Origin of the sequence: Sphingobacterium arenae, from assembly GCF_014692505.1 — a bacterium.
Taxonomy (GTDB): Bacteria; Bacteroidota; Bacteroidia; order Sphingobacteriales; family Sphingobacteriaceae; genus Sphingobacterium; species Sphingobacterium arenae.
Map to the genome: position 1 here is coordinate 115,344 of NZ_JACNYK010000007.1, position 56,489 is coordinate 171,832.

The 56,489-nt window shown below is 41.4% G+C and carries 63 protein-coding genes and 2 tRNA genes (2 of these 65 cut by a window edge); 44 read left to right on the forward strand and 21 right to left on the reverse strand.

The window, feature by feature from the left end; translation table 11 throughout:
• The 3 genes from araA to H8B17_RS18625 form a co-directional block, all read left to right on the forward strand.
• Positions 1-1,280: the 3' portion of an L-arabinose isomerase gene (gene araA / locus H8B17_RS18615; RefSeq protein WP_190310745.1), read on the forward strand. 223 nt of this gene lie to the left of the window's left edge; the window shows 1,280 of its 1,503 coding nt (coding positions 224-1,503); the start codon falls outside the window, past its left edge; the stop codon is at positions 1,278-1,280.
• 67 nt (positions 1,281-1,347) lie between these two features.
• A complete protein-coding gene (locus tag H8B17_RS18620) occupies positions 1,348-3,048 on the forward strand; it encodes a sodium:solute symporter family transporter (RefSeq protein ID WP_190310746.1) in 1,701 nt (566 codons plus the stop codon).
• A 34-nt stretch (positions 3,049-3,082) separates the two neighbouring features.
• Positions 3,083-4,228 carry an aldose epimerase family protein gene (locus tag H8B17_RS18625; protein ID WP_190310747.1) on the forward strand — a complete coding sequence of 382 codons (1,146 nt, stop codon included), beginning with the start codon at positions 3,083-3,085 and terminating at the stop codon, positions 4,226-4,228.
• Between the two features lie 51 nt (positions 4,229-4,279).
• On the opposite strand, the gene H8B17_RS18630 is transcribed toward H8B17_RS18625, so the two are convergent.
• The 6 genes from H8B17_RS18630 to H8B17_RS18655 all read right to left on the reverse strand — a co-directional run bounded on the left by H8B17_RS18630 (position 4,280) and on the right by H8B17_RS18655 (position 8,736).
• Entirely contained in the window at positions 4,280-4,843 is a 564-nt protein-coding gene (locus H8B17_RS18630) for a DUF4136 domain-containing protein (protein ID WP_190310748.1), read from the reverse strand.
• A gap of 86 nt (positions 4,844-4,929) precedes the next feature.
• The gene (locus tag H8B17_RS18635; protein ID WP_190310749.1) at positions 4,930-6,549 is read right to left on the reverse strand and encodes an NAD+ synthase; all 1,620 of its coding nucleotides are present in this window, start codon (positions 6,547-6,549) and stop codon (positions 4,930-4,932) included.
• Positions 6,550-6,562: 13 nt separating this feature from the next.
• Positions 6,563-6,973: a type II toxin-antitoxin system VapC family toxin gene (locus tag H8B17_RS18640; RefSeq protein ID WP_190310750.1), complete on the reverse strand. Its 411-nt coding sequence runs from the start codon at positions 6,971-6,973 to the stop codon at positions 6,563-6,565.
• Complete coding sequence (locus H8B17_RS18645) at positions 6,973-7,221, reverse strand: DUF6364 family protein (RefSeq protein ID WP_148919802.1); 249 nt, start codon at positions 7,219-7,221, stop codon at positions 6,973-6,975. Before H8B17_RS18645 ends, H8B17_RS18640 begins: the two co-directional genes overlap by 1 nt.
• Positions 7,222-7,346: 125 nt before the next feature.
• Complete coding sequence (locus H8B17_RS18650) at positions 7,347-8,003, reverse strand: FKBP-type peptidyl-prolyl cis-trans isomerase (protein ID WP_190310751.1); 657 nt, start codon at positions 8,001-8,003, stop codon at positions 7,347-7,349.
• Positions 8,004-8,070: 67 nt separating this feature from the next.
• The gene (locus H8B17_RS18655; RefSeq protein WP_190310752.1) at positions 8,071-8,736 is read right to left on the reverse strand and encodes an FKBP-type peptidyl-prolyl cis-trans isomerase; all 666 of its coding nucleotides are present in this window, start codon (positions 8,734-8,736) and stop codon (positions 8,071-8,073) included.
• A gap of 345 nt (positions 8,737-9,081) precedes the next feature.
• Here H8B17_RS18655 and H8B17_RS18660 point away from each other — a divergent pair, with 345 nt between their 5' ends.
• On the forward strand, positions 9,082-9,510 hold the full coding sequence (locus H8B17_RS18660; RefSeq protein ID WP_190310753.1) for a CBS domain-containing protein: 429 nt from the start codon (positions 9,082-9,084) through the stop codon (positions 9,508-9,510).
• Between the two features lie 87 nt (positions 9,511-9,597).
• Here the strand turns inward: H8B17_RS18660 and H8B17_RS18665 are convergent, their stop codons facing one another.
• The 5 genes from H8B17_RS18665 to panC form a co-directional block, all read right to left on the reverse strand.
• Positions 9,598-10,095, reverse strand: coding sequence for a thioredoxin family protein (locus H8B17_RS18665; protein ID WP_190310754.1), 498 nt, complete (start codon positions 10,093-10,095; stop codon positions 9,598-9,600).
• A 2-nt stretch (positions 10,096-10,097) separates the two neighbouring features.
• Positions 10,098-12,335 carry a TonB-dependent receptor gene (locus H8B17_RS18670; protein ID WP_190310755.1) on the reverse strand — a complete coding sequence of 746 codons (2,238 nt, stop codon included), beginning with the start codon at positions 12,333-12,335 and terminating at the stop codon, positions 10,098-10,100.
• A 173-nt stretch (positions 12,336-12,508) separates the two neighbouring features.
• Complete coding sequence (locus H8B17_RS18675) at positions 12,509-12,880, reverse strand: hypothetical protein (RefSeq protein WP_190310880.1); 372 nt, start codon at positions 12,878-12,880, stop codon at positions 12,509-12,511.
• 45 nt (positions 12,881-12,925) lie between these two features.
• Positions 12,926-13,276 (reverse strand): aspartate 1-decarboxylase, encoded by a 351-nt coding sequence (panD, locus tag H8B17_RS18680; RefSeq protein WP_190310756.1) that lies wholly within the window; start codon positions 13,274-13,276, stop codon positions 12,926-12,928.
• 221 nt (positions 13,277-13,497) lie between these two features.
• Positions 13,498-14,343 (reverse strand): pantoate--beta-alanine ligase, encoded by an 846-nt coding sequence (panC, locus tag H8B17_RS18685; protein ID WP_190310757.1) that lies wholly within the window; start codon positions 14,341-14,343, stop codon positions 13,498-13,500.
• A 146-nt stretch (positions 14,344-14,489) separates the two neighbouring features.
• Here panC and H8B17_RS18690 point away from each other — a divergent pair, with 146 nt between their 5' ends.
• The 5 genes from H8B17_RS18690 to H8B17_RS18710 all read left to right on the forward strand — a co-directional run bounded on the left by H8B17_RS18690 (position 14,490) and on the right by H8B17_RS18710 (position 18,355).
• Positions 14,490-15,314: a glycogen/starch synthase gene (locus H8B17_RS18690; protein WP_190310758.1), complete on the forward strand. Its 825-nt coding sequence runs from the start codon at positions 14,490-14,492 to the stop codon at positions 15,312-15,314.
• A gap of 142 nt (positions 15,315-15,456) precedes the next feature.
• Positions 15,457-16,854 (forward strand): Gfo/Idh/MocA family oxidoreductase, encoded by a 1,398-nt coding sequence (locus tag H8B17_RS18695; RefSeq protein ID WP_190310759.1) that lies wholly within the window; start codon positions 15,457-15,459, stop codon positions 16,852-16,854.
• Between the two features lie 143 nt (positions 16,855-16,997).
• On the forward strand, positions 16,998-18,071 hold the full coding sequence (prfA, locus tag H8B17_RS18700; protein ID WP_190310760.1) for a peptide chain release factor 1: 1,074 nt from the start codon (positions 16,998-17,000) through the stop codon (positions 18,069-18,071).
• A gap of 73 nt (positions 18,072-18,144) precedes the next feature.
• Positions 18,145-18,218 (forward strand) — tRNA-Asp (locus H8B17_RS18705).
• Between the two features lie 63 nt (positions 18,219-18,281).
• Positions 18,282-18,355, forward strand: a tRNA-Asp gene (locus H8B17_RS18710).
• A 126-nt stretch (positions 18,356-18,481) separates the two neighbouring features.
• On the opposite strand, the gene H8B17_RS18715 is transcribed toward H8B17_RS18710, so the two are convergent.
• Positions 18,482-19,231, reverse strand: coding sequence for a UDP-2,3-diacylglucosamine diphosphatase (locus H8B17_RS18715; RefSeq protein WP_190310761.1), 750 nt, complete (start codon positions 19,229-19,231; stop codon positions 18,482-18,484).
• A 54-nt stretch (positions 19,232-19,285) separates the two neighbouring features.
• Between H8B17_RS18715 and H8B17_RS18720 the strand changes: the two genes are divergently transcribed.
• On the forward strand, positions 19,286-21,433 hold the full coding sequence (locus H8B17_RS18720; RefSeq protein WP_190310762.1) for a prolyl oligopeptidase family serine peptidase: 2,148 nt from the start codon (positions 19,286-19,288) through the stop codon (positions 21,431-21,433).
• Positions 21,434-21,467: 34 nt separating this feature from the next.
• Here the strand turns inward: H8B17_RS18720 and H8B17_RS18725 are convergent, their stop codons facing one another.
• From H8B17_RS18725 to H8B17_RS18740, 4 genes are all read right to left on the reverse strand, one after another.
• Positions 21,468-22,655, reverse strand: coding sequence for a C1 family peptidase (locus H8B17_RS18725; protein WP_190310763.1), 1,188 nt, complete (start codon positions 22,653-22,655; stop codon positions 21,468-21,470).
• Positions 22,656-22,796: 141 nt separating this feature from the next.
• A complete protein-coding gene (locus H8B17_RS18730) occupies positions 22,797-23,444 on the reverse strand; it encodes a carbonic anhydrase (RefSeq protein WP_190310764.1) in 648 nt (215 codons plus the stop codon).
• Positions 23,445-23,570: 126 nt separating this feature from the next.
• Entirely contained in the window at positions 23,571-25,145 is a 1,575-nt protein-coding gene (locus H8B17_RS18735; protein ID WP_190310765.1) for a SulP family inorganic anion transporter, read from the reverse strand.
• A gap of 132 nt (positions 25,146-25,277) precedes the next feature.
• Positions 25,278-25,562: a hypothetical protein gene (locus tag H8B17_RS18740; RefSeq protein WP_223816672.1), complete on the reverse strand. Its 285-nt coding sequence runs from the start codon at positions 25,560-25,562 to the stop codon at positions 25,278-25,280.
• Positions 25,563-25,787: 225 nt separating this feature from the next.
• Here H8B17_RS18740 and H8B17_RS18745 point away from each other — a divergent pair, with 225 nt between their 5' ends.
• The 3 genes from H8B17_RS18745 (at position 25,788) to H8B17_RS18755 (ending at position 29,088) form a co-directional block, all read left to right on the forward strand.
• Positions 25,788-27,350, forward strand: coding sequence for a helicase HerA-like domain-containing protein (locus tag H8B17_RS18745; RefSeq protein ID WP_190310766.1), 1,563 nt, complete (start codon positions 25,788-25,790; stop codon positions 27,348-27,350).
• Positions 27,351-27,411: 61 nt separating this feature from the next.
• Entirely contained in the window at positions 27,412-28,326 is a 915-nt protein-coding gene (locus H8B17_RS18750) for a sugar phosphate nucleotidyltransferase (RefSeq protein ID WP_190310767.1), read from the forward strand.
• A 72-nt stretch (positions 28,327-28,398) separates the two neighbouring features.
• On the forward strand, positions 28,399-29,088 hold the full coding sequence (locus tag H8B17_RS18755; RefSeq protein ID WP_190310768.1) for a TIGR02117 family protein: 690 nt from the start codon (positions 28,399-28,401) through the stop codon (positions 29,086-29,088).
• A gap of 80 nt (positions 29,089-29,168) precedes the next feature.
• Here H8B17_RS18755 and dnaK read toward each other — a convergent pair whose 3' ends face one another.
• Entirely contained in the window at positions 29,169-31,076 is a 1,908-nt protein-coding gene (gene dnaK / locus H8B17_RS18760; protein WP_190310769.1) for a molecular chaperone DnaK, read from the reverse strand.
• A 247-nt stretch (positions 31,077-31,323) separates the two neighbouring features.
• On the opposite strand from dnaK, the gene H8B17_RS18765 reads away from it, so the two are divergent.
• Both H8B17_RS18765 and H8B17_RS18770 read left to right on the forward strand, forming a co-directional pair.
• Positions 31,324-31,875 (forward strand): thioredoxin family protein, encoded by a 552-nt coding sequence (locus tag H8B17_RS18765; protein WP_190310770.1) that lies wholly within the window; start codon positions 31,324-31,326, stop codon positions 31,873-31,875.
• 11 nt (positions 31,876-31,886) lie between these two features.
• The gene (locus tag H8B17_RS18770) at positions 31,887-32,243 is read left to right on the forward strand and encodes an MmcQ/YjbR family DNA-binding protein (RefSeq protein ID WP_190310771.1); all 357 of its coding nucleotides are present in this window, start codon (positions 31,887-31,889) and stop codon (positions 32,241-32,243) included.
• A gap of 5 nt (positions 32,244-32,248) precedes the next feature.
• On the opposite strand, the gene H8B17_RS18775 is transcribed toward H8B17_RS18770, so the two are convergent.
• The 4 genes from H8B17_RS18775 to H8B17_RS18790 form a co-directional block, all read right to left on the reverse strand.
• On the reverse strand, positions 32,249-33,100 hold the full coding sequence (locus H8B17_RS18775; RefSeq protein WP_190310772.1) for a GLPGLI family protein: 852 nt from the start codon (positions 33,098-33,100) through the stop codon (positions 32,249-32,251).
• Between the two features lie 3 nt (positions 33,101-33,103).
• A complete protein-coding gene (locus tag H8B17_RS18780; protein WP_190310773.1) occupies positions 33,104-35,779 on the reverse strand; it encodes a TonB-dependent receptor domain-containing protein in 2,676 nt (891 codons plus the stop codon).
• A 136-nt stretch (positions 35,780-35,915) separates the two neighbouring features.
• Complete coding sequence (gene pyk / locus H8B17_RS18785; RefSeq protein ID WP_190310774.1) at positions 35,916-37,346, reverse strand: pyruvate kinase; 1,431 nt, start codon at positions 37,344-37,346, stop codon at positions 35,916-35,918.
• A gap of 127 nt (positions 37,347-37,473) precedes the next feature.
• On the reverse strand, positions 37,474-37,980 hold the full coding sequence (locus H8B17_RS18790; protein ID WP_317171070.1) for an IPExxxVDY family protein: 507 nt from the start codon (positions 37,978-37,980) through the stop codon (positions 37,474-37,476).
• A gap of 261 nt (positions 37,981-38,241) precedes the next feature.
• Here H8B17_RS18790 and H8B17_RS18795 point away from each other — a divergent pair, with 261 nt between their 5' ends.
• The 29 genes from H8B17_RS18795 to secY all read left to right on the forward strand — a co-directional run.
• Positions 38,242-38,481: an acyl carrier protein gene (locus tag H8B17_RS18795; RefSeq protein WP_105717695.1), complete on the forward strand. Its 240-nt coding sequence runs from the start codon at positions 38,242-38,244 to the stop codon at positions 38,479-38,481.
• 22 nt (positions 38,482-38,503) lie between these two features.
• Positions 38,504-39,757 carry a beta-ketoacyl-ACP synthase II gene (gene fabF, locus H8B17_RS18800; RefSeq protein ID WP_190310775.1) on the forward strand — a complete coding sequence of 418 codons (1,254 nt, stop codon included), beginning with the start codon at positions 38,504-38,506 and terminating at the stop codon, positions 39,755-39,757.
• A gap of 84 nt (positions 39,758-39,841) precedes the next feature.
• Entirely contained in the window at positions 39,842-40,582 is a 741-nt protein-coding gene (rnc, locus tag H8B17_RS18805) for a ribonuclease III (protein ID WP_190310776.1), read from the forward strand.
• A 134-nt stretch (positions 40,583-40,716) separates the two neighbouring features.
• A complete protein-coding gene (gene hisS / locus H8B17_RS18810; protein ID WP_190310777.1) occupies positions 40,717-42,096 on the forward strand; it encodes a histidine--tRNA ligase in 1,380 nt (459 codons plus the stop codon).
• A 109-nt stretch (positions 42,097-42,205) separates the two neighbouring features.
• The gene (gene pdhA, locus H8B17_RS18815; protein ID WP_190310778.1) at positions 42,206-43,201 is read left to right on the forward strand and encodes a pyruvate dehydrogenase (acetyl-transferring) E1 component subunit alpha; all 996 of its coding nucleotides are present in this window, start codon (positions 42,206-42,208) and stop codon (positions 43,199-43,201) included.
• Positions 43,202-43,245: 44 nt separating this feature from the next.
• The gene (locus tag H8B17_RS18820; RefSeq protein ID WP_190310779.1) at positions 43,246-44,907 is read left to right on the forward strand and encodes a 2-oxo acid dehydrogenase subunit E2; all 1,662 of its coding nucleotides are present in this window, start codon (positions 43,246-43,248) and stop codon (positions 44,905-44,907) included.
• A 164-nt stretch (positions 44,908-45,071) separates the two neighbouring features.
• A complete protein-coding gene (locus H8B17_RS18825; protein WP_317171071.1) occupies positions 45,072-46,268 on the forward strand; it encodes a serine hydrolase domain-containing protein in 1,197 nt (398 codons plus the stop codon).
• A gap of 14 nt (positions 46,269-46,282) precedes the next feature.
• Positions 46,283-46,642, forward strand: coding sequence for a CoA-binding protein (locus H8B17_RS18830; protein ID WP_190310780.1), 360 nt, complete (start codon positions 46,283-46,285; stop codon positions 46,640-46,642).
• A gap of 214 nt (positions 46,643-46,856) precedes the next feature.
• The gene (gene rplC, locus H8B17_RS18835; RefSeq protein WP_190310781.1) at positions 46,857-47,474 is read left to right on the forward strand and encodes a 50S ribosomal protein L3; all 618 of its coding nucleotides are present in this window, start codon (positions 46,857-46,859) and stop codon (positions 47,472-47,474) included.
• Positions 47,475-47,481: 7 nt separating this feature from the next.
• The gene (gene rplD, locus H8B17_RS18840) at positions 47,482-48,111 is read left to right on the forward strand and encodes a 50S ribosomal protein L4 (RefSeq protein ID WP_190310782.1); all 630 of its coding nucleotides are present in this window, start codon (positions 47,482-47,484) and stop codon (positions 48,109-48,111) included.
• A gap of 1 nt (position 48,112) precedes the next feature.
• The gene (gene rplW, locus H8B17_RS18845) at positions 48,113-48,403 is read left to right on the forward strand and encodes a 50S ribosomal protein L23 (protein ID WP_130143038.1); all 291 of its coding nucleotides are present in this window, start codon (positions 48,113-48,115) and stop codon (positions 48,401-48,403) included.
• A 6-nt stretch (positions 48,404-48,409) separates the two neighbouring features.
• Positions 48,410-49,237, forward strand: coding sequence for a 50S ribosomal protein L2 (gene rplB / locus H8B17_RS18850; protein ID WP_190310783.1), 828 nt, complete (start codon positions 48,410-48,412; stop codon positions 49,235-49,237).
• Positions 49,237-49,503, forward strand: a complete 267-nt coding sequence (gene rpsS, locus H8B17_RS18855; RefSeq protein WP_037498931.1) for a 30S ribosomal protein S19 — start codon at positions 49,237-49,239, stop codon at positions 49,501-49,503. Before rplB ends, rpsS begins: the two co-directional genes overlap by 1 nt.
• Positions 49,504-49,510: 7 nt before the next feature.
• The gene (rplV, locus tag H8B17_RS18860; protein WP_223816673.1) at positions 49,511-49,942 is read left to right on the forward strand and encodes a 50S ribosomal protein L22; all 432 of its coding nucleotides are present in this window, start codon (positions 49,511-49,513) and stop codon (positions 49,940-49,942) included.
• Between the two features lie 12 nt (positions 49,943-49,954).
• The gene (gene rpsC / locus H8B17_RS18865; RefSeq protein WP_190310784.1) at positions 49,955-50,743 is read left to right on the forward strand and encodes a 30S ribosomal protein S3; all 789 of its coding nucleotides are present in this window, start codon (positions 49,955-49,957) and stop codon (positions 50,741-50,743) included.
• 58 nt (positions 50,744-50,801) lie between these two features.
• The gene (gene rplP, locus H8B17_RS18870; RefSeq protein WP_099365474.1) at positions 50,802-51,224 is read left to right on the forward strand and encodes a 50S ribosomal protein L16; all 423 of its coding nucleotides are present in this window, start codon (positions 50,802-50,804) and stop codon (positions 51,222-51,224) included.
• A gap of 91 nt (positions 51,225-51,315) precedes the next feature.
• Positions 51,316-51,534 carry a 50S ribosomal protein L29 gene (gene rpmC / locus H8B17_RS18875; protein ID WP_190310785.1) on the forward strand — a complete coding sequence of 73 codons (219 nt, stop codon included), beginning with the start codon at positions 51,316-51,318 and terminating at the stop codon, positions 51,532-51,534.
• 15 nt (positions 51,535-51,549) lie between these two features.
• Positions 51,550-51,804: a 30S ribosomal protein S17 gene (gene rpsQ, locus H8B17_RS18880; RefSeq protein WP_099370336.1), complete on the forward strand. Its 255-nt coding sequence runs from the start codon at positions 51,550-51,552 to the stop codon at positions 51,802-51,804.
• Positions 51,804-52,172 (forward strand): 50S ribosomal protein L14, encoded by a 369-nt coding sequence (gene rplN, locus H8B17_RS18885; protein ID WP_130143044.1) that lies wholly within the window; start codon positions 51,804-51,806, stop codon positions 52,170-52,172. Before rpsQ ends, rplN begins: the two co-directional genes overlap by 1 nt.
• A 2-nt stretch (positions 52,173-52,174) precedes the next feature.
• The gene (gene rplX / locus H8B17_RS18890; protein ID WP_223816674.1) at positions 52,175-52,519 is read left to right on the forward strand and encodes a 50S ribosomal protein L24; all 345 of its coding nucleotides are present in this window, start codon (positions 52,175-52,177) and stop codon (positions 52,517-52,519) included.
• On the forward strand, positions 52,519-53,088 hold the full coding sequence (rplE, locus tag H8B17_RS18895; RefSeq protein ID WP_190310786.1) for a 50S ribosomal protein L5: 570 nt from the start codon (positions 52,519-52,521) through the stop codon (positions 53,086-53,088). The genes rplX and rplE overlap by 1 nt, the downstream gene beginning before the upstream one ends.
• The gene (rpsN, locus tag H8B17_RS18900) at positions 53,081-53,350 is read left to right on the forward strand and encodes a 30S ribosomal protein S14 (protein ID WP_190310787.1); all 270 of its coding nucleotides are present in this window, start codon (positions 53,081-53,083) and stop codon (positions 53,348-53,350) included. Before rplE ends, rpsN begins: the two co-directional genes overlap by 8 nt.
• Positions 53,351-53,492: 142 nt before the next feature.
• Positions 53,493-53,891, forward strand: a complete 399-nt coding sequence (rpsH, locus tag H8B17_RS18905; protein WP_190310788.1) for a 30S ribosomal protein S8 — start codon at positions 53,493-53,495, stop codon at positions 53,889-53,891.
• Between the two features lie 23 nt (positions 53,892-53,914).
• Complete coding sequence (rplF, locus tag H8B17_RS18910; protein ID WP_190310789.1) at positions 53,915-54,469, forward strand: 50S ribosomal protein L6; 555 nt, start codon at positions 53,915-53,917, stop codon at positions 54,467-54,469.
• Positions 54,470-54,474: 5 nt separating this feature from the next.
• Positions 54,475-54,828 carry a 50S ribosomal protein L18 gene (gene rplR, locus H8B17_RS18915; RefSeq protein ID WP_190310790.1) on the forward strand — a complete coding sequence of 118 codons (354 nt, stop codon included), beginning with the start codon at positions 54,475-54,477 and terminating at the stop codon, positions 54,826-54,828.
• An 11-nt stretch (positions 54,829-54,839) separates the two neighbouring features.
• Positions 54,840-55,358 (forward strand): 30S ribosomal protein S5, encoded by a 519-nt coding sequence (rpsE, locus tag H8B17_RS18920; RefSeq protein WP_190310791.1) that lies wholly within the window; start codon positions 54,840-54,842, stop codon positions 55,356-55,358.
• Between the two features lie 5 nt (positions 55,359-55,363).
• Entirely contained in the window at positions 55,364-55,543 is a 180-nt protein-coding gene (rpmD, locus tag H8B17_RS18925; protein ID WP_190310792.1) for a 50S ribosomal protein L30, read from the forward strand.
• A 118-nt stretch (positions 55,544-55,661) separates the two neighbouring features.
• The gene (gene rplO / locus H8B17_RS18930; RefSeq protein ID WP_190310793.1) at positions 55,662-56,108 is read left to right on the forward strand and encodes a 50S ribosomal protein L15; all 447 of its coding nucleotides are present in this window, start codon (positions 55,662-55,664) and stop codon (positions 56,106-56,108) included.
• 6 nt (positions 56,109-56,114) lie between these two features.
• A protein-coding gene (gene secY, locus H8B17_RS18935; protein ID WP_190310794.1) for a preprotein translocase subunit SecY crosses the window boundary here: on the forward strand, positions 56,115-56,489 show its beginning. It continues 969 nt past the right edge of the window; only the first 375 of its 1,344 coding nucleotides appear in the window; its start codon is at positions 56,115-56,117; its stop codon lies beyond the right edge, outside the window.

Genomic DNA, 56,489 nt, shown 5'->3' on the forward strand with positions numbered 1-56,489 from the left:
TTGGATTGGTGACGTGGATGCATACCTTCTCGCCGGCTAAAATGTGGATAAGAGGATTAAAAGCATTGCAAAAACCTTTATTGCATTTGCACACGCAATATAACAGAGACATTCCATGGGAAACGATGGATATGGATTTCATGAATCTGAATCAAAGCGCACATGGTGATCGGGAATTTGGCCATATCGTAACGCGCTTGAATATCGGACGCAAAGTCGTGACCGGCCATTGGCAAGATGAGGAAGTCATCGATCGGATTAATGTCTGGACACGTGCAGCCGCTGCATGGCATGATTGGCAAGGTGCTAAATTTGCGCGCTTTGGCGACAATATGCGCAACGTAGCAGTTACCGATGGAGACAAGGTAGAAGCAGAAACAAAATTTGGCTTCTCCGTGAACACCTATGCTATCGGTGATTTGGTTGCAGTGATCAATGAAACAAGTGATGCAGAACTTCAAGCGCTGCTGCAGGAATACGAAGAAACCTATGAGTTAGCGGATAATGTAATAGAAGGTGGAGCAGACCGCCCAAGCCTAGTGGAGGCTGCTAAAATCGAAATCGGCCTTCGCAAGTTTTTAGAAGCCGGTAACTTTAAAGGATTTACAGACACATTCGAAGACTTGCATGGTATGGTACAATTACCGGGATTGCCTGTTCAGCGTTTGATGGCGGACGGATATGGGTTTGCGGGCGAAGGTGATTGGAAAACACCCGCATTGGTACGCGCTTGTAAAGTGATGGGTGCCGGTCTGCCGGGAACCACAGCTTTTATGGAAGATTATACCTACCACTTTGATCCCGACAATGCCATGGTACTGGGTTCACACATGTTGGAGGTAGATGCTGCATTGGCGGCACATAAGCCCCGGATAGAAGTGCACCCACTAGGTATCGGCGGAAAAGCAGACCCGGCCCGTTTGGTGTTCAATGGTATAAGTGGCCCGGCATTAAACGCTTCGATCGTAGACATGGGAACACGTTTCCGTTTAATTGTAAACAAGGTGGAAGGTGTACCCGTCGTCGAGAAGTTGCCGAAATTGCCGGTTGCCCGGGTGTTGTGGAGACCGCTACCGGATATGAAAACAGGATGTAGCGCCTGGATATACGCAGGAGGGGCACACCATACAGCTTATAGCCTGAGCTTGACACCGGAATATTTGGAGGACTTTGCCCGGATTGCCGGACTGGAATATGTCGCCATTGATGAAAACACGACATTGACAGGTTTAGAGAATCAGCTCAGATGGAATGAACTGTATTACCTGTTAAAAAAATAACCTAACCGAGGCTTTCCAATACGTAAAAATGTAACGGAAAGCCTTTTATCTATAAGCTGTATAACACATGGAAAAATTTGCAACAGTAGACTACATCATCTTCGTAATCTACTTTTTTGTAGTAGCCGGATACGGCTATTGGATCTACCGTAAGAAAACGGCAGCACAAAATACAAGTAAGGATTATTTCCTTGCCGAGGGATCATTGACTTGGTGGGCTATTGGAGCGTCCTTAATTGCATCAAATATTTCGGCTGAGCAATTTATTGGAATGAGCGGTAACGGTTTTGAAGTGGGGATCGCCGTGGCCGCTTACGAGATTATCGCCGCTTTGGCGCTCATCATCGTTGCGGTGTGGTTTATTCCGGTTTATCTGAAGAATAAGATCTTTACGATGCCGCAGTTCTTGAATAACCGATATAATGAAACGACAAGTTTAATTATGGCCGTATTCTGGTTGTTCTTATACGTATTTGTGAACTTGACATCTATTCTTTATTTGGGCGCCATCGCGATCTCCAGCCTTGCGGGTGGGGGAGATACTTTTCATTTAATCATGGTTGCATTAGCCGTCTTTGCCGTTATCATTACGCTTGGCGGTATGCGTGTCATTGGCTTCACCGATGTTATTCAAGTAGTCGTCCTTATTATCGGTGGGATCGCAACAACATACGTAGCCTTGACATTGGTCAGCGAACACTTTGGGCTCGGTAAGGATGTGCTCGCGGGTTTCAACGCGTTAATGACCGATGCACCGGAGCATTTCAATATGATTGTGGAGAAACCGGGGCCAGGAGCTACGCAGGAAGAGATTAACAAATATTTGATGTTACCCGGTATCGGAATGTACCTTGCCGGGATATGGATCGTGAACCTCAACTATTGGGGCTGTAATCAATATATCACGCAACGTGCATTGGGAGCAGATCTTAATACAGCACGTAAGGGTATTCTTTTTGCAGGTTTCCTTAAGCTTTTCATGCCGATTATCGTGATGCTACCGGGTATTGCGGCTTATGTGTTATATAAGAACGGAGCGTTGCAAGAAGAAATGGCACCGGGAGGGGTGTTCCATGCGGATAACGCTTATTCGGCAATCTTAGGTTATCTACCCAATGGTATGAAAGGATTGGCACTAGCGGCATTAACAGCAGCTATCGTTGCGGGTCTCGCTGGTAAAGCGAATAGTATAGCTACTATCTTTACATTGGATATCTATAAGAAATACATGAACAAGGAAGCTAGCGAAGGAAAAATGGTATGGGTCGGTAAACTAACCATTATTGCCTCTATCGTCATTGCTGTTCTCTTTACATGGAACGATACCTTGGGGATTGGAGGCGCCGGTGGATTTACCTTTATTCAGAAATATACCGGCTTTATCAGTCCTGGTGTGTTTGCCATGTTCTTATTGGGTATGTTTTGGAAACGCACAACTGGGCCGGCAGCAATTGCAGGGCTTATCACTGGATTTGTACTTTCGGTCTTTTTCAATGAGTTTGCAGTGGATGTCTTTGGCCCTGAAACGTGGATCTATACCGCTTATCTCAATAAATTTGGTGTTTACGAAATTCCTTTCCAAATTTGTATGGGGCTGGCTTTTGCGTTTACGATGCTTGTTATGGTGGGGATAAGTTTATTTGGCCCTAAAGTTAATCCAAAAGCGTTTGAACTTGATACAAAAATGTTCAAGGTAGAACCTTCTATCCTCGTGATGATTGTCATCACCATACTGCTTGTAACAGCGATTTACGTCAGGTTTTGGTAGGTAATAAACACAATAACTATAAACTATAAAGAATATGAGAAGAAAAGTTTTTATTGCATTATTGGCGACGGCGTCGTTGACTTATGCGTGTCAACAGGGCGCTAATAAAAGCGAAACGGGAGAAACAACAAACGACAGTACCGAACAGACTACTTTTGATACGGTTATCGACGGGAAGGACGTTAAATTGTATGCCTTACAAAATGAAAAGTTACAGGTTACCCTTACGAATTACGGGGCAAGATTGGTCAGCTTACATGTAAAAAATAAGGAGGGCAAGGAAACGGATGTCATCTTAGGTTATGATACCGCAGATGAATTCAAACAAAATGCCAGCAACTATTACGGTGCAATCGTAGGACGGTATGGTAATCGTATTGGCAATGCTACTTTTACATTAGATGGCGCTACCTATGAATTGGAGAAAAATAACGGCGAAAACTCCTTACATGGTGGTACAAATGGCGTGTATAACAAAGTGTGGACAGTAGAGCAGTCGTCGGACACAGCGATTACCTTAGCGTATACGTCGCCCGATGGGGAAGCAGGATATCCAGGCACAGTAACCATGAAAGTAACCTATTCGCTAACGGATGGAGGTTTGCTTATCGATTACGAAGGTTCTACGGACAAAAAAACGGTACTGAACTTGACCAATCACGCGTATTTTAATCTCAATGGAGAAGGCGATGCAACGATATTGGATCATGAATTACAGATAGACGCGGACGCTATTACCGAAGTCGATGAAACGTTGATACCAACGGGGAAGAGCTTAGCGGTAGCCGGTACGGCGTTTGACTTTCGTAAACCGCAGACGATCGGATCACGTATTGATACAGATAACGAACAGTTAAAGGTTGGTCAGGGATATGACCACAACTTTGAATTGGTGAAAGGAGAGGGGTTCCGTAAAGTGGCTTCGGTTTATGCTCCAAAAACTGGGATAGAAATGCAGATATTAACAACCGAACCCGGATTACAGTTTTATAGCGGTAACTTTATGACGGATAGCGATCCGAAAGGTAAGGGAGGGAAAGGTTATCCTTTCCGTTCTGCATTTTGTCTGGAAACACAACATTTTCCAGATTCACCTAATCAACCATCTTTTCCATCTACGGTGCTGAAACCAGGGGAAAAATATACGTCAAAAACAGAATATCGGTTTTTGGTGAGATAGTCCATAAAAGAGAGGGCGATGCGGGATCATCGCCCTTTTTGTGTCTGCTTTCTAGTTATGTACGGGATACTGCTTGAAGATCCCGCTGACAATCTGTGGTAGTTTATTAATCATTTTTTCTGGGGCTCTGACCTCCGATGAACCTCGCGCCTGCCATATGACGCTGTTTGTCCGTCTATCCACGGCCTCTATAATCAGGTGGGCATAGCGGTACTTTTCGTGACCCACTGGGTAGCTAAAGCCTCCGTAGCCCATTCCCCAGCCCCAGCCCATTCCCCAAGGGCCCCATCCGCCCCATCCATAAGATGGGCTATATACCATGCGACTTTTGTTATTCACAATCGTGATATAACGAAAAAGTACATCCGGGTTTTCTTTGGAATATTGCATGCCCAAAGCCTCTAGTTCCTTATTGGCGGCATTCAGGATATTGCTTTTAGCAATATCGTTATTGAAATAATTTTTAGATAATGAATCTACTGGAGGAAGCCAACTATAGGTTTTATACTGCCCAAAATCCTGATTCTGTACGTGTGTGGTATTATACTTCACAGAAGCACACGAAGCTAGAATCGCCACAACACCCAACAGGAAAATATATTTTATCGTATTCATAATAACCTTTTATTTAGTATTGTTTAGACAATTTAAATGTATAAAGGTTTAAAGAATTCTATGTTCTTTTTTGCGGTCAAAAAAGATTAATACTTCGCAACCAACGGCATGACCCGACCACTGCCAAAAGCTTTGGGGCTTACTCGGAGTATGGGTGGGGCCTGAAATCGTTTAAACTCTGCATTATACAGTAATTTGGCGATACGTACTACCAATGTTTCATCAAATCCCGATTGAATAACGGCTGTAGCCGATTTCTCCAGTTCGATTAATTGATAGAGTATGCTGTCCAATATATCGTAAGGAGGTAAAGAATCGGAATCTTTTTGGTCTGGACGGAGCTCCGCCGAAGGTGGTTTAATGATCGTATTCTCTGGGATGATCTCTCGTTCCCGGTTAATATAATGTGCTAATGCATAGGCTTGGGTTTTGTAAACATCACCAATGACGCTCAAAGAACCCGCCATATCACCGTATAACGTTCCATATCCGACGGCCGCTTCGCTTTTATTAGAGGTGTTTAGCAGGATATGGCCAAATTTATTGGAAAGTGCCATAAGGATCGTCCCTCGTATACGGGCTTGTATATTTTCTTCCGTCAGATCCGGCGCTCGTCCCGTAAATGTTTCTGCTAATGTTTGGTCAAAAGTTTTTGCAATGTCCGCTATCGGAATAATTTGATGTGTACAGCCCGTGTTTTCGACGAAATCCAACGCGTCTTTTACGGAATGCTCACTGGAATATTGGGACGGCAATAAGACCGCGAGGACATTTTCGGCACCGAGCGCTTCACAGGCTAACGCCGCAACGATAGCGGAATCTAATCCGCCCGATAGGCCGAGGACGGCCTTTTTGAAACCTGACTTCTGAAAATAATCCCGAATTCCTAAAATCAATGCATCGTGTATTAATGCCATCTCCGATGGTTTTTCCTCTAAATGTACGGATGATGCTTGTATGTCCACTACCGTATAATCTTCTTCAAAACGCTTTAATTCGGATAGTATATGGCCGTTTCTATCCAGCGCCAACGAACGGCCGTCAAAGATGATATCGGTATGTGCTCCGATCTGGTTAACATACACCAAGGGGCAACCTGCTTTGATTACGTTACGTTTTAAGACGTTGATACGATTTTCAAAGTGTGTGTAAGAAAATGGAGAAGCAGCAATATTGATGATGAGGGATGGGGTTTCCTTGCGTAATTCCGCCATCAAATCGCCCACGTAGGAATTAGCCACTTCGTCGTCCCATAAATCTTCACAGATCGTCAGAGCCACCTTTTCTCCGTTGATTTCGATACAGGTGGCAGCACGGTTGGGTTCGAAATACCGGTATTCATCAAATACATCGTAATCCGGCAATAAGCTTTTTTTACAGATATGCTGAATTTTTCCGCCCGACAGCACAACGGCAGCATTGTAAAGCGGCTTACCTTCTGGATCTGTATTAACGACGGGTGCGCCAATGATGCAATGAATACCTTGGCATGCGCCTGCGATTTCCGCTAAGCTATCGGTACACTGTTGAATAAAATGTGCGTTTCGTAAAAGATCTTTTGCGGGATAACCACCTATAGCCAGTTCAGCGAAAACGATTAAATCAGCACCATCTGCTTTGGCACGTGTAATATGACTGATAATTTTTTCGTTGTTGGCCGTAAAGTTGCCGATATGATAATTCAGTTGAGCAAGCGCTATCTTCATTGTGAATGGGTTGTTATTTTCGGTTTAGGTATTCCTTTGCTGTTAAAATGGGAATATTAAGTTTTTTAAAATCTTTCTTATTTCGTGTAATAATAATATCCGTATTATTTTCAATTGCTGTATAGTATTGAATAGCGTCCTCAAAATCTTTTTGATCCGATGTCAATGCCAATTCAATTATTTTATCATCTAAGGGTAAAACATCAACCAGTACTTTAAATTTAGCCAATATTTTTCGAGCATCATGCGTATTGTAATGTTTGGAAAGTAAAAAGTGTGCATTCGCTATAGTCAAGGACGATATAAATAGTTTTACTTTTTTATCATCTCCAAGTGTAAACAGTTCCTGAGCTTCTTCATAAAAACTTTCGCGTTTTTGTAAAAGATCGATGACGATGTTTGTGTCAATAAAAAGCCTGTCCATTAACAGTATTTCTTATTTAAGTATTCATAATATTCTTTTTTGTAATCTGTTTCATCCTCGCGTGGAATAACGCCAGTCAAACTCTCTACAAGAGGACTAACTTTAACATCTTTCTTGTCGTCTTTATTTGTTAATGAATCCAAATAATTTTCAATAAGTTGCGACAGGCTTACGCGATTACTTTTAGCGTAGTCCTTCGCACGATCGATAATGTGCTTGTCTAAATTTAACGTGAGTTTTGTATTCATCTTTGCTCTATCTTTACGTGTAAATTTAAAAATAAATCACGTGTGTTGCAAATTTTTGAATTTTTCTCTAAAAAACAAAGCCCGCTGATTCACACAGTGGGCTTCGGTTATTTGTGTAAACTAGTTTACTTTATATTCACCACTTCAATATAAAAATGCAAAGGAGAATTGGCAGGAATAGTAACTTCTCCGTCTTTATTTTTTTGCTCTCTGTTATCGTAACAATACGGCGAGGGTGCAACCAGCTCGATAATAGCGCCTTTCTGTAGTCCTTTTTCGGTAAGGCCGCCGATCTTATAATCGTTTCCATTTAGACGGACTTCTTTCGGATAGAAAGAAATATCCCACGCGGGGATAAGTCCACCAAGTTGGAAAGAGCGGGTTTTGTCTTCCGGATCATCAGCAGATGTTTCATCAAATACATCTCCGTTCAATAATTTGCCGGTATATTTTACTTCTACGGTAGGTCTGGCAAGAGCCAAGCCACCCATGGATCCGGGAACCAGCCACTTGCTGTAGGATCCTTCTTCCCCCGGTTCGTGAATCTTGAACCAGATACCGGTCGAATCATCTAATATGGCGTCTGGAATATGTTCTTCGGCAAAATCTTTTAATATAGGAGCTTGTTCATCCAGCAATGCTTCTATTCGTGCATTGTTAATGGAATCTCTACGACGTTGCTCGTCGGCCCAATCGGATCCGTTATCATCAGATTTGCTACAAGATGTGATGCTGATTGTGGTTAGTGTAAAAAGAAAAATAAGTTTTGAAAGGTTTTTCATTGTTTCGATTAAAAAAAGAGCGTGTCTTGTTGGACACGCCCTCTGTATATTATTTGTGATTGTGTTATTATTCTATGTTTAATACTTCAAACTCGTATAGCAATGGTGAGTTGGCCGGAATATCGCCAACTTTGTTCGCGCCATAAGCCCAGGAAGAAGGGGAAACCACGCGGATATGGCTACCTTTTTTCAAGCCTTTTGCTGTTAAGCCGTAATATGGTCTGTCTTCACCGTCTACCCTATACGATTTTGGGAAAAAGGAAATAAGCCACACACCATTATAAATATTTGAATTCGACTGAAATGTCGCAAAATCAAAATTTTCATTTTCTCCAGACTGCACTTCGGTACCGTCTAATAATGACACCGTATAGTTCACTCTAACTTTTGGAGGAACCGGACCGGTTGAAGAAGAGAACTCATATTCAAAAGCCTCATCATCTTCTTCGGTAGGTACGGCTAACACTTCGAAGTGGATCCCTGTTTTAACGGTTTTACCTAGTAAAGAAAATGTCTCTTCCCTATCGTCTTCCTGCCATCCGCCCGGTGCTTCAGAAGGATTGTCCAGTAAATATTCTTCAATTTTAATTTTATCCGCAGCTAATGAAGCAACTATGGCTTCTTGTTGTCGGCGCTGTTCGGCTTCCTGTTCTGCACTGTTATCTTTCATACAAGAACTAAATGCAACCGCCGCAAATGCTAATACTAATAGTGGTTTAAATAGAGCTTTCATAAATTTTTAATGTCTTTTCTACAGGATAGAACGCAGGTTCATATCTTAATGCTACAACAAAAGTAAGAAAATTATGTAAAGACAATTAATTTATACGACTACAATTATTTGTTGAGCGATGGAATCTTTTGGTGTAAAATTGTTTTTAAGTAACTTGATCTTCATTTTTTTTATATAAACAAAACCGTTACCTTTAAACAGTAATCACCAATTTACGGCTGTTGGTAGACTGTTTTATCGCTATACGTTGTTTTTGGATTGCGCCACCTTAGTTAGAGAAGAGTGTGAAACCTTACCCGATACGATCGGCAGAAGGCTCATCAACCATTATAAATTGATAATAAAATGAAAACCGTAAAACACATCCTCCAAGCAAAAGGTTCTGTGGTGTACGCCGTAAACCAAAACACTTCCGTTTTTGATTCGTTACAAACGATGATGGAGAAAAACATCAGCGCTTTATTAATTATGGAACAAGAGGCATTGCTGGGTATTTTCACCGAGCGCGACTATGCCCGAAAAATCATCCTACAAGGCAAGTCCTCCAAAGAGACGCCTGTTCATCTCGTCATGACGTCTAACCTGCGAACGATCACCACGGACGAAAAAGTGGAGAATTGCATGGAACTGATGACAAATAACCACGTGAGGCATTTGCCTGTAGTGGAAAATGGTCGGGTGTTAGGGATGATTTCTATTGGCGACATCGTGAAACATATCATTGAAGATCAAAAACAAACCATTGACCAACTGCAAAGTTATATCAGTAGTTAAGAAAGGTCTTAGTTACCGCTTAATATGTAATCATAGTGAAACAAAAACTAAAAATAGCCCGCGAACTTCCGTCGTGGGCTATTTTTGTTACTCACTTTCCGTCATACTGCCGATAACTGCTAATAATTCCTTTAGTTGATCGGGAGAGAGAACGCCACCATGACGAAATAATACTTGATAGTTGCGGTCAAGGAGGATCCACGTCGGAAACGCCAGTGTACCGGGACCATTCAATGCGTGCGCTAGTTCGTGTGTTCCGGTATTTTTGCCTGTTGGTTTGAAAACATACTTCCTACCTTGAAATAAGACGTTTGTTTTACTTTCCGCGTCAAATTCTATATAATAGAATACGTTCGCTTTTGCAGCAAAATCGTCGTTTTTCTGGATTTGATTTTTTTGCATGCGGCAATATTGACACCAATCGGTAGAAAGCAAAACTAACAGGGGTTTTGCTTTCTGCTTCATGAGGCTATCTACCTTAGCGATATTCACGGGGTTTATTTGTGCATCACAGATGAACGACGTGAACAAGCCTGCTGCGATGAGCAAGGTAGAACGATATTGCCTTAATCTTACGGTTATCATATTTACCTAAACATATTATACCGAACGCCTAAGAATCCACGAATTCCTTGGTTTGGTCCATAGACGTAACTCGGATCAAATGGTAGGAGACTCGGGTCATCAATTTTTTCAAACGGATCATGTGCACGAGAAATAATAAAAGGAATCCCTTTGGTAGGCGTCCAGTTTAGTAAATTCTTTACACCACCGAAAATTTCTAATCCGTTACGGAAATGCTTCGTAACCTGTATATTCTGAATACTCCATGCTTTCGACTCATCCGGTCTTGGGTCATCCGCACCCAAAACAGGTAAACGCATAGGGCCTATGACATTTCCGGTATAATCAAAACTTAATCCTAAACGGTTCCAGTTATAACCTATGGTCCAGGTACCCATGTACTTCTCCGTCAGCATCTGCCATTCGCGTTCTCCCCCTTCTTCACTATGGACATCCATTACCGTTCCGCCGATCATGGCTTTGAAACCACTTGGGTGTGCCCAGTCCAAATTGAGGGAAATACCTTGTGAAACAGCGTGTCCGTCTAAATTGGAGTAGATGATCTTGTTGATATCGGTGTCATAGTCGGGGATAATTTTATTGGAAAAATACGTGTAGAACGCCGATGCATCAATACCAAATACAGCCCCATTATCCGAGTAGAATTTCTTTACATAGTTGATATTGGAGTTCCATGAAGTTTCCGGTTTTAGATCGCCGATAAATACCACATCGCGTGCGCCGGTCAATGCTGCATGGTCTTCGGTAAACACGTTCGCGACGCGATATCCATTCCCGATACCGACCCGCAATACTTGGGTTTTATCCTTAGAATTCCACTTATAGTTCAGGCGCGGCGATAATATACTCCCGTGAATAGAATTGTAATCGTATCGTGCACCAAGCAATAATTTATGCTGTGGATGTAGGGTAATCTCATCTTGCACAAAAAGCCCTGGCAAATGGGTATGCGATACGTTGGTTGTTGCGGGGGTATTATCGTCGTAATAGGTGTAGCGATAAGCTAATCCGGTCAATAGATCATGGTTTTTGATTTGTTTATGCCAAGTTAATTGACCAAATACAATTTTCTGATCTGCCATATACTCTGTATCGCCATAAACACTGTTTTGATCGTGGCCGTTTGCACTGAAAGATAGTGAGAAGTCATCTTTACCGGGTAAATCGTACACGCCCATCACTTCCCACCGCTTGGTGTAAATACTTTCGCCATATACTTCATCCCCGCCGCGATACTGCCTATTCCAATTCATTTCCCCTCCCCAGCGGTCTTCATATATATAGCGGGCCGCCAGCGAGAATGTTTTGTTGTCTTTACGTGCGAAATTCCACTTATTAAAGATGGAAATCCTATCTTGCAGGGTGACGTCTGTAAAATTATCTCCGTTTTTATCCAACGGATTTGAATAGTTAAAGTAATTGACGCCCAATAATGATTGGGCAGAGCCTACCTTAAACTTACCGCCGAGATCCAAGTTATATTCTTGCCAAGTGGTTCCGAAGGTTTCTAGGCTTAACAGCGGCGCGTTTTCAGGAGTTTTTGTGATGATGTTGATAAGACCCCCCACTGCTTCACTGCCGTATAACGTAGAGGCGGGGCCTTTGACTATTTCTACACGTTCGATTAAGGCCTGCGGAATACCGTTCAACCCATACACCGTTGAGAGGCCGGAAACAATAGGCATACCATCGATCAATACCATCGTATAGGGGCCTTCTAGACCATTTATATGGATGTCGCCGGTATTACAGACACTACAATTGACCTGTGGACGCACACCATTTATATTCTGGAGAGATTCGAAAATTGTTGGTGCTGGATTCGCTCTGAAAAATTTCGCGGAGTATACTTCGACCGGAATGGGGCTTTCTAATTTGGAGACTTCCCGCAGGGTACCCGAAACCACGACTTCGTCTAAATTACGATTGTCTTTTTGTAGTACAATGCGGATTTGTGTCATGCTTTTGGACGCATCGATATGCTTTTTAGCGGGAAGGTAACCTACAGCCCGGATGACCAATCTCGCTTCGTTCGTGGGTATATCTTCTAATAGGAAATTGCCGTCTTCATCGGTGGTCGTTCCCACATTAGAGCCATCTAGCAACACACTGGCGGCGAAAATAGGTTGGTTGTCGGCGTCGGTGATTTGCCCCTGTATTTTTGTTTGGGCGAAAAGTGTCAATGGAAATATATAGAGTAAGGCGAATAGAAAAAGCCCGTTGGTGTATTTTTTTGTCATGTATAATAAATCATAATTAGCGTGTACGTGTGGTTAATACGCCCAACGTTACGCTCAATGAATGAATCAGCAATCACATCTGCGAAAAGCTGTGGCAATCACAACATCGTGCAGACCTGACCGCGTGAATTAAATGTTTTTAGTCATTTCCGATAGATCCTCGGAGGTAAAAATTAAGATAGGGAGGAAGTGGGTGGTCCCCGTAAATTATAATGAAAGAGCAGTGTAGCAGGCGCATGTTCCGTTAGTTCTGCATAATGTATGCAAAGTAAAATAGGGGTGACGGAGAGTTCGAATGCTGGAAAATCATCAGCGACGAATACGCCTGCAAATACGACGTTTAGGAATTGAATTTCATCGTCCGAATGGTGATGATGAGGCTTTCCCTTTTTCGTGAAGTCATAAGGGTGAATGTGGGTAACAATCTCGCCAGTAGAAGTGACTTCCTTATGCATGAATACCACACCACTGGTGATGATAGCCACCATCCATACGCTTAGTGACCAAGCGATAAGATTGCGGTATGTGGTACTGAGTCTATGCATAACTGTATTTTACATTTTTTGTGAAATTACGAAATGATAGGGAAACTACAGTGTTAATTTATTGTTGTGATCCGGGAAAAGCAAACTGGGTTTGTGTATTTTGGCTTCTTCGGGCGTCATACTTGCATAAGAAATAATAATAATGATATCGCCCACCTGTACCAAACGGGCGGCAGCACCATTCAGGCAAATAGTACCTGTTCCTCGCTCCCCAGGGATAACGTAAGTCTCTAATCGAGCTCCGTTATTGTTGTTCACAATCTGCACTCTTTCGTTTGCAACAATATTTGCTGCATCCATCAAATCTTCATCGATCGTGATGCTTCCCACGTAGTTCAGTTCCGCTTGCGTAACGCGAACCCGATGAATCTTTGATTTCATTACTTCAATCAACATCTTACAAAATTACTCATTTTTTTTTAACTCGTATGTACTTACCCCTCTTTAACCTAAATTGTCCCATCCGGAGATTTGAGGCATTTAAAACCCCATTTGTAGTACAGTCCATTATCTCAAATATCCGAAGGGACAAGGTTTATGGATTCGTGTTTATTTTAGTATCCATGAGCTCGCTTCGCTCGGTTTTGCCTTCTTTTTTACGGGAAAAAAGAATAAACCTAATCCAATAACATATTATCGATCAACCTTACACCCTCTACCCAGGCTACTAATAGAGCGACGTGCTTTTTTGTGGGATCAATTTGATCAATTTCCTGTAATGAACGGGTTTCGCAGATAGCGAGGTATTCCACTTCGATCTCACCTTCTTGCTCGAGTATGGATAGCGCTTCCTGCCGGAGATTGTCGAGCTCGTGGTCATTAAAATGACGTTTTATATGGCTCAATGCACGATATAAAGCCAATGCTTTTTGCTTCCCTGCTTCCGAAAGACGTGTGTTGCGCGAACTTAGTGCAAGCCCTTTTTCGTTTCGGACCGTGGGACAAATATGGAGCGTGATGGGTAGCTTTTTTAAGTCAATTAGCCGCTGAATGACCATGACCTGTTGGAAGTCTTTTTGACCGAAGCAGGCGACATCTGGTTCGACTAAGCGAAACAGTTTATATACGATCTGGGTTACTCCTTGAAAATGCCCTGGTCGCTTTTCTCCTTCCCAAACTTTCTCCAGGTTGCCGAGATCAAGGTGCCAACGTTTCTCCATGGGCGTATACATTTCTTCTATAGAAGGCAAAAAAGCAGCATCACAGCCGATTTTCTGTAACAGCTGGAGGTCGTTTTGTTCTGGACGGGGGTATCTTTCAAGATCTGTTGGATCATTAAATTGGGTGGGATTTACAAAAATACTACATACTACGACATCCGCAATTTGTTTTGCTTCGTTTATTAAAGACAGGTGTCCCTCGTGGAGTGCTCCCATCGTGGGTACTAGGGCTATACGCTGCTGCGTATTACGGGCCTCATCAAGGAAGGTTTGCAGGGTATTTTTCGTTCTAAATATGTTCACAGCAAAACGTTAAAATAAGGGCGCAAATTTGCATAAATAAATTCGTAATGTAAAGGTATGAAATCTAGTGAATTGTAAAATTCATAAAATAATCGTATCTTTGTAGACCGATTTTACTGTTCGATAAATAAAAAAAAGAATTGGAGATGGCAAAAACGAAAATATTGTTTGTAACCCATGAGATGTCGCCTTTCCTTGAAATAAGTAAGATTTCTGAAATAACACGCCAGTTACCGCAAGCGATGCAAGAAAAGGGATTTGAAATCCGAATTTTGATGCCGCGTTTTGGTAATATTAATGAGCGCAGAAATCGTCTTCATGAAGTGATAAGGTTGTCGGGAATGAACATTGTGGTGGATAAAAATGATAATCCGCTTATTATTAAGGTTGCTTCATTGCCTGCAGCAAGAATGCAGGTTTATTTTTTAGATAATGAAGAGTATTTTCAGCGGAAGAAGATTTTTCGTGACGAGAAGGGAGCATTTTTTGGAGATAATAACGAACGTTCGTTATTCTTCTGTAAAGGAGTCTTAGAGACGGTAAAGAAATTGGGTTGGTCACCCGACGTGGTGCACTGCCATGGTTGGTTTTCAGCGATGATCCCGGCTTATTTGAAAACGGCCTATAAAGATGATCCCACATTCAAGGATGCTAAAGTGATGTATTCTCTTTATGCAAATGAAGATTTTGATACTGTTGGAGCTAAATATGGCGCCATGGCGGCGCAAACTGATATGCGCGCTGAGGATGCCGCGCCTTATGGCGACGGTTCATATGTAGACCTTTATAAAGGAGTTCTTTCATACACTGATATCGCCGTATTTGCTGATGGTGACATACATCCGGAGCTTAAGCTATATGTTGAAGAAAACGGAATTCGGAGTTTCTCTCCTGAGGGAGATGTGGATTATGAGGGGTTCGCAGAAGTATTTGAGGAGTTTTCCACGGCTGACGTAGAGGAAACTGCATAAAGCTTTCATAATTTAAATAAATGTTAAAAAGACGCGATTCTCATCGCGTCTTTTTTGTTTGCATGATTTTTTTTCTTATTTTGGACTTACTAACAGTGTTTTCGAATACAAATACGGAATAGACTATTATAAACAAAATAGCATGGAGAATTTCTCAAGAAGATCATTTTTAGAGCGTATCGCGTTGCTTGCCGCTGGATCGGTAGTGTCGTTACCGGTTAACGCGTTTGGGTTGCACCGCAAACTAAGGGTTACTTTGGTCGGTACCGGAGTTAGAGGTATATCGTTTTGGGGACGACGCTTGGTAGAGCAGTATCCAGATCAACTGGAATTTGTTGGGCTAAGCGATATCAACCCGGGCAGGTTGCAGTATGCGAAAGAATACATGAAGGTGGATTGTCCCACTTTTGTCAATTTCAAAGAGATGCTGGACGAAGCCAAACCAGACTTAGTTATCGTGTGTACAACAGATTCGTCTCATCATGAGCGAATCATCGAAGGATTGGCGGCCGGTTGTGACGTGCTTACGGAGAAACCACTGACAACCGACGAAATAAAGGCTCAGGCTATATTAGACGCGGAACGAAAATACGGTAGAAACCTGATTGTAGGATTTAATTATCGGTGGAGTCCTTATATGACGAAAATAAAGGAATTGATTATGAATGGGGAAATCGGCGAAATTACGTCGGTTGATTTTAATTGGTACCTTAATGTGCATCACGGGGCGTCGTATTTCCGCCGGTGGCACGGGCTGATGAACAAGGGCGGATCATTATGGATACATAAAGCCACGCATCATTTTGATTTGCTTAATTGGTGGCTGGATTCGGAACCTGAAGAAGTATTCGCTTATGGCGCGCTGGAACATTATGGCAAAAATGGACCGTTCAGAGGAACTAGTTGTCGCAGTTGTTCATATAAAAAAGAATGTAACTACTATTGGGATATCACGGGAGATTCCCATGCGATGAAGCTCTATGTGGCCAATGAAACACATGATGGATACATCCGCGATGGTTGTGTTTATCGGGAAGAGATCGATATTTATGATAAGATGTCGGCGCAAATTAAATATGCAAACGGCGTAATAGCTAATTATTCACTGACGACGTATTCGCCGTTTGAGGGCTGGCGGATAGCTTTCAACGGGCAAAAAGGACGTATTGAGGCTTGGTTGGATATTCCCTGGATGAAAAATGATACGTTGGATCAGGAGAGCTTGCACGCTGCTGAAATGCAACAGGGAAATAATATTGATGTTATTCATGAACCAGTCGTGCTTTATAAAAACTGGAAGGATTATCAAGTCATTCAGGTAGCTAGCGAGCGGGCTGGGCATGGAGGAGGCGACCGCCGTCTACACGACAAGCTGTTCAAACAACCCGAGGCTCCCGACCCATATGGACACGCAGCTGGATTGCGAGATGGGGTGATGTCTATTTTGATAGGCGTGGCCGCCCGTCATAGTATCGAGCAGGGGAACCCCATAAAAATTGCATCGTTGACAGATTTAAAACCGAAAGTCAAACGAGGATAGAGAACGAAAACTTTCTGTTTTTATATTAATCACTTCTATTATAGGGTTCAAGGTGGTTTCTACCCCATAATACAAAAAAAAAATATGTACTTTTGTGCCTGAAAACGGGAAATATCTTCCCGTTTTTAAGAGCATTACGCACTATGTTAGAAAAACTACAAGCTATAAAAGAACGTTGGGAAGAGGTAGAAGCTGAATTAAGTAAACCTGAAACCATAAGTGATATGAAGCGTTTTGCCAAGTTGAATAAAGAGTATAAAGACTTGGGCAAAATTGTGGAACGCTATCATGTTTATAAGAATATCGTTAGTAATATCGATACGAACAAAGATATACTTGCTCACGAAAAAGATCAGGAGCTGCGGGAAATGGCGAAAGAAGAACTTGACCTCTTACTGACGGAAAAGGAAGAAAAAGAGGAAGAGATTCGGTTGATGTTAATTCCTAAAGATCCGGAAGATGGCAAGAATGCGATTATTGAAATTAGGGGCGGTACAGGAGGTGACGAAGCGGCTCTTTTTGCAGGCGATTTGTATCGAATGTATACTCGTTTTTTTGAGACAAAGGGGTGGCGTACAGAAGTAATGGATGTAACGGAGGGTACGTCCGGTGGCTACAAAGAGGTTATTTTAAAAGTTATCGGCGACGATGTATATGGTCAATTGAAATATGAATCGGGGGTGCACCGTGTACAGCGTGTTCCGGATACGGAGACACAGGGACGTGTTCATACATCTGCTGCTTCGGTTGCAGTTTTGCCAGAAGCAGAAGATGTGGATGTAGAGTTGAACCCCGGTGATATCGAAATGCAAACATCGCGCTCGGGCGGGGCTGGAGGTCAAAATGTCAATAAGGTAGAAACCAAGGTGCAGTTGACGCACAAGCCATCTGGAATCGTGGTCGTGTGCCAAGTGGAACGCTCCCAGTTAGCGAACCGTGAACTTGCAATGGAGATGCTTCGCAATAAACTATACGAATTGGAGGTGCAGAAAAAGCATGGTGATGTGGCGGCAAAACGTAAAACAATGGTGTCTACCGGCGACCGTTCCGCCAAAGTAAGGACGTATAATTATCCGCAAGGACGCGTTACCGAACACCGTATTGGCTTGACACTTTATAACCTTCCGGCTGTGATGGATGGTGATATTCAGGGCATTATAGATGCGCTCCAATTTGCGGAGAATGCAGAGAAAATGAAAGAGGGTGCAGTAGACTAAATTTTTTCAAAAAAATTTCCTCATTCTGTAAAATACCCCTATATTTGCACACCTTCAAACGGGAAGGAAATAGGGTCTGGTAGTTCAGCTGGTTAGAATACATGCCTGTCACGCATGGGGTCGCGGGTTCGAGTCCCGTCCAGACCGCAAAAAAAAAGAAGCTTGGCTTCGAAAAACGTTCTTAATATACATACTTCTGAAAAGGAAATTGGTCTGGTAGTTCAGCTGGTTAGAATACATGCCTGTCACGCATGGGGTCGCGGGTTCGAGTCCCGTCCAGACCGCAAAAGGTATCTTTATAATGAAGATACCTTTTTGTTTTTATGATTCTTTCCGACAAATTGTCTCCGCAACGGGGAAGGGGGTATAACCTTATCTTACCCTATAAGGGTATCGTACTTTTTTACGCGTTAAGGCATCCATTTCTTTAGTGTCAGTTCTTTGCCATCCCATACAGCATAGGTACAAGTATGTATCCATTCACCGAGATTGATGATTCGGCTGTTTTCAGCGAGTTTGATGTCATAGGCGAGGTGTCGGTGTCCGAATATAAAATAATCGATGTGCTCTCTTTGTAGCAGGTCTTTGGCATATTGAATGAGCCACTCTCGGTCTTCTCCTAAGAAGTGTTCTTCTTCCAGACTAGCAGCTCGGCTGTGGCGTGACCATCTCTGCGCGATACCAATGCCTAAGTTGGGATGTAATCTTGCAAAAAGCCATTGACAAATATTACTTCGGAAGAAAGCTTTTAGAAATTTATATTTGGCGTCTCCCGGGCCAAGACCATCCCCATGATGTATGTAAAATCGTTTCCCATGGAGTTGGAGCATTAATTCATTGTCTACAATACGAGCGTTTAGCTGTTCTTTTAAATAACCGAACATCCACATATCGTGGTTACCTTTGAAGAGTGTGATTTCTACGCCAAGATCGGAGAGTTCCGCTAATTTTCCAAGAAATCGAATAAATCCTTTGGGGACCACGGTGCTATATTCAAACCAGAAATCAAAAATGTCGCCTACCAAAAAAAGGGCTTTTGCGTCGGACTTAATATAGTCTAGCCAAGAGACCAGTTGCCGCTCCCGCTCGAAGGAGGTTGTTTGGGATTTTATACCCAAATGGAAATCAGAAGCAAAATATATTTTATCTCTCACGGACATGAAGCCAAAACTAATCAAAAAATCCTAACTTGCACTTGGTTTAAAAAATTGGTTATGAATAAAAACTTAGGAATTATGCTGCTGGCATTGGGTTTTACAGCCTGTAACCAGGAGAAAGTTATTGAATCAAAAGACGACATCGTGCTAAAACCTTATCCAAAAACAGAAAAAATTGACCAGAATGATGATTATTTTGGAACAATTGTCGAAGACCCATATCGTTGGTTAGAAGATGATCTGTCGGCTGAAACCAAACAATGGGTAACGGCTCAAAACGAAGTAACACAAGATTATTTAGGACAAATACCATTTCGTGAAGCCATCCATAAACGTTTGGAAAGCTTGTGGAATTACGAGAAGGAAGGCGCCCCGATTAAGGAGGGGGATTACATCTATTTCTATAAAAATGACGGGCTCCAGAACCAATATGTGCTTTGGCGAAAAAAAGGTGAAGAGGGGAAAGAGGAAGTCTTCTTGGATCCTAATAAGTTTTCAGAGGATGGTACAAGTTCATTGGCGGGGATTTCTTTTTCTAAAGACGGTTCTTTAGTCGCTTATCAGATTTCGGAAGGAGGATCTGATTGGCGGAAGGTTGTCGTACTGAAAACAGAGGATAAATCTATAGTGGGGGATACGCTGGTAGATGTCAAGTTTTCGGGCTTAGCTTGGAAAGGTAATGAAGGTATTTATTATAGCAGTTACGATAAGCCGAAAGAGGGTTCGGCATTATCCGCTATGACAGACCAACATAAATTATACTTCCATAAGCTAAATACGGCACAATCAGACGATGAACTGATTTTTGGTGGACCAACGATGCCGCGTCGTTACATTGGAGCGGGACTAACCGAGGACGAACGTTATCTAATGGTGTCTGCAGCTAATGCTACCTCTGGGAACGAATTATATATAAAAGATCTGTCGTCTCCGAATGGGGGTTTCGTAACGGTGGTGGGTGACATGGATAAAAATCATGAAATTATCGACAACGATGGAACTAAATTGTTTATCTATACAGAATTAGACGCGCCAAATGGACAGGTCATAACAGTCGACGCTGCTAAACCGCAACCGGAAAATTGGCAAACATTAATCGCTGAAACTGAGCAGGCGCTCTCACCGACCGTGGGCGGAGGTAAAATATTCGCTAATTACCTAAAAGATGCGGCTTCGCTTGTGAAACAATACGATCGAAACGGAAAATTGGAAAGGGAAATAGAGCTGCCTGGTATAGGCTCTGCAGGAGGGTTTGATGCTAAATTAGAAGATAAAGACTTATATTATTCTTTCACGAACTACGTGAATCCAGTTACCATCTATAGATATGATATTGCATCTGGGAAGTCGGAAATTTATAAGGAATCAGCGATCAATTTTGATCCATCGCAATATGAGTCGAAGCAGGTATTCTACCCTTCTAAGGACGGAACGAAGATACCGATGATCATCACGTATAAAAAAGGCATCCAATTAGATGGGACGAACCCAACGATGCTGTATGGATATGGCGGATTTAATATCAGCTTGACACCGTCCTTTTCTACAAGTAATATTATCCTGCTGGAACAAGGTGGCGTGTATGCGGTCGCAAACCTACGTGGTGGTGGAGAGTACGGGGAGAGTTGGCACCTAGGTGGAACACAGATGAACAAACAGAATGTATTTGACGATTTTATAGCGGCGGCTGAGTATCTGATAGGTCAGAAGTATACCTCTTCAGATAAATTGGCTATTGCGGGCGGTTCCAATGGTGGACTCTTGGTTGGGGCAAGCATGACACAACGTCCAGAGCTCTTTAAGGTCGCTTTTCCGGCGGTGGGCGTCTTGGATATGTTGCGCTATCATAAATTTACGGCAGGAGCAGGCTGGGCATTCGACTATGGTACGGCAGACGACAATAAGGAGATGTTTGAATACTTGTATGCTTATTCGCCTTATCATGCGTTGAAGCCGGGTACCGCTTATCCGGCAACGATGGTAACAACGGCGGACCATGATGACCGGGTGGTGCCGGCACATTCATTTAAATTTGCTGCACGTTTGCAGGAATACCATGACGGAGATAATCCTGTACTGATCCGTATCGATACCAAAGCGGGACACGGAGCAGGAAAATCGACGGCGATGGTTATTGACGAGCAAACGGATAAGTGGTCATTTATGTTCCAGAATATGCAAACAGACTATAAGGAAATAAAATAAAAAATAAGGGGCGTATTCATCACGCCCCTTATTTTTATATATCTAATTGCGTTTGCATATTCTTGGTCAACGCTTTTTTATGCAGTAGAATGGAAATCGTTTTGTACCGCACATATTCTTTAGTTGCATACATGTACCCTTTGTAATCGTTGGATTCTCCCCATGAATTTTTTACGATATAGTATTCTTTGCCATTTTGATCTTTGACCGTACCCACGATATGCATGCCATGATCGTCGGTAGTGGTGTAGTTATCAAAAGCCTCCTGACGTTGATCCGGAGTAATTTTAGCTTCCGGTTTCGGTCCATTGAACATGGTCTCTATTTCTTCGGCAGTCATTTGCTCTACTGGTTTTTCCGGAACATACGCTACGCCATTTTTCCAGCTGAAACTCTTTTCAGACACGTCGGTCGCCCAAGCTACCGTGTATCCATTCTGAAGAGCGTTGTCAATAATATCCGTTAGATCGTTTATCTGTACATTATAGAAGCTCTCAAACGACCAGTTATCGGGAATAAGTAAAACAAATGGCTTATAATATGGGTGCTCTTCGAACGACGAGATGCCGATGTAATCGTCTGGAGTAATACCGATGACCTCGTCTGCAAATTTTCGAGGGGTGTATGTTTTTCCGTTATATTGGAAAGATTTGGGGATTTCCCCTAAATAGGCGTCCATCGCTGCGGTAAAAGAAGTTACCCAAGTTTTGCTTGGCTTTTTACTTTTCGCCACCGTTTCTGTGATGCTTTGGAGGATGGGGCTCATCTCTCCAAAATTATTACGTTTTTGCCCTTCTTGTAGTCCTGTATAGACTTCTTGTGGAACAGCCCCGTATTTACGGAAGATGGTTAACACATCGTGTAACTGACCGCCATCACCCTGTGCTTGTTTTCCATGTAGTCGGACAAAGTTTTTGGCTTTTTCGATATACGTATTACGGGCGGTATAGATCGAAGAAATTTCTACGGGTTGTTTGCCCATTCTTATCATTTCCGATTCTAGAAAGGAGTTTCCGGAATAGGACCAACAGGTCCCCGACGAGCCTTGATCCTTAATGGACGTGTTCCCTAGATTGATGATTTCGGTAAATCGGAAGCCTTCCTTACTGTTGTCGCTGACATTTTGTTTTAACGCATTGATGAGATTATCCTGTGCGTTAACAGGTGCAGAGACTGAAAATGTGAATAAGGCTGCTGCTAATAATAATTTATTCCAGTTCATTGTTGTTAAGTAAAATTTTACGAAATTAAAATTTTTATAATGAACTCGAATTGGTTTCATTGTAAAAATCATAATATACCAAAAGAGACGTTAATGTTAACGTCTCTTTTGGTATATTATGTTGATATTAAACCGTTGCTATTATTTAAAAGCAAATACTTTGCCTAGCTTTTCGTTACTGGAAATAGTATTATCTAAGTTGATGAGTTTCCCGGTGGCAATGTCAATGACCATGCCATGCACTGCTAAATTTTGGTTGTTTTTCCAAGCATTTTGTACAATGGATGTGGTACAGAGATTGAATACTTGTTCTTTTACATTAAGCTCTATTAACCGGTTTACTTTTTCCTCATGATTGTCAATTCCATCAATTTCTGCAGCATGTAAACGATAAACGTCTTTAATATGACATAACCAGTTGTCGATAACGCCGAATTGCTGACGGCTTAAGGATGCTGCTACACCTCCGCAACCGTAATGTCCAGCCACCACAATGTGTTTTACTTTTAATACATTGACTGCGTAGTCAAGAACAGAGAGCATACTCATGTCAGAATGCACACACATGTTGGCGATGTTGCGATGAACAAATACCTCCCCAGGCCGGGAACCCACTATCTCGTTGGCTGGAACACGACTATCTGCACAACCAATCCAAAGAATTTCCGGACTCTGACCTTTGGCTAACTGCTCAAACCTTCCCGAAGTATCATTTTTAACGAATTCTACCCAAGCTCTGTTGCCTTCTAATATTTTCTGAAAACCTAATTCTAGTTCTTTATTTAACATAATTATATTTGTTGTTTTATGTTTTTGTCCCTGGCTGAACGGTAGTGTTTGGTACGCGGAATGTCAACCTAGGCAATTTAACACATTATTGTGAATATCCTTTGTAAATCTTTGTTTTTTCTGTAATTATACACCGACTTTTTTCTCTGGTGTAATTGTTCCATTCGCTTTCTTGTACGTGACGGATTCTAATTCGATATCAATGCCTTTACTCACCGCGTTTGTTTGAAAGTCTTTTAAAACCTCAATGACGTCTTTATCAATGAACTTGCTATATCTCCCATCAATCCGGATAGTTTGGACGCCTTTTGGTAAACTATAAAGCTTCTGTTGGATAGGAACTTTGTTTAAAAAAGATACTTCTTCAGCAAGTGTCATAGTAACTTTTTTCTCACCATTCTCTTCACCGATTTCCATTTTAAAGGCATTTTGCATATTTGCACGAATAATATAGAAAAGAGCGACTACGATACCTATTCCTACACCCATCAACAAATCCGTAAAAACCACAGCTACGATTGTCGCGGAAAACGGGATAAATTGATCCAAACCTTTGCGTAACATTTTTTTAAACAAACTAGGATTTGCCAATTTATAGCCGGTATGGAGAAGTATGGCTGCTAAACACGCAAGAGGTATCAAATTTATGAGCGAAGGAATAGCCAACAGAGCTACTAAAAGCCAGATACCGTGGAGCATAGCGGATTGCCGCGTTCGTCCACCGGCCTGTGTATTAGCAGAAGAACGCACGATAACGGACGTCAGCGGAAGACCTCCAAGAAATCCGCTTGTCATATTACCGACACCCTGTGCAACTAACTCCCGGTTGGTCGGTGTAACGCGTTTGAAAGGATCCATTTTGTCGATGGCTTCAATGCTGAGTAATGTTTCTAAACTGGCAATGATAGCAATTGTGAAAGCAACTATCCAGACATCTTTATTCAGAATTTGTGTAAAATCAGGGAAAATGAATAATTGTGTGAATTCTTGAAAAGAGCTTACGACGGGAATGACAACGAAGTGATCCGCATTGAGTTGCACGGTAGAGCCTTGGAAAACAGAAGCTAGCCCAACGCCCAGTAAAACAACGACCAACGGTGCAGGTACTTTGTTAACACCCTTGATTTTCGGCCAGTAAATGAGGATCGCAAGAGACAATAAGCAGATTGTAGTAGCCCCCCAATTGACACTGGATAAAACCGTGTTTTGAATTGCGGCGATACCCCCTCCAGCATCGAGTTCGAAAGCATGTTCTTCTGATAACCCAAAAGCCAGCGGTATCTGTTTAAGTATAATGGTGATACCGATAGCGGCTAACATACCCAAAATTACGGCTGATGGAAAGTAGTTTCCAATCATACCTGCTTTGATGATGCCCAGAATAAGTTGCACAACACCGGCGATGACGACAGCGAGTAGAAATGTTTCATAAGCACCTAATTGTTCAATTGCGCCCAGTACGATCACCGTTAGGCCGGCCGCTGGACCACTCACACTGAGAGGCGATTTACTCATGGATGCAACGACCAGTCCGCCAATTATACCGGTCAATATTCCTGCAAACAACGGCGCACCTGAAGCCATTGCAATACCCAGACATAGCGGAAGTGCTACTAGAAACACTACAATACTAGCTGGGAAATCATATTTTAAGTCCCTTTTCGATAATTTAAGAAAAGCGGACAAACGAGTTCCTGACATAAAATTTTAATTTTAATCCGTTATCTATTGAACACACAGAAGCTACCAAAACCGCCATGAGTTCGTGTTCATGTACAGATAGATCCTATTGAAGCTGTTGAAAAGCGACTAAAGACCTTGTATGATAATGGATTAACTATTAGGAGGCGGGGGAGGAACGGAGGGATGGAACACGCTAAAAAGCCCTTCGTTTTTTAGGTAATGCTTTTCTTTGCCTAAATTTTCGATAATAGGACAAAAGGATAGATAGTCCGAAGTGGTTGTGAAGAGTTTCATTCCTGTTTCATGGAGATCTTCGGACGTATTGTTCCCTTTTGCAGTATTCTCAATCTCTAATTGGAGAACAACTTGTAGGATGGTTCCCTGGTCTAAAACGTTAACAAACATAGGTGTAGCCGAAATGAGCATCTTTGTCATAAAGATAGCAAAGCATAGTTTCGAAGCTAGAATCCTTGTTTTTTTCGTTATCACGCTCTTTTATTTTGTTCTTTTCAAAAATACAACTTTTTCTTTGGAAAAAAGACAGAGATCAATCAATAAGTGTTAATTTTTTATTAATTATCCATATCTTTCTCTATTTAATTGAAATTGTTACAAATATGTGGCATTTTTGTTGTAGTGAGAGCATTTAACTAATCTCGTATGGTGTCTATTATAGAATTTATTGAAAAAATCACAGCTTCGTATAACCCTAAGGGCGAATATATCCAATTGGGTTCCGGTATTCTCGGTAAAGAGGTGGTTACGGATGCTAAGGTGAACTTGGCACTTAAAATCATGAACCGTCACGGACTGATTGCGGGGGCGACGGGTACCGGGAAAACTCGCACGCTGCAATTAATTGCGGAACAATTGTCCGATAAAGGTGTACCTGTTTTTATGCTCGACGTCAAAGGTGATTTATCTGGGCTGGCGGAAGAGGGGAAAACAAACGATGCATTGATAGAGCGCGGACAGCTTGTCGGAATTCCGTTCGAACCGGCACATTTTCCCTTAGAAATATTTTCTCTTAGTGGTAAGCTAGGAGCGCCTATGCGTATTACCGTACAAGATTTTGGGCCTATCTTGTTAGCTAGGATATTAGATTTGAACGATACGCAAACAGGTGTATTGGCCGCCATATTTAAGTATGCGGAAGACCAGCAATGGGAACTGATTGACTTAAATGATGTAAAGAAGCTGCTTACTTACTTGACAGATGGCCCGGGAGCAGGAGACATAAAGGAAGATTATGGCAAAATAAGCACGGCAACTTCCGGAACTATTTTACGAAAAATGGTGGCCGTAGAGCAACAGGGCATAGCCCATATCTTCGGAGAGAAAGAATTTGATATCCAGGATTTGTTCAATAGAGTAGATGGTCGTGGCGTAATTACATTATTGAATATTTCGGATATTCAGGATCAACCTTTGGTATTTTCTACTTTTCTTTTAAGCCTTTTAGCTCAATTGTTCAAGAAATTACCTGAAGTAGGCGATTTGGATAAACCCAAGTTGGTTTTTTTCTTTGATGAAGCACATTTATTATTTAATGGTGCTTCAAAAGCTTTTCTCACACAAGTTGAACAGATTATACGTTTGATCCGTTCGAAAGGAATTGGTGTGTTTTTCTGTACACAGGCGGCAACGGATATTCCCCCTTCGGTCTTAGGACAATTGGGTAACCGTTTGCAGCACGCGCTACGGGCTTTTACCCCTAATGATGCGGATAACCTTCGGAAAACAGTGAAGACCTATCCGTATTCTCCTTTTTATGAAATCGACAAGGTGTTGACGTCATTAGGTACGGGGCAAGCATTGATTACAGTTCTAAATGAAAAAGGTATTCCTACAGAAGTAGTAGCTACACATCTAGTGCCTGCAAGAGCGGTTATGGGACCATGCCAAGCAGAAATTTATCATAAAATTACGACAGATTCGGATTTTTATGATAAATATCAAGAGCGGGTAGAGCGGGTAGAGCGGAGAAGTGCTGCCGAAATTGTGGACGAGAAGACGGCCGTTTTTGAGGCTAACGAGGAACAGGAAAAAGCGAAGAAAGAAGCGCAGAAATCCATGAGCCGAGGTTCAGGTCGGCGAAGTACCAGACAGACACCTATGGAAGCTGCTAAAACGCAAGCCTCTAGAACATTAGCTCGAGAGGGGGCGAAGCTTTTGGGTAAATTGGCAAATGGGGTTTTAAACGCACTATTTAAGAAAAAATAGATAGAATAAATTTCTATCTTTGTTAGATTTGGATTATGTAATCGATAACAACAAATAGATAATGAGTAAACCAACATTGTTAATTCTAGCCGCGGGAATGGCGAGTAGATATGGATCGTTAAAACAGATTGATGGATTCGGCCCGCACGGAGAAACCATCATTGATTATTCTATATATGATGCTATTCGAGCGGGTTTTGGAAAAGTAGTATTTATTATACGCGAAGAATTTTTGGAGAAGATGCGTGCTGTTTTCGATGAAAAACTGAGAGGTAAGATTGAAGTGGACTATGCATTTCAGAGTTTTGACTTGACGAAATTTGGTGTCGATAGGGTAATCGAACGTACGAAGCCATGGGGAACGGCACATGCTGTGATGAGTGCGAAAGATCATATCAGTGAGCCTTTTTGTGTGATTAACGCGGATGATTTCTACGGCAAGGATGCCTTTGAGAAAATGGCCGCATTTTTACGTGATGAGGTTACGGATGACAAGATGGCTTTAATGGGGTTTAAGGTCGGTAATACGATGTCAGATTATGGGTATGTTTCCAGAGGTGTGTGTGATGTCGATGGAGAGGGGAATATGGCTTCGGTAACGGAGCGTACAAATATCTACTATGTAACAGATGATGCCGGTAATAAGAAGATTGTGTATGAAGAAGGGGGGGAACAGCATGATTTAGATCCGGATACTAGAGTTTCGATGAACTTCTGGGGCTTTACCCCACGAATTTTTAAAGTAGCTCAAAGCATGTTTGCTAAATTTGTGGAGGAGAACGGTGACAATCCGAAATCGGAGTTTTTTATTCCATCTGTTCCAGATTATATGGTGAAAAATAACATGGCCAGCTTTCGGGTCATTCCAACATCTTCTAAATGGTTTGGTGTGACATACAAAGAGGATAAACCTATTGTGCAGGAATCTATCTCGAATCTTGTTAAAGAAGGAGTCTATCCAGAAAAGTTGTTTTAGCATCTTGAGAAAGTTATTTTTGAAAAGGTTGATTGAAAAATTGACCTTTTTTTGTTTTGATATATGATATTTATGAAGGGTACTGCAGAAGTTCTGGGTAAAACTGTTTTAGGTTTGATAGCCTTTGTGGTACTTTATTTTCTCGTTGAAGCGATTCTATCCAGAGTGCCCGGATATAAAATCGAGAAACAAGACCAACCTCGAGACATTCTCATATATGTAATGTCCAATGGTGTACATACGGATATTGTTTTGCCCGTAGAGCATGACGTTATAAACTGGTTTTCCATTTTTCCTTTTGAAAACACACAGGGACAGAACCTCAACCAACATTATGTAGGAATAGGCTGGGGGGATAAAGGTTTTTATTTGAATACGCCCGAATGGAAGGATTTAAAATTATCCACTGCGCTGGTAGCTGCACTAGGAATGGGAGAAACAGCATTGCACGTTACTTATTATTATGATGTGCAAGAAAATGATATGTGTTACAAGGTGATGATTGACAAAAAGCAGTATAACATTATTAGAGATTATATTTTGGAAAGTCTTGATAAAGACCTGTCGGGACATCCAAAGTATATCGAAACAACAGCTCAGTATGGGCTGAACGATGCCTTTTATGAAGCAAGAGGAGCCTATAACCTGTTTTTCTCATGTAATACGTGGACAAACAAAATGCTCAAAAAAGCGAATCTACCTTCTGGTATTTGGACGGTATTTGATAAAGGGATTCTAAGGCACTATAAGAATCGAAGGTAACAGCTGCTTCATTGCTTCATAAAAAAGCCCCGGTGGATTTTCCACCGGGGCTTTTTACCTGTATGATTAACAAAACAAAACTATTTTACTTCTTCAAACTCTACATCCTGCACGTCGTCACCGCCTTGTTTATTGTTATTTTGTGCCTGATCAGCGTCGCCTTGTGCTTGTTCTGCACCTCCTTGTGAGGCCGCGTACATCTCTTCCGAGGCTGCATTCCAAGCATTTTGAAGTTCAGCAGAGGCCGTATCTATATCAGCGAAATTTTTTGCAGCATAGGCCGTTTTCAGTTTTTCTAAACCGGCTTCGATAACTCCTTTTTTATCTGCAGATAATTTTTCGCCATATTCTTTTAGCTGTTTTTCCGTGGAGAAAATTAAAGCGTCAGCCGTGTTTATTTTTTCTGCTTCTTCTTTTACTTTTTTATCTGCTTCCGCATTCGCCTCTGCTTCTTGCTTCATTTTTTGGATTTCCTCTTCAGATAATCCCGAAGAAGCCTCGATACGGATATTTTGCTCTTTGCCGGTAGCTTTATCTTTTGCTGATACCTTGATAATACCATTGGCATCAATATCGAATGTCACCTCAATTTGAGGTACTCCACGAGGTGCCGGTGGAATATCCGTTAATTGAAAACGTCCGATCGTACGGTTTTGGGATGCCATAGGCCGCTCACCTTGCAAGATATGGATTTCTACAGATGGCTGATTATCTGAAGCAGTAGAGAAGACTTCTGATTTTTTTGTTGGGATAGTTGTGTTTGCTTCGATTAACTTCGTCATCACACCACCCATGGTCTCAATACCTAGGGATAATGGCGTAACATCTAACAACAAGACGTCTTTGACTTCTCCTGTTAAAACACCACCTTGAATAGCGGCTCCGAGCGCGACTACTTCGTCTGGGTTTACACCTTTTGATGGCTCTTTGCCAAAGAAGTTTTTCACAGCTTCAACGATAGCAGGAATACGCGTAGAACCTCCAACCAAAATGATTTCATCAATATCGGAAGTAGAGTAACCTGCATTTTTTAGAGCGGACTTACAAGGCTCTATCGTGCGTTGAATTAAATCTGACGCTAAGGATTCAAATTTAGCACGTGAAAGTGTGCGTACTAAATGTTTAGGCCCTGTTGCATCAGCTGTGATGTATGGTAAATTGATTTCTGTCGAAGTTGTGCTAGACAATTCGATTTTAGCTTTCTCAGCGGCTTCTTTTAGGCGCTGAAGTGCCATTGCGTCTTTTTTAAGGTCGAAGCCGTTGTTTTCGTTGGCAAATTCTTCTGCTAACCAGTTGATAATAACGTTATCAAAGTCATCACCGCCTAAGTGGGTGTCTCCATCTGTGGATTTAACTTCGAAAACACCATCTCCAAGCTCTAAGACGGAAACGTCATGTGTTCCTCCGCCACAATCGAACACGGCAATTTTCATGTCTTTGTGGGCTTTATCTAAACCATAAGCCAAAGCGGCTGCGGTTGGCTCGTTGATGATACGCTTCACCGTAAGGCCAGCGATCTCACCGGCTTCCTTTGTGGCTTGACGTTGCGCGTCGTTAAAGTATGCAGGAACCGTGATAACGGCTTCGCTCACTTCCTGGCCTAAGAAATCTTCTGCTGTTTTCTTCATTTTTTGAAGAATCATCGCCGAAATTTCCTGTGGTGTATATTTACGGTCGTCTATTTCAACACGAGGGGTATTATTATCACCTTTTACTACTTTATAAGGCACTTGATCGCTCTCCTTCGTAGATTCATCATAGGACAAACCCATGAAACGCTTGATAGAATAAACTGTTTTGTCGGGGTTAGTGATAGCTTGACGTTTTGCTGGGTCACCCACTTTACGTTCACCACCTTCTACAAAAGCAACAATGGAAGGGGTGGTACGTTTTCCTTCATTGTTTGCAATAACTACCGGCTCGTTACCCTCCATCACGGCAACACATGAGTTTGTAGTACCTAAGTCGATTCCAATAATTTTTGACATATCTTGTTTTTTATATTTACGAATTAGTAATTAACGTTGTCTTATAATAAGATGCTATATCTTTAACAACACTTGTGCCAACGTTAAAATCGTCATAAAAATGTATTTTATGTCGTTTTTCTTTCAATTCTCTCTGTCAAACTGTCATAATATGAACATGGATGCCGCTATACGGCATAACATACTGCTAAAATATTTTTTTACTTAGAATAAATTAGTAAATTCGTCAGGTAAGACGAAAATAAACATGACCTTTCAGGAATACTTAAGCTATTTTGAACAGATTTTGGCGTCGCCGGAGGAGTATGATCCCTACGGAGATGCGGAATATTTAAATTACACGAAGTTAAATTGGTCGAGAATGAATCGCTGGTTTAAGCGGTTTGAGCCGAATGATGCGATGAAAAATGTAGTAGCGAGTATTACCGAACCGCAACATTGGATTGTAATTACAGAGCCTTGGTGTGGAGATGCCGCCCATTCGGTACCACAGCTTTATCAGATTGTCAAAAATAATCCAAATATCGATTTTGAAATACAGCTCCGAGATACGGAGCCGTTCCTTATTGAGGATTATCTTACCCACGGAAGTAAATCCATTCCTAAACTTATCATCCGGAACGATGTCGGGCATGATAAGGTCATATGGGGGCCGCGTCCACAATCGCTACAGAGCCTATATATACAGATGAAAGACGAAGGAAAGTCTTTCGACGAAATCAAAGAGGTTATGCAGAAATGGTATAACGAGGATAAAGGAGAGGAGTTACAACGAGAGTTGCTAGCGCAGTTGGGTTGATTGTTTAGAGAATGAACATAGAAGATATAAGGGAATATTGTCTTGCTAAGCCGGCGGTAACGGAAGAACTACCTTTTGGCCCGAATACGTTAGTGTTTAAAGTTGGCGGAAAAGTATTTCTATTAGTCGGTTTGGATCAAATAGAGTCTTTGTGTTTCAACGTGAAATGCGATCCCGATGTAGCCGTTGACTTGCGTTTAAATTACCCCGAAACCGTTATCCCTGGCTATCATATGAATAAGAAGCATTGGAATACCGTCTATTGTAATCGGCAACTTTCGGATGAGCGTCTAAAAATATTTGTTGATGACAGCTATGCGCTGGTTTATAATGCGCTACCTAAAGCATTAAAAAGAAATCTAACGTAGCCCCTTTAATAAATCAAATTTTCCAGTAAGTTTCGCCGTTGTTGCTGTGGATTGGAACCTCCTCCGAAAACCCTATTATTACCTAACGCATCGAAAAAGTTGTTCATGGTCATGGGCTTACTTTTTTTATCTCGCCATTGATTCGGTACGTTGTCTACCACAAAATCTACTTTTCGCGCCCAATAATTGATATGCATTTCAGGTATAGCGAGACCCAGAATCATGCCGGGGAGTCCGTGTACTAATGCAGGCCCGCCGGATACGGGGATCTGGTCGGTGTAAAATGCAACTATATAAAGAGAGTCTGGTGTGGCACCATTGACGCGCCGGCAATCATATCCGGCTATGTTTCGGTACTCATCTGTAAAACGCCAGGTAATTTGTTGTAATGAATCCTGTAATAGATATTTTTCGTCCAGCTCCAGCTCCAATTCGCTTATGCCCTCACGGAAATTTTGGTAATATGTTTTATGCTCACCGGGTCTTGCCGCTCGTCGGACATTCGTTCCCCCTCTACGGTTGGTGTTTCTGCTGCTGGCTCTACCGCGACCGGAGGTCGTGGCGTTTTCGGTCGTTTCTTCGACTTCAGCTGGAATCATGAGTGTTTGGTCGTTGTCAAACCGCAGTGTAAACATGGACGAGTTTTTTTCGGGAACGTCATCAATATTGCCGCCAAAACGCATCATCATGCCCCGGTTTCTGCCGTCCTGTCGGGTGCTCATTTCGCGGATTCTAGCCCTTATATATACTTCTTTTTCGAAGCTGATAATACCTTTGGATGGGAAGTAAGCGTGTTGGGCTATTGTGTCGATACAGCAGTAGACCAGAACGAGAACCAATAAAATAAATTTGCTCATTTTTTAATCTTCTCTTTTCTTTCCTAAATTCTTGTTAAAATCCCATTTCATACCAACCATAAAATATTGTGTAATCATTTCTTGTTGTGTTTCGGAAAAGCTATTGTTATTAAAAGAACGATTGGTATTGTTAAAGCTATTAAATACGTCGAAAGCTTTAATGCTCAGTAACAGCGATTCGTTTGTTAGCAGTTTACGTGTAAGTTCCAAGTTCATGTAGAACTGTTGGATAGGCTCTGGAAAAACTTTGGATTTTCCCGTATAGCTATAGAATAACACTTGAGTTAGGCTAAATTTAAAGGGTAAAAAGTATTTTAAGTCGGTATTTGCTGAAGATCGAAATGCAGTGTTATTGAGTTGACTCTGTATCGTATTTACCTCATTGTTCACCCCGAGGCTTAGATTGAGGTTAAAGTCTATGTTTTTCGAGTTTTGCTTATTTGCATTGATCCCAGCATTAGCATTTGTGTTATTACTGCGATTGAGTTCGCCATTGATATATCCATAGTTATTGCTGAATTGTATCGATGTAAACGGACCAAACTGGACACTACCATTTAAGATCGGACGGGTATAGTTGGCGTGAACACGTCCGTTCCAATTAACATGATCCTGGATATTGACGAATGTTGTCGTTGTTCTTCCCTCGTCGTCAATGATAGACCGATTGACGATGGCATTTTTCGTGAAGCCCGCATTTGCATTCATGTTAAAGGATGAAGCTTTCAATAGGCTAAACTTATTAAAATTGAAGTTTATATTGTTGTTTGTTTCCCGTTTCAAATCTGGATTTCCAAGTTGCCGATACAATTCGTTGGTAGGCGGTTGGATAGGTTGTAGCTGCGAAAAGCTAGGTACATTTGTGTTGTTTTGATAACCCAATGTGAGATTCTTGTTGTTTGTTATTCTATAGGACACATTTGCATTTAAATTGTTCTGCCAGAAGTTTCGGGACAGTCCAATATTCCGATAACTGTCCGTTAGTTCCTGGTGTCTGTGCGTTAAACGGTTGGATAGATTTACATTGAACTTATCGCTATGGAAGTTTAAGTTGATATTCATACCATTGGTATGTGCATTATTTGTTTCGTTTTTTGAATAGAGACTATCCAAGATACGGGTAGCGTCGGTATCATTATTATATGCATTGACGAGGGCATCTCGAGCAGAGGTATTGAAGTTGTAGCCCAATGTAAGGTTTAATTGTTTTGTTATAGGCTCACTGATGTTAACCGATGCCCCGAGATTATTGCTTTTATTTTCGGATAAACGTGTTTGGTCAACGATGACTGTATCCTGAATAGCACCAAGTGCGTCATATAAATTTGTTTGTTCATTTACTTGGTTGGTGGATGTTGAGTTGTCTACCTGTGTATTAAGATGAAGATTTAAACTTCGACCTTTTTTATTTAATCGCCTTCGATAGTCTACTCGTAAATTAAGGTTTTCGTTATCACTTTCATTATTGTTCTGGCTTTCGAACTCGTTTGCTTTTATGTTTTCATTTCGCAACGTGCTGCTAGAGGAGTGGGAAGCAGTCGTCTGTTGTCCTTTGCTGCCGTTCAGCTGGATGTTTAAATTGCTTATTGAATCGATTCGGTAACGAATTTGAGAACGCAAGGCATGGTTTCTACTGTCATTTTCCGAGGCTCCTTCTCGTGTAGTTTCCTGTGTCTGATTGTCGTTCAATACACGTTTGTTATAACTGTTGGACTCGTTTGCCGTACCATTATTCGTGAAATTGTAACTTGAGGTTAAGTGCAGCTTTTTTTCAAAGAAGTTGTTTTCGTAATTTATTCCAGCACTTTTATGCATAGGGTGTCCAATGATTTGATTATTCATACGGATCCGGCTGGCATCCCCGCTATTGCCCATGTTATTCCAGTTACCTGTGACGGCAAGGCGTTCGGACCTGTTAAACTTCGCCGCGAATGCGTTAAAGTCAAATAGTCCCTTCGTTCCTGTACTCGCATTGGCATTTCCAAATATGCCGCGCCTAGCTTCTTCTTTCAATACTACGTTGACCGTTTGAAGTCTTACACCGTCATCAATGCCCGTCAATTCTGCTTCTTCAGACTTTCGTTCATATACTTGGACTTTGTCAACTGCATCTGCTCTAACGTTACGAATGGCAATCTTGGGATCATAACCGAAAAATTCTTCTCCATCGATTAAAACTTTGGATACATTTTTGCCTTGTGCTGTTATTTCACCGGAAGCAGATACGGTTAATCCGGGTAGCCTACGCAAGAGATCTTCTAGTTTGGCGTTCTTTTCCGTTTCAAAACTGCCTGCATCGTATTCTATTGTATCACCTTTGATTTTAATGGGGATTTTTTGATTGATGACAACTTCTTCAAGTACATTGGATTGCGAGTTGATTCCGATTGTTTTCAGATCAATATTGTCGTCTTCTATTTCTAATGATTGGCTATAAATCTCGAACTTGGGATAGGTAACTAATAGCAAGTATTCTCCCTTTTTAATTTTTTCCAAGTTAAACTTCCCGCTCGGGTTGGCGCGTGTGAAATACCGCATGATGGAATCTGTATCTAAAAGAACTATGGAAGCATTCTCCAATTCCTTTTGATCTGCTTGGTCAACAACTACTCCTTGTATGGACTGTGCAAACAGGTAATGGCTAATTAGGCACAGAAAAATAAGTGTACACCTTTTCATTAATCAAAGCTAGTAGGTCAAAGAAAAGAAGAAAATGGATAAAATCATGTTAAAACGACACTTGTAATAGATTTGATACAAAAAACAAAAAAAGCGTAGATTTTAAATCTACGCTTTTTTGTGAGTTACCTCCATGTTAATCCAATTGAGACACCCTGATGGTGTTTGTTTTGCCTTTTTGATGCAACGGTGTAGAGGCGGTGTTGATGACAATCTGACCTGGAGATATCAGATTTAGCTCTTTAAGTAAACCGTTTACATCTTGAATAGTTCCATCTGTACTCTCAAACTTGCTATATACGAAAACCCGTACTCCCCATACTAAGCTCAATAAATTTATTAACTTCTTATTGCCGGTGAAGACATATATATCGGTGTTCGGGCGATAACTTGAGATTTCAAATGCAGTATAGCCTGACGATGTCATAACGGCTATAGCGGATGCATTGGTGTTTTTGGCAAGATGAATCGAGGAGCTACAAATGGCGTCCGGTATTCGTGTTGTATTGGCGTGAACACTGTCTTTGTGACTGTAATACGGATAAGAGGTGCGCTCTACTTGGATAATTATTTTTGCCATTGTTTCGATGACAATTTCTGGAAATTCGCCGACCGATGTCTCTCCACTTAGCATCACAGCATCAGCACCATCTAAGACAGAATTGGCAACATCGTTTACTTCTGCTCGAGTAGGACGTGGCGTGGTAATCATGCTTTCCAACATCTGCGTCGCAATGATAACCGGTTTTGAAAGGTCACGACATTTTTGTACGATTGTCTTCTGTAAGCCAGGTACCACTTCCATTGGCATCTCTACACCGAGATCTCCGCGAGCAACCATAATTGCATCAGTTGCTTCTATAATGGCGTCAATATTATCTATTGCTTCAGGTTTCTCTATTTTAGCAATCACTAACGCATGGCTTCCTTTTTCTTTAATGATTTCTTTGCATTGATGAATGTCTTCTGCTGAGCGCACAAAAGACATGGCAATCCAATCGGCCCCATTGTCCAAAGCAAAATGAAGATTATCTAAATCTTCTTCTGTTAGAGATGGAATGGAAACTTTTGTGTTAGGAAGGTTGACTCCTTTGCGGGAGGTCAATACGCCGCCATGCACTACCTGACATTTTACCGTATCTTTATGGTTCGTGCTGATGACTCTCAATTGTAACTTCCCGTCGTCTAATAAGATAATCTCATTTTCTTTAACATCATTTGGAAAGTTTTCGTAGGTTATATATATACGCTTTTCGTCGCCTATGAGTTCCTTGGTTGTGATTTCAACTTCGGTGCCATTTATTAAGATAGCGCCACCTTCCTTCATTTTTCCGATACGAATTTTAGGACCTTGAAGGTCTGCCAAAATTCCAACGTTAAAGGGATGTTCCTGATTGATTTCTTGGATGGTTTTTATGACTTTAAGATGGTCGTCTTGACTTCCGTGAGAGAAATTAAGACGGCAAACATCCACTCCTTTTGCAATCATGTTGGTCAATATTGTCTTATCCGACGATGCCGGACCTAATGTAGCGACAATTTTTGTCCTTTTTTGAATCTTATTCATTTACAGTGTTTTATTTATGTATATTTTATCTTCTTATGAAGTAACAGAATAGTGCAAAAATAGCAATCTGTTTAATAAGTCAGGTTTAAGAAAGTGTAAATTTTACACTTTGTGTCGTTTTAAAGTGCTAAAATATAAGATTTTCTTTGGATTTCAATGAACCTGGATCTAACTTTTTAGCAAGAATAACCTCGCTGATGTCTTTGATCTCCGCTAACAACCTGCGAAGGTCGTCTCGGTCAATGTAGTGTTTGATGATTAAAAAATAGTCGAAATTTGGAAGCTCCGGTAGGAGAAATACCCCCTCTAAACTACGGTTGTTTATGATATAGAACTCGAATTCAAAGTTGTTGTCACAGTAGCGGTAAATTGTAAAATAGTGTTTGAGGAGTTTTTTTTGTTTGTTTTTCTCGTATACGATATGGTAATCCATTTCATCTCGATCTTTTTCTTTTACATATCCTTTATGGTCTACATAATCTTCTTTTCCGCGTACAAATGCTAAACCGGTATGCTTATATAGAAAATGACAGAGTCTGTAATCACGAAGTGGTGAACTGATACCAATCAAAGCAAAATCGAGTTCGATATCAAAATCGAGGTCCAGTGTCAGATGTTTTTTTGTTATGCTCACAGTTTTCGAAATTAGGAAAAAAACACCTGTAAAGCACGTTTTTACTTATTTTTATGCTTAAAACACCGGTTGGTTTTAAAGTTCTTGGTATAAACAAAAAAAATTGTTAATATTGGATACGCTCTGTATGGCAGCGGTTTTTGGACGGATTACGGAGTCTGAACGTTCTTCTTTCCCATCATCAACTCAAAAAAGGGTTTGATAATTGGGGAAATTTATTTTTCTTTGCACAGATTTATTAAACAATTAAATTATAAAATCATGTCAGATATCGCATCAAGAGTAAAAGCAATTATCGTTGAAAAGTTAGGTGTAGACGAAGCAGAAGTAACACCAGAAGCTTCATTCACGAATGATTTAGGTGCAGACTCACTTGATACAGTGGAGTTGATCATGGAGTTCGAAAAAGAATTTAACGTAGCTATTCCAGATGATCAAGCTGAAAACATTAGCACAGTAGGTCAAGCTATCTCTTATTTAGAAAAGAACGTTAATAACTAATTTATTAGGCCAAACATATTTAATGGAGCTTAAAAGAGTAGTTGTAACAGGGTTAGGCGCCCTTACACCTTTAGGAAATGATGTTTCAAGTTATTGGAACGGATTGATTAATGGTGTGAGCGGCGCTGCTCCTATTACGCATTTCGATGCATCAAAATTTAAGACCCAATTCGCTTGTGAAGTGAAGGGATTTGATCCACATAATTATATGGATCGCAAAGAGGCTCGCAAGGTCGATCCTTTCGTTCAGTATGCTATCGCCTCTACAGATGAGGCCGTACAGGATGCTGGATTAGAATTCGATAAATTAGACAGAAATCGAATCGGTGTTATTTGGGGAGCTGGCATTGGTGGGCTGACGACTTTTACGGAAGAAGTGGCAAACTTTGTCCGAGGAGACGGAACACCTCGTTTCAATCCTTTCTTTATCCCGAAGATGCTTATTGATATCGCTCCTGGTCATATTTCTATGCGCTATGGTTTGCATGGGCCAAATTTTTCGGCAGTTTCTGCCTGCGCCTCTGCCACAAATGCGATGATTGATGCCTTTAACTATATTCGGTTGGGTAAGGCTGATATCGTTATCACTGGTGGATCTGAGGCGACGGTAAACGAAGCCGGGATAGGTGGGTTTAATGCAATGCATGCGCTGTCTACCCGCAATGACGACCCTAAAACGGCATCTCGTCCATTTGACAAAGATCGTGATGGTTTTGTCTCGGGTGAAGGTTCCGGAGCTATTATCCTAGAAAGTCTGGAACATGCTCTGGCACGTGGAGCTAAAATTTATGCTGAAGTCGCAGGTGGTGGTATGAGTGCCGATGCCCACCACATTACCGCATCTCATCCCGAGGGGCTGGGGGCTAAATTAGCGATGAACATGGCTGTTGCGGATGCAGAGCTCGAGTATTCGGATATTGATTATATCAATCTTCACGGTACATCTACACCGGTTGGGGATCTCAGTGAACCAAAAGCTATTATCGGGTTATTTGGCGAACATGCATATAAAATGAACCTCAGTTCGACAAAATCCATGACAGGACATCTTCTGGGGGCGGCTGGAGCTGTAGAGGCTATTGCTTCTATTTTGACAGTAAAAAATGATATTGTACCACCTACTATTAATCATTTTACGGATGACCCGGAGATTGATCCTAATCTAAACTTTACATTTAATAAGGCTCAGAAACGGGAGGTAGAGGCTGCATTGAGCAACACATTTGGTTTCGGTGGCCACAATGCATCCATTATTGTAAAGAAATACCACTCCTAATATTGTATATTAAGAGATTATTAAAGTACAAATAATAGGTGGTTTCGAAGAGAAACTGCCTATTACTTATTTATTATATACTTAATGCCTTTCTTGAGGATATATTATTTATACTTTTCACCATATAAAGCTTACGTTCGTAAACTAAAGAATATTCTTGGATTTGTTCCGGGGAATATTAAGTTGTATCAAATGGCTTTCCGGCATAAATCGGTGGCAACTACGATCAAAGGTGGTGTAAAGAATAGTAATGAAAGACTCGAGTTTTTAGGAGATGCGGTGTTAGGTAGTGTGGTTGCCGAACTGCTATTTAAGTTGTATCCTTACAAAGATGAAGGTTTTTTGACCGAACTTCGATCTAAAATTGTTAGCCGGGCTAACTTAAACCAATTATCCCAAAAATTGGGATTTAACGAATTGATAGAATATGACGCCCGTATGATTAGCTACCCAAATAAACAAGGGTCTTTGCTTGGCGACGCGTTCGAAGCAGTTGTTGGGGCGGTATATGTGGATAGAGGATACTCATTTACGCGCGAATTTCTATTAACAAGGATTATCAAGCCCCATGTTGATATTCATATGTTGGAAATCACCGAGACCAATTTTAAAAGCCGGCTTATCGAGTGGTGCCAGCATTTTGGAAAGGACATCCAGTTTGTACCTGTCGAAAATCCTCCTGGAGAATCTCCAAAGTTGTTTACGGTGAAAGTTGTTGTTAATGGCGAAGTCCAAGGAATCGGAAAGGATTTTAATAAGAAAAGTGCTGAAAAACTTGCTGCGGAAAAGGCCTGCGAGGAACTGAAAGTCTTTGATGTCGTCTGAACCAGAATTATTCATAAGTTTTTATTTTCAATGGTACTCATGACCTCATTTCACGCGGTTCATGAGCTCACTTCGTTCGGTTTTGGTTCTTTTTCACGAGGAAAAAGAACAAAGAAAATAATTACCTTTGCCGTATGGCAAATATCAAACCATCATTAGCAAAAGGAACGCGTGATTTCTCGCCTCGGGAAATGGCAAATCGAAATTATATATTCAATACCCTAAGGGCTGTCTTTGAGAAATTTGGTTATAGTGAAATTCAAACCCCCTCATTCGAAAACTTATCCACGTTAACTGGGAAATACGGGGAAGAGGGGGATAAATTGATTTTCAAAATACTCAATTCGGGCGATTATCTGGCAAAAACACCAGCGGATTTGCTGAAGGAAAAATCATCCAACAAGCTAATCCCTTATATCTCCGAAAAAGCACTTCGTTATGATTTGACTGTGCCTTTTGCGCGCTATGTGGTTATGCGCCAACACGAAATATTGCTCCCTTTTAAGCGCTTTCAAATACAACCTGTATGGCGGGCAGACAGACCTCAACGTGGACGTTATCGCGAGTTTTATCAATGTGATGTCGATGTTGTAGGGTCTCCATCGTTGCTTAATGAAGCAGAGTTTGTATTGATTTATCAAGAAGCTCTGCGAGCCCTGGGACTAAAGGATTTTACGATTAAAATCAATAATCGTAAGATTTTATCGGGCATCGCCGAGGTGATAGGCAAACCGGAGCTGATTGTGGACATGACGGTGGCCATCGATAAACTAGATAAGATTGGTCTTGAAGGTGTAAATAAGGAGTTGCTTGGGCGAGGTTTTACGGAGACGGATTTAGATGTGTTGAAACCGATTATTATGCTTGACGGCTCTAACGCTGAAAAGATAGCTTCTTTAAAAGAGATTTTGGTCGCTTCTTCTATAGGTTTGCAAGGTGTCGCAGAGATAGAGGAGGTGTTCGATTATGTGCGAAATTTTAGTGTTCCGGACTTATTGGATAGTGCCGTCGAAATAGATATTACTCTTGCGCGTGGATTGAATTATTATACGGGCTGTATTTTCGAAGTAAAGACAAACGAAGTTTCTATGGGGAGTATCGGTGGCGGAGGAAGGTATGACGACCTAACCGGAATGTTCGGATTAAAAGATCTTACAGGAGTTGGTATCTCATTTGGTGCCGATCGTATTTATGATGTTTTGGAAGAATTGAAGCTTTTTCCCGTTTCCTCTTCTGTTTCGACTCGCGTACTTATCGCGAATTTTGGAGAAGAAATCTATCAACATACACTTCCATTACTATTTCAACTCCGGGAGGCTGGTGTTGCAGCGGAGTTTTATCCCGCAGCGACCAAGCTGAAAAAGCAAATGGCGTATGCAGACGGCAAGCAAATTCCATATGTATTGTTGGTGGGAGAGGAAGAGATAGCATCTGACAGGTATTCATTGAAGGACATGACATCGGGCGAGCAACAAAATGTTTCTCTGGAGCAGCTAATCGCTTTTCTGACTTAATGGGCTACATTCCTAAAAAATCACTATTTCGTATGGAAATATTGTCCGATATATCGTTATAAATGATTAGATTTGTAGTCGGATTAGTTAAGAAATTCAATACTTCAAAATGAGTTCAACACCTATAACAAAAGAAACATACTTAGAATGGTATAAGTCCATGTTACTTATGCGTAAGTTCGAGGAGAAGGCGGGTCAACTATATGGTCAGCAAAAAATCCGCGGATTTTGTCACCTTTATATTGGTCAAGAAGCTGTTATGGCAGGTACTATTTCTGCTACCAGACCAGAAGATTCTGTTATCACCTCTTATCGTGATCATGCGCATGCTCTGGCAAAAGGTATGTCTGCCAATGAGTGTATGGCCGAGCTTTTTGGTAAAGTGACAGGTTGTTCGAAAGGTAAAGGTGGTTCGATGCACTTCTTCTCTAAAGAACATAAGATGATGGGAGGACATGGCATTGTCGGCGGACAGATTCCTTTGGGCGCTGGTATTGCTTTTGCCGAACAGTATTTGGGAAATGATAATGTCAATGTGTGTTTTATGGGTGATGGTGCTGTTCGTCAGGGAGCTTTAAATGAGGCCTTTAATATGGCGATGTTGTGGAAATTGCCTGTTATATTTGTGTGTGAGAATAACGGGTACGCTATGGGTACCTCGGTACAGCGTACAACCAATATGATGGACATCTATAAAATGGGGCATGCTTTTGATATGCCTAGTGCACCTGTGGATGGAATGGATCCAGTTGCTGTACACAATGCTATGGACGAGGCTGTACAACGCGCGCGCGCAGGGGAAGGTCCTACTTTCTTGGAAATCCGCACATATCGTTATAAAGGTCATTCGATGTCAGACCCTGCAAAATACCGCACAAAAGACGAGTTGGAGGAGTATAAGGGAAAAGATCCCTTGATTACCACTAAAGCCGCAATTATGGAAAATAAATATGCGGATGAGGATTGGTTTAAGGAAGTAGAAGCTGGAGTGAAAAAAGTAATAGATGAGGCTGTGAAATTCGCAGAAGAGTCTGCTTACCCGGACCCTTCGGCCATCTATGAAGATGTGTATGTACAAGAGGATTATCCTTTTATAAAGGAATGATTTCGCGAATTACTTTAACTTAAAGATATAATCTACTATACAATATGGCTGAAGTAGTAAGAATGCCGAAAATGAGCGACACCATGACCGAAGGTGTAATCGCTAAATGGCACAAAAAAGTCGGTGATAAGGTAAACTCTGGTGATTTAGTCGCTGAAGTTGAAACAGATAAAGCAACAATGGATTTTGAATCCTATCAGGAGGGGACATTGTTGTATGTAGGACCCAAAGAAGGCGAAGCGGTAGCAGTTGATGCTGTAATTGCGGTTTTAGGCGAAGAGGGAGAAGATTATAAGGCTCTCTTGGAAGGTGGGGATGCCTCATCTTCTGACAAGAAAGATAAGAAAGAGGAAGACGCTCCAGGGAAAGATGAAGAATCTCCCGCAGACAATGCAGATGATGATTCGTCATCTGTTTCAGCGGAAGACTTAGATTGTACGGTTATTACGATGCCGTTATTGAGTGATACAATGACAGAGGGGGTGATTGCTCAATGGAACTTTAAAGTAGGAGATACCATAAAGTCTGACGATGCCATTGCAGATGTGGAAACGGACAAGGCAACGATGGAAGTAACGGCTTATGCGGAAGGTACATTATTGTACATCGGAGTGGAGGCCGGACAAGCAGCGAAAGTAAATGATATTATTGCTATTGTGGGGCCTGAAGGGACTGATGTAACGCCTTTATTAAAACAGAAATCAAGCGCTCCGAAAGCGTCGAAATCGGAAGAGGCTGAGCAAGAAAAGACGCAAGTGAAAGAAAAGGAAGATGTTTCCTCGTCAACAGCGACTTCTAGCGTGTCAGACGATTCGCGCGTAAAAGCTTCACCTTTGGCTCGCAAGATCGCGAAAGATAAAGGTATCAATCTAAATGATGTAAAAGGTTCTGCTGAGGGGGGACGAATTGTGAAGAAAGACGTGGAAAACTTTGTTCCCAAAGCAAAAGAAGAAACCTCGACACCTACATCTGCTGCTGCAAGTGCAGAAGCTAAAACAATAGCTTTGCCGCAATATATCGGTGAAGAGAAATACACGGAGCAAAAAGTTTCACAGATGCGTAAAACGATTGCTCGTCGATTATCGGAATCTTTATTCACAGCGCCGCATTTCTATTTGACAATTTCAGTAGATATGGACAATGCGATACAAGCGCGTGGTCAAATTAATACCGTGGCACCTGTAAAGGTGTCGTTTAACGATATTGTGATTAAAGCGGTTGCTGTAGCGTTAAAACAGCATCCTGCTGTAAACTCTTCTTGGCAGGGGGATACGATTCGCTTTAGTGAGCATGTGAATATCGGAGTAGCGATGGCTGTAGAAGACGGGTTATTGGTGCCGGTTGTGCGTTTTGCTGACGGCAAATCGTTGTCTCACATTTCTGCTGAAGTGAAAGAGTATGGCCAAAAAGCAAAAGCTAAAAAACTGCAACCATCAGATTGGGAAGGTTCGACGTTCACGGTATCCAATCTCGGTATGTTTGGAATAGATGAGTTTACATCTATTATCAATTCGCCCGATGGGGCTATTTTATCTGTTGGCGCGATACAACAAGTTCCGGTCGTAAAAGATGGTGCTGTTGTTCCTGGCAATGTGATGAAGCTGACGCTGGGTTGTGATCATCGTGTGGTTGACGGAGCTACAGGAGCAGCATTCTTGCAAACATTGAAAGGCTTGTTAGAAGCACCAATCAGGCTTCTAGCGTAAGGGTAAGTGTTTTAATATTACGACAAAGGAAAGGACATCTATAGAACGATGTCCTTTTTTTATAAACGATAGAGAATAATCCTTGATTTTTCCTTTAATAAATATTAATTTGGAACAGTAGCATTTATTTAATTTAAACCGTAGTACATTTGAGAGGCAGTTTAGTGAGTATACATTTTTTGAAGATCTTAATTATCAGTTTGTTTGTAGGTTTGGTGTCCTGTTCATCGCCGGCAGCGAAGCAGAAGAAAATAGAGAAGCAGCAGCAAAAGCAACAAGAGAAGGACAGTATTGCGCTTCTGTATAATCCGGCGGATGGAGACAAAGAATTAGACGCCTTTATGCAGAATTTACATCGGAAATTGGCTTTTAACGGAAATGTACTGATAGCCAAAAAAGGGAAGATAATTTATCAAAATACATTTGGTTGGGCAGATTATCTTCATAAAGATAGTTTGAAGATTGCCTCTAGATTTGAGCTAGCATCTGTTTCGAAACCATTAACGGCATTAGCGGTCTTGAAATTAGTGGAGGAGGGGAAACTACGATTGGAGCAAACAGTGAATGATTTTTTTCCTGATTTTCCTTACCCCGGTGTCACGGTTCAGATGCTATTGAGCCACCGTAGTGGTCTGCCGAATTATATTTATTTTTCGGAGGAGGCTTGGAAGGATAGGACAAAAGCAATGAGCAATATGGATGCGATGAATTTACTTATAGAGCATAAGCCAATGCGATACGGTGCTCCTGATGGGCGCTTCCACTACAATAACTCCAATTTTATGGTACTAGCCTCGATTATAGAAAAGGTAACGAAGCAGGATTTTGCGGTGTATATGAAAGAATCGATTTTTGATCCAGCGGGAATGAAAAATACAGCTGTATTATCTAAAGCGGTTTATGATAAAATTCCGACGGATGTTATTGGTCACGATAGGGTGTGGAGGAGATCCGTAGTGCAAAATTATTTGGATGGCCCCGTGGGAGATAAGGGAATTTACAGCACAGTGCAAGATTTATTCCTGCTCGATATTGCATTAAAAGAGGGGCGGGTAATCGGTAAAGCTATGTTAGATTCCGCGTATGTGCCTCGTAGTGACGCAAGGCGTAGTCTTTTTAGCTATGGTTATGGTTGGCGTACCTTTTCACCGAAAGAGGCGCAAATAGTTTATCATACTGGTTGGTGGCATGGATTTCGTAATTTATATGTGCGGGATCTGACGAATGATATTACCGTAGTCCTACTGTCCAATATGGTAAATGGTAGTTTGGTAAAACTTGATGATTTATATGAGATTTTGAAAATGCCTGTTTTAAGGCAAAATGCTTATAATGCAAATGGTGATTTCATTGTCAACTAGCTTATATTCAATTTATGAAGAAGACACTTATCGTGGGAGCGAGCAATAACCCAGCTCGTTATGCTTATTTGGTAGCAAATAAATTAGTTCGCAAAGGATATCCGATCGTGAACGTGGGGCGAAAAAAAGGAAAAGTAGCCGGTGTAGATATAGAAAATATGGACGATATCCATTCGGATATTGACACGATTACACTGTATGTCGGTCCCCAAAATCAGTCGGTTTATTACGACTATATTTTACAGACAAAACCTAAACGCGTGATTTTTAATCCGGGCACGGAGAATGAAGAGCTTAAGCAAAAGCTCCAAGACGCCGGCATTGAAGCGGTAGAAGCTTGTACTCTGGTGATGCTGAATACGGAACAGTATTAACCGGATTGCTGAGCGGTTAGTTTTAAATCTGTTTATTTCCTGGCCTAGCGGCCCGAAATAATATATGCAAAGAGGATTTGCGGATTTAAAAAATAATACGCTAACTATTTGATACTTATAAAATTCTTCCTACCTTTGCAATCCCTTTGTGGGGAATTGTGTCTTGAGCGAAGCCCTACTGCTTCGATGGACGATTAATTAATTAATATATAAGATGTCAGGAATTATTGGTAAAAAAGTAGGAATGACCAGCCTGTTCGATGCGGAAGGGAAGAATATCCCTTGTACAGTAATTGAGGCTGGGCCGTGCGTGGTTACGCAGATACGTACGGTAGAAAAGGATGGCTATTCGGCTGTTCAGCTTGGCTATGATGATGCCAAAGAAAAGAACACGACAGCTCCTTTAAGAGGACACTTTGCAAAAGCAGGGGTTAGTCCTAAGCGTAAACTAGTTGAGTTTAAGTATTTTGAAGATGAGAAACAACTAGGGGACACGGTGAATGTTACGATCTTTGAAGAAGGTGAGTATGTTGACGTAGTCGGCACTTCAAAAGGTAAAGGCTTCCAAGGTGTAATGAAGCGTCACGGATTTGGTGGTGTAGGAGGTGCGACCCACGGTCAGCACAACAGATTACGTGCTCCAGGTTCGTTAGGTGCAGCTTCTTGGCCGTCTCGCGTATTCAAAGGAAAACGTATGGCTGGCCGCACGGGTGGTGACAGAGTAAAGATTCAAAACCTACAAGTTTTGAAAATTTATCCTGAGCAAAACCTTATTGTTGTTAATGGTTCCGTTCCAGGGGCTAAAGGTTCTTATGTAATCGTAGACAAATAGTAGAGAAATGGAAGTTAACGTATTAAATTTATCAGGTAAAGAAACAGGTGCCAAGGTGCAGCTTCCTGAGTCCGTATTCGGCGTAGAGCCAAACGACCATGCGATCTATTTGGATGTGAAACAATATTTAGCGAACCAACGCCAAGGAACACATAAGTCCAAACAACGTAACGAAATCGCGGGTTCTACTCGTAAATTACACAAACAAAAAGGTACTGGTGGTGCTCGTGCGGGTTCGATCAAGTCTCCATTGTTTAATGGCGGTGGTCGTGTATTTGGTCCACAGCCTCGTGATTATTCGTTCAAATTGAACAAAAAGTTGAAGCAAGTGGCGCGCAAGTCTGCATTGAGCTACAAAGCTAAAGAGAACAACATCTTAGTATTGGACGAAGTAAATTTCGATGCAATCAAAACCAAAAATTACGTGTCGTTCATCAATGCTTTAAACTGTGCCGATGAGAAAACTCTTCTCGTATTGCCAGCAGAAAACAAGAACGTTTATTTATCAAGCAGAAACTTGAAGAAAGCAAAAGTTATCGTTGCAACAGAATTAAATACCTATGATGTATTGAATGCGACTAAACTTTTGTTGACGACAGATACTGTTAAAACTTTGGAGGAAGCATTCGCTAAGTAATATGGAAATTATCAAAAAACCTATTTTGACTGAGAAAGCTTCGTTATTGACGGAGAAATTAAACCGTTACGCTTTCAAAGTTGATCACAGAGCTAATAAAATCCAGATCAAGCAAGCTGTTGAAGAGATGTTTGGTGTGACTGTTTTGGCAGTTAACACAGCGGTTGTAGCCGGTAAAGCTAAAAGCCGTTATACAAAAGCAGGATTTGTATCGGGAAGAGCTCCTAAATATAAAAAGGCCATCATCACAGTGAAAGATGGTGAAACTATTGACTTTTACAGTACACTATAATAAGAAATGGCAGTTAAAAGATTCAAACCGGTTACCCCTGGTACTCGCTTTAGAGTAGGTGCCGACTATTCGGACGTTACCACTAACGTTCCTGAGAAATCATTAGTCGTTGGCATCAACAAGAAATCAGGTGGTCGTAATAAGTCCGGTAAAATGACTATGCGTTATCTCGGTGGGGGACATAAAAAAGTATACCGATTAATTGATTTCAAACGCGATAAAAAAGACATCCCTGCAAAAGTAGCTACCATTGAGTACGATCCGAATCGTACGGCACGTATTGCCTTGTTGCATTACGCTGATGGTGAAAAACGTTATATCATCGCTCCAGCTGGGTTAACAGTTGGCCAAACGATAATAGCAGGTGATCATGTAGCCCCAGAAGTAGGCAATACATTGCCGTTAGCAAATATTCCGTTAGGTTCTATCATTCATAATATTGAGTTGAACCCTGGTCAAGGTGGTTCTATTGCTCGTTCGGCTGGTACATATGCACAATTATCTGCTCGTGACGGTAAGTACGCTATTATTAAATTGCCTTCAAGCGAAACACGTATGATCTTGTTAACTTGTGTTGCGACTATCGGTTCGGTATCGAACGCGGAAAAAGCAAATCAGGTGCTAGGTAAAGCAGGTCGTAAACGTCACTTAGGACGTCGTCCTCGTGTCCGTGGTGTAGCTATGAATCCGGTCGATCACCCAATGGGTGGTGGTGAAGGCCGTACATCAGGAGGACACCCTCGTTCACGTACGGGTGTGTTGGCTAAAGGCTTCAAAACACGCGCTAAGAAAAAAATATCGAATCGTTACATCATTGAGAGAAGGAAAAAATAATGGCTCGTTCAATTAAAAAAGGTCCTTATATCGATCACAACTTAGAAAGAAAAGTTCTTTCTATGAATGAAACAAACAAAAAATCAGTAATCAAAACATGGTCTCGCAGATCAATGATTTCACCTGATTTTGTTGGCCATACCTTCGCAGTGCATAATGGAAATAAATTCATTCCTGTGTATGTAACAGAAAATATGGTTGGTCACAAGCTTGGTGAATTTGCGCCTACGCGTACATTCAAAGGCCACGCAGAAAAGAAAAAATAATTAGGTAATGGAAGCAACAAAAAAACTCAAAAAATCTGTCTTAATCAGACAGCGTAAAGAGCAGGAAAAAGCTCAGGTAGGAGGAGCTTCTACTGCCAAGTTATTGAACTGCCCTACTTCACCGCGTAAAATGCGTTTAGTGGTAGATCTTATCCGCGGCGAAAAAGTGGAATCAGCTCTTTATATCTTGAAGCACTCGGGAAAAGAAGCTGCTGCCCGTGTTGAGAAATTATTATTATCAGCTATTAAAAACTGGGAAGCAAAAAATGAAGGTGCTTCTTTGGAGGAAAGCGCGTTATACGTGAAGGAGATCCAGGTAGGTGGCGGTCGTCAATTGAAAAGATTACGTCCGGCTCCCCAAGGTCGTGGATATAGAATCCGTAAACGTTCAAACCACGTAACACTGGTAGTAGATAGCTTAAATAACGTAAATAACTAATTTAGAATAAGAATGGGACAAAAAGCAAATCCAATAGGTAGCAGATTAGGGATCATCAAAGGATGGGACTCTAATTGGTTCGGAGGCAACAACTATTCTGATAAGTTAGTTGAAGACGAAAAAATCAGAAAGTATCTTTCTGTACGTATAGCTAAAGGTGGTGTAGCAAAGGTTGTTATTGAAAGAACTTTAAAAAGAATTACCGTTACTATCCATACCGCTCGTCCAGGAATCGTTATCGGTAAAGGTGGTCAGGAAGTAGATAAGATTAAAGAAGAATTAAAAAAGCTGACGAAAAAGGACGTTCAGATCAATATCTTCGAAATCAAACGTCCTGAGCTCGATGCAAAGTTGGTAGCAGAAGGTATTGCGAAACAGTTGGAAGCTCGTATTTCATTTCGTCGTGCAATGAAAACTGCAATCGCATCGACCATGCGTATGGGTGCTGAGGGCATTAAGGTGATGTGTTCTGGTCGTTTAGGAGGTGCTGAAATGGCACGTACTGAGCAGTATAAAGAAGGAAGAACACCACTTCATACACTTCGTGCCGATATCGACTATGCATTAGCGGAAGCGTTGACTACTTACGGAAAAATCGGTGTGAAAGTTTGGATCTGTAAAGGAGAGGTTTACGGTAAACGTGATTTATCTCCTAACATCGGACAAACGTCAAATACGAAGACGCGTGGTGGAAATGAAGGTGGAGACCGTCGTGACAATCGTAAAGGTGGTGCACGTGGTGGAAACAACCGCGGTGGCAGTAATCGTGGCGGAAACCGTGGTGGTTCAAACAGAGGATAATTAGTTAATTAGATTAAAATAGATATCCGCCAATTGACGGATTAAATAAAATACGAACATGTTACAGCCAAAAAGAACGAAGTTCAGAAAGATGCAGAAAGGCCGTATGAAAGGTAACGCTTCCCGTGGAGCGGAGTTAGCTTTCGGTTCTTTCGGTATCAAGTCAATGGAGCCAGCATGGATCACTAGCCGCCAAATAGAGGCTGCACGTATTGCCGTTACACGTTATATGAAACGTGAAGGTCAAGTGTGGATCCGTATTTTCCCTGATAAGCCTGTTACCAAAAAACCTGCAGAGGTGCGTATGGGTAAAGGTAAGGGAGCTCCAGAATACTGGGTAGCCGTAGTCCGCCCAGGCCGTATGTTATTTGAAGCAGAAGGCGTACCTTTGGAAATTGCCAAAGAAGCGTTACGTTTAGCTGCCCAAAAATTACCGGTTCAAACGAAGTTTGTTATACGTAGAGACTACGTAGAAGCATAAACGTTGGTAATGTCAATAGTTTGGTTTTGTGTCCGTTACACACAAGATGCTGTATAAACATATTGATAACCCGACACAACACTGAAAGAAAATGAAGAATTCAGAAATTATCGAATTATCACAAGAGGAACTTACAGCTCGTCTCGAGCAAGAGAAGACTGCTCTTAACAAGTTGAAATTTGCACATGCTGTTTCTGCTATTGAGAATCCCAATGCGATCAAAGCAGGACGCAAGACTATCGCTCGTATCTCGACAGAGATTTCAAAACGTAGAATTGCTGCACAATCTGAAACAGCCGCTGAGGCATAAATGTAAAGTCGAAAAATGGAAAGAAATTTAAGAAAAACAAGGATCGGCTTGGTAGTTAGCAACAAGATGGACAAGTCTATCGTAGTAGCTGTTGAACGTAAAGTAAAACACCCTATCTACGGTAAGTTTGTGAAAAAAACTACTAAATTCAAAGCTCATGACGAAACAAATACCTGCGGTATCGGCGACACGGTATTAATCATGGAGACACGTCCGCTGAGTAAAACAAAGAATTGGAGATTGGTTGAAATATTAGAAAGGGCTAAATAATGGTACAACAGGAATCAAGATTAAATGTAGCCGACAACTCAGGAGCTAAAGAAGTTTTAGTAATCCGAGTATTAGGCGGAACGCGGAAGCGCTATGCATCTATCGGTGATAAAGTTGTTGTTACCGTGAAGAGCGCTTTACCTTCAGGAAATGTGAAGAAAGGAACCGTTTCCAAAGCAGTAGTTGTACGTACGAAAAAAGAAATCCGTCGTAAAGATGGGTCTTACATCCGTTTCGATGACAATGCTGCTGTATTATTAAATAATAATGATGAACCACGCGGAACACGTATCTTCGGCCCAGTAGCTCGGGAATTACGTGAGAAGCAGTTCATGAAAATTGTATCACTAGCACCGGAGGTTTTATAATTATGGCACAGAATAAAAAATCAACTACGCACAAAATCAAGATTAAGAATGGTGATTTGGTGAAAGTTATCGCCGGTAACGCTAAAGGTGTTCAGGGTAAAGTTCTACGGGTTATAAAGGAGACTAATAGAGCAGTTGTGGAAGGCGCTAATATCGTTAAGAAACACACGAAGCCTAATGCTGCTAACCCTAACGGTGGTATCATTGAGAAAGAAGCTGCTATTCACATCTCTAATATCGCGTTGATTGATCCGAAGTCCGGTGAGACTACTCGTGTTGGTCGTCGTGTGAATGCAGATGGCAAAATTGTTCGTTACGCAAAAAAATCAGGGGAGGAAATTAAATAATGACTTACGTACCAAGATTAAAAGCGAAATATGCGGATGAAATCCGTACAGCGCTAAAGGAAAAATTCCAGTATAAAAGCGTTATGCAAGTCCCCAAGCTTGAAAAGATTGTTGTATCACAGGGTGTTGGTGCTGCTACCGCGGATAAGAAATTAATCGATAACGCAGTGGCTGAGTTGACATTAATTACAGGTCAGCAGGCGGTTCCTACAAAATCAAAGAAGGATATCTCAAACTTTAAATTGCGTAAAGGAATGCCAATTGGTGCGCGTGTAACGTTACGTGACAACAATATGTACGAATTCCTTGACCGTTTGGTAGCGGTATCTTTACCTCGTATCCGCGATTTTCGTGGTATCAACGAGAAAGGTTTTGACGGAAGAGGTAACTATAATTTGGGGATTACCGAACAGATTATTTTTCCAGAGATTAATATTGATAAAATCAATAAAATTCAAGGTATGGATATTACGTTCGTGACTTCAGCCGACAATGATGTGGAGGCTTTGGAGTTGTTGAAACAATTCGGTTTACCATTCAAAAATCAAAATTCAAACAACAATGGCTAAAGAAGGAATAAAAGCACGTGAACTTAAGCGTCAAAAACTGGTAGCTAAATTTGCAGAGAAGCGCGCAGCTTTAAAGGCTGCGGGCGACTATGCGGCTTTAGATAAATTGCCAAAGAATGCTTCACCCGTACGTTTGCACAACCGTTGTAAATTGACTGGTCGTCCTAAAGGATATATGCGCCAATTTGGTATCTCTCGCGTAACTTTCCGTGAGATGGCATTGGAAGGTAAAATCCCGGGAGTGAAAAAAGCTTCTTGGTAATCAGAAAAAAAACATTTACTTTTGCCCGGGCAAATCTTATAAGGATTTGCTGGGCTTTTCATTTTGAAAATATTTATTAACGGACGACAGGTCTTTGGCTTCGGTTAGTCACGGAAACCATTGTCATAATTTTAATCATATAATGAATACAGATCCAATAGCGGATTACCTTACACGAGTAAGGAATGCCATTAAGGCCAACCACAGGGTTGTTGAAATTCCTGCATCGAACCTTAAAAAAGAGATTACCAAAGTTCTTTTTGATAAAGGTTATATTGCTAACTATAAATTCGAAGAAAACGGACCTCAAGGTAATATTAAAATTGCTTTGAAATACCATCCGGTTAGCAAAATTCCGGCTATTCGCACATTGACACGTGTGAGTAAACCTGGTTTAAGAAAGTATGCAGGCGTTGATACCATGCCTCGTGTTTTGAACGGTCTGGGAATCGCAATTCTGTCCACCTCCAAAGGAGTAATGACAGACAAAGAAGCCCGTCTGCAAAACGTAGGTGGTGAGGTTTTATGTTACGTTTATTAATCTAGGTAAAAAACACAAAAGAAATGTCAAGAATTGGAAAAGCGCCTATCGCTATTCCTTCGGGAGTAACGATTAATGTATCAGATAAAAATCTGGTAACGGTAAAAGGACCCAAAGGCGAATTAACACAACAAGTAGACAGCGACATTACCGTTAAAGAGGAAGACGGTCAGATCTTAGTTGCGCGTCCTACTGAACAAAAGAGACACAAATCGTTACATGGTTTGTATCGTGCCTTAATCAATAATATGGTTATAGGTGTAACTGAAGGATACAAAACTACACAGGAGCTTGTCGGTGTAGGTTATCGTGCAACAAGTAACGGTAATACATTGGAGTTAGCCTTAGGTTTCTCTCACCCGATTGTTTTTATATTGCCAAAGGAAGTTAAAGTAAGTACTACTTCAGAAAAAGGTAAAAATCCTACGATTACTTTGGAAAGCGCTGACAAGCAGTTAATCGGTCAGATAGCTGCAAAAATCCGTGGTTTCCGTAAGCCTGAGCCTTACAAAGGAAAAGGTGTTAAGTTTGTAGGGGAAGTATTAAGAAGAAAAGCAGGTAAATCAGCTAAAAAATAATAACCATGGCAGGAAATAAAACATCTCGCAGAGAGCGAATTAAAAAAGGAATAAGAAAGAGCCTGACTGGAACGGCTGAGCGCCCACGTTTATCCGTTTTTAGAAGCAACAAGGGTATCTATGCTCAAATTATTGATGACGAGGCTGGTAAAACGTTAGCTTCAGCGTCTTCGGGTTCAAAAGAATTTGCCGCAAACGGCACGAAAGTTGATCAATCGAAGGCTGTCGGGAAATTAGTGGCAGAGAAAGCTGTAGCAGCAGGTATTAGCAAAGTAGTTTTTGACCGTAATGGGTACTTATACCATGGCCGTGTAAAATCATTGGCTGAAGGTGCTCGCGAAGGCGGTTTGGACTTTTAATCAATAAGAACATGGCAGTAAGCAATATAAAAAGAGTGAAATCAAGCGAGATTGAGTTAAAAGATCGCTTAGTGAGTATCCAGCGCGTGGCGAAAGTAACCAAAGGGGGACGTACCTTCAGTTTTTCGGCAATCGTCGTAGTGGGTGACGAAAATGGGATCGTGGGGTATGGTCTCGGTAAGGCAAAAGAGGTTACCGAAGCTATTACGAAAGGTATCGATGATGCGAAGAAAAACTTGATTAAAGTTCCTATCATCAAGGGTACTGTTCCTCACGAGCAACATGGGAAATTTTCCGGTGGCCGTGTTTTGATTAAGCCAGCTGTTGATGGTACAGGGGTACTAGCAGGTGGTGCAATGCGTGCTGTATTGGAAAGCGCGGGTATTAAGGACGTACTAGCAAAATCATTAGGTTCATCAAATCCACATAATGTGGTGAAAGCAACAGTTGATGCGTTGGTTAAACTTCGTGATGCCTACACTGTTGCCCAGAACCGCGGCGTCGATTTAAATAAAGTATTTAACGGTTAATTATCATGGCAAAAATTAAAATCACCCAGATAAAGAGCGTTATCGACAGAAGCGAGCGCCAAAAGAGAACTATTCAGGCTCTTGGCCTGAAACGTATCAACCACTCTGTGGAGGTTGAGGCTACACCGTCCATTATCGGTATGGTGAGAAAGGTCAACCACTTAGTAGCGGTAGAGACAGTTTAACATAGAATAGGTAAATGGAAAGGATCTTAGGTTCTTTCCATTCCGTTTATTAATTAATTATTCATCGTTACGACCTGTTTAGTGAGAGCGAAGGCGTAACACAACATTTTAAGACAAAATGAATTTAAGTAGTTTAAAACCAGCTAAAGGTTCTGTTAAAAACAGAAAACGTATCGGTAGAGGTCAGGGATCTGGTCGTGGTGGTACATCGACCCGTGGTCATAAAGGTGCCGGTTCACGTTCGGGACACTCTACGAAGATTGGTTTTGAGGGTGGTCAGATGCCTTTGCAACGCCGTGTACCTAAGTTTGGTTTCAAAAACATGAACCGCGTCGAATATAAAGGAATTAACTTAGACGTATTGCAGGAGTTAGTAACCAAATATGATTTAACAGTTATTGACTTCGATACGTTAAAAGCACATGGATTAGTGGCCAAAAAAGATTTAGTGAAGATCTTGGGTCGTGGAGAATTAACTACTAAATTAGAAGTTAAGGTTCACGCTTTTTCAGCTTCGGCACAGAAAGCAATTGAAGCTGTAGGTGGTTCTATCGAAAAACTATAAAATTACATGAAGAAACTAATCACAACCTTAACCAATATATGGAAAATAGAAGATTTAAGAAATCGTATCATTACGACATTGCTACTTCTTCTTATCTACCGTATTGGTTGTCACGTGGTTCTACCGGGTGTCAACCCCGATGCATTAGTGGCTCGAAGTAGCGAAGGAAATAGCATATTGGATTTGATCAATATGTTTGCCGGCGGATCATTTTCGCGATCGGCAATTTTCGCGTTAGGTGTAATGCCTTACATTTCTGCATCTATCGTTGTTCAGTTATTGGGGATAGCGGTTCCTGCATTTCAGAAGATGCAAAAGGAAGGTGAATCGGGTCGTAAGAAAATGACGCAGATTACGCGTTATCTGACTTTGGCGATTACT

Bases quoted from the DNA above. Each gene is read 5' to 3' on its own strand.
- H8B17_RS18765 (WP_190310770.1), top strand. From the start codon at position 31,324: ATGACCTTTCAGGAATACTTAAGCTATTTTGAACAGATTTTGGCGTCG.
- pdhA (WP_190310778.1), top strand. From the start codon at position 42,206: ATGAGTTCAACACCTATAACAAAAGAAACATACTTAGAATGGTATAAG.
- H8B17_RS18635 (WP_190310749.1), bottom strand. From the start codon at position 6,549: ATGAAGATAGCGCTTGCTCAACTGAATTATCATATCGGCAACTTTACG.
- H8B17_RS18670 (WP_190310755.1), bottom strand. From the start codon at position 12,335: ATGACAAAAAAATACACCAACGGGCTTTTTCTATTCGCCTTACTCTAT.
- rpsH (WP_190310788.1), top strand. From the start codon at position 53,493: ATGAATACAGATCCAATAGCGGATTACCTTACACGAGTAAGGAATGCC.
- H8B17_RS18625 (WP_190310747.1), top strand. From the start codon at position 3,083: ATGAGAAGAAAAGTTTTTATTGCATTATTGGCGACGGCGTCGTTGACT.
- H8B17_RS18640 (WP_190310750.1), bottom strand. From the start codon at position 6,973: ATGGACAGGCTTTTTATTGACACAAACATCGTCATCGATCTTTTACAA.
- rplR (WP_190310790.1), top strand. From the start codon at position 54,475: ATGGCAGGAAATAAAACATCTCGCAGAGAGCGAATTAAAAAAGGAATA.
- H8B17_RS18770 (WP_190310771.1), top strand. From the start codon at position 31,887: ATGAACATAGAAGATATAAGGGAATATTGTCTTGCTAAGCCGGCGGTA.
- rplV (WP_223816673.1), top strand. From the start codon at position 49,511: ATGGAAGCAACAAAAAAACTCAAAAAATCTGTCTTAATCAGACAGCGT.
- fabF (WP_190310775.1), top strand. From the start codon at position 38,504: ATGGAGCTTAAAAGAGTAGTTGTAACAGGGTTAGGCGCCCTTACACCT.
- pyk (WP_190310774.1), bottom strand. From the start codon at position 37,346: ATGAATAAGATTCAAAAAAGGACAAAAATTGTCGCTACATTAGGTCCG.
- rpsE (WP_190310791.1), top strand. From the start codon at position 54,840: ATGGCAGTAAGCAATATAAAAAGAGTGAAATCAAGCGAGATTGAGTTA.
- H8B17_RS18665 (WP_190310754.1), bottom strand. From the start codon at position 10,095: ATGATAACCGTAAGATTAAGGCAATATCGTTCTACCTTGCTCATCGCA.
- H8B17_RS18750 (WP_190310767.1), top strand. From the start codon at position 27,412: ATGAGTAAACCAACATTGTTAATTCTAGCCGCGGGAATGGCGAGTAGA.
- rpsQ (WP_099370336.1), top strand. From the start codon at position 51,550: ATGGAAAGAAATTTAAGAAAAACAAGGATCGGCTTGGTAGTTAGCAAC.
- H8B17_RS18735 (WP_190310765.1), bottom strand. From the start codon at position 25,145: ATGTCAGGAACTCGTTTGTCCGCTTTTCTTAAATTATCGAAAAGGGAC.
- rplC (WP_190310781.1), top strand. From the start codon at position 46,857: ATGTCAGGAATTATTGGTAAAAAAGTAGGAATGACCAGCCTGTTCGAT.
- H8B17_RS18780 (WP_190310773.1), bottom strand. From the start codon at position 35,779: ATGAAAAGGTGTACACTTATTTTTCTGTGCCTAATTAGCCATTACCTG.
- rplP (WP_099365474.1), top strand. From the start codon at position 50,802: ATGTTACAGCCAAAAAGAACGAAGTTCAGAAAGATGCAGAAAGGCCGT.
- rpmC (WP_190310785.1), top strand. From the start codon at position 51,316: ATGAAGAATTCAGAAATTATCGAATTATCACAAGAGGAACTTACAGCT.
- H8B17_RS18740 (WP_223816672.1), bottom strand. From the start codon at position 25,562: ATGACAAAGATGCTCATTTCGGCTACACCTATGTTTGTTAACGTTTTA.
- rnc (WP_190310776.1), top strand. From the start codon at position 39,842: ATGCCTTTCTTGAGGATATATTATTTATACTTTTCACCATATAAAGCT.
- H8B17_RS18660 (WP_190310753.1), top strand. From the start codon at position 9,082: ATGAAAACCGTAAAACACATCCTCCAAGCAAAAGGTTCTGTGGTGTAC.
- H8B17_RS18755 (WP_190310768.1), top strand. From the start codon at position 28,399: ATGAAGGGTACTGCAGAAGTTCTGGGTAAAACTGTTTTAGGTTTGATA.
- H8B17_RS18655 (WP_190310752.1), bottom strand. From the start codon at position 8,736: ATGAAAGCTCTATTTAAACCACTATTAGTATTAGCATTTGCGGCGGTT.
- rplE (WP_190310786.1), top strand. From the start codon at position 52,519: ATGACTTACGTACCAAGATTAAAAGCGAAATATGCGGATGAAATCCGT.
- dnaK (WP_190310769.1), bottom strand. From the start codon at position 31,076: ATGTCAAAAATTATTGGAATCGACTTAGGTACTACAAACTCATGTGTT.
- rplX (WP_223816674.1), top strand. From the start codon at position 52,175: ATGGCACAGAATAAAAAATCAACTACGCACAAAATCAAGATTAAGAAT.
- H8B17_RS18830 (WP_190310780.1), top strand. From the start codon at position 46,283: ATGAAGAAGACACTTATCGTGGGAGCGAGCAATAACCCAGCTCGTTAT.
- rpmD (WP_190310792.1), top strand. From the start codon at position 55,364: ATGGCAAAAATTAAAATCACCCAGATAAAGAGCGTTATCGACAGAAGC.
- rpsS (WP_037498931.1), top strand. From the start codon at position 49,237: ATGGCTCGTTCAATTAAAAAAGGTCCTTATATCGATCACAACTTAGAA.
- H8B17_RS18675 (WP_190310880.1), bottom strand. From the start codon at position 12,880: ATGCATAGACTCAGTACCACATACCGCAATCTTATCGCTTGGTCACTA.
- H8B17_RS18820 (WP_190310779.1), top strand. From the start codon at position 43,246: ATGGCTGAAGTAGTAAGAATGCCGAAAATGAGCGACACCATGACCGAA.
- rplO (WP_190310793.1), top strand. From the start codon at position 55,662: ATGAATTTAAGTAGTTTAAAACCAGCTAAAGGTTCTGTTAAAAACAGA.
- H8B17_RS18720 (WP_190310762.1), top strand. From the start codon at position 19,286: ATGAATAAAAACTTAGGAATTATGCTGCTGGCATTGGGTTTTACAGCC.
- rplD (WP_190310782.1), top strand. From the start codon at position 47,482: ATGGAAGTTAACGTATTAAATTTATCAGGTAAAGAAACAGGTGCCAAG.
- H8B17_RS18690 (WP_190310758.1), top strand. From the start codon at position 14,490: ATGGCAAAAACGAAAATATTGTTTGTAACCCATGAGATGTCGCCTTTC.
- H8B17_RS18725 (WP_190310763.1), bottom strand. From the start codon at position 22,655: ATGAACTGGAATAAATTATTATTAGCAGCAGCCTTATTCACATTTTCA.
- H8B17_RS18620 (WP_190310746.1), top strand. From the start codon at position 1,348: ATGGAAAAATTTGCAACAGTAGACTACATCATCTTCGTAATCTACTTT.
- H8B17_RS18695 (WP_190310759.1), top strand. From the start codon at position 15,457: ATGGAGAATTTCTCAAGAAGATCATTTTTAGAGCGTATCGCGTTGCTT.
- hisS (WP_190310777.1), top strand. From the start codon at position 40,717: ATGGCAAATATCAAACCATCATTAGCAAAAGGAACGCGTGATTTCTCG.
- H8B17_RS18715 (WP_190310761.1), bottom strand. From the start codon at position 19,231: ATGTCCGTGAGAGATAAAATATATTTTGCTTCTGATTTCCATTTGGGT.
- H8B17_RS18745 (WP_190310766.1), top strand. From the start codon at position 25,788: ATGGTGTCTATTATAGAATTTATTGAAAAAATCACAGCTTCGTATAAC.
- H8B17_RS18630 (WP_190310748.1), bottom strand. From the start codon at position 4,843: ATGAATACGATAAAATATATTTTCCTGTTGGGTGTTGTGGCGATTCTA.
- rplF (WP_190310789.1), top strand. From the start codon at position 53,915: ATGTCAAGAATTGGAAAAGCGCCTATCGCTATTCCTTCGGGAGTAACG.
- H8B17_RS18775 (WP_190310772.1), bottom strand. From the start codon at position 33,100: ATGAGCAAATTTATTTTATTGGTTCTCGTTCTGGTCTACTGCTGTATC.
- rpsN (WP_190310787.1), top strand. From the start codon at position 53,081: ATGGCTAAAGAAGGAATAAAAGCACGTGAACTTAAGCGTCAAAAACTG.
- H8B17_RS18730 (WP_190310764.1), bottom strand. From the start codon at position 23,444: ATGTTAAATAAAGAACTAGAATTAGGTTTTCAGAAAATATTAGAAGGC.
- rpsC (WP_190310784.1), top strand. From the start codon at position 49,955: ATGGGACAAAAAGCAAATCCAATAGGTAGCAGATTAGGGATCATCAAA.
- rplB (WP_190310783.1), top strand. From the start codon at position 48,410: ATGGCAGTTAAAAGATTCAAACCGGTTACCCCTGGTACTCGCTTTAGA.
- panD (WP_190310756.1), bottom strand. From the start codon at position 13,276: ATGTTGATTGAAGTAATGAAATCAAAGATTCATCGGGTTCGCGTTACG.
- rplW (WP_130143038.1), top strand. From the start codon at position 48,113: ATGGAAATTATCAAAAAACCTATTTTGACTGAGAAAGCTTCGTTATTG.
- prfA (WP_190310760.1), top strand. From the start codon at position 16,998: ATGTTAGAAAAACTACAAGCTATAAAAGAACGTTGGGAAGAGGTAGAA.
- H8B17_RS18645 (WP_148919802.1), bottom strand. From the start codon at position 7,221: ATGAATACAAAACTCACGTTAAATTTAGACAAGCACATTATCGATCGT.
- H8B17_RS18650 (WP_190310751.1), bottom strand. From the start codon at position 8,003: ATGAAAAACCTTTCAAAACTTATTTTTCTTTTTACACTAACCACAATC.
- rplN (WP_130143044.1), top strand. From the start codon at position 51,804: ATGGTACAACAGGAATCAAGATTAAATGTAGCCGACAACTCAGGAGCT.
- H8B17_RS18795 (WP_105717695.1), top strand. From the start codon at position 38,242: ATGTCAGATATCGCATCAAGAGTAAAAGCAATTATCGTTGAAAAGTTA.